Raw genomic sequence first — 57,671 nt, 5'->3', positions numbered from 1 at the left:
AAATGCCATGGCATTATTATTTCACGTTCATTTCCCTAAAAGCCGAAGTATCAGCACCTCAAACTGGGCATGCAAACAGCTCAGTGAAGCACAAATTGCCTATGCTGCCGCCGATGCCTACGCACCTGTGTTGATATTTGAAGAATTGGGGCGTTTGGGTCTATTGCCCGAGCATATCCCAAACAGTTCACTCAAATTGCGGATTCGTCCCTCTAAAACAAAACCTACAACAGATGCTTAGATATTTAACAATACTTTGTTAAGATGCACAGATTGAATTCAATAAGTTTTTGGCAAGGAGCGAAAGCATGCTGATCATCCCTGCAATTGACCTGAAAGATGGCAAGTGTGTTCGTTTAAAACAAGGTCGTATGGAAGATGATACTGTATTTTCTGACGATCCAGTGGCAACAGCACAACACTGGGTAAATGAAGGCGCGCGTCGCTTGCATTTAGTCGATTTAAACGGCGCTTTCGCAGGTACGCCAATTCATAAACCTGTGGTTGAAGCGATTGCAAAATCACAACCGGATCTTCCAATTCAAATTGGTGGCGGTATTCGTTCACTCGAAACCATCGAACACTATTTGGATGCAGGCGTATCGTTCGTGATTATTGGTACCAAAGCCGTACAAGAGCCTACTTTTGTAGAAGAAGCCTGCAAGAAATTTGCAGGACACATCATTGTCGGCATTGACGCCATGAATGGCATGGTGGCTACTGATGGTTGGGCCAACGTCACAGACGTGAAGGCAACAGATTTAGCTAAGCGTTTTGCCGATGCAGGTGTATCTAGCATTGTTTATACCGATATTGCCCGTGATGGCATGATGCAAGGTGTGAACGTAGAACAAACCGTAAACTTGGCGCAATATTCAGGCTTACCCGTGATTGCTTCTGGCGGTGTGACCAATTTAGATGACGTACGCAACCTAAAAGGTCAGCCTGGCATTTTAGGTGCGATTACAGGTCGTGCAATTTACGAAGGCACGTTAAGCCTGCGTGAGGCACAGTTGCTTTTAGATGAGCAATCTTTGTAATTCTGCCGCGTATTTTTAAAGAGGTCTGCGGACCTCTTTTTTATTTTGATTTTATTTTACTCATTTTGAGTTTTCTTCATCTCCCACTGGTTCTATGTCTCAGCTTTCACCAATGCTTCGCAGCAAAGCGCCGCAACTGGCGCTCATTTTGATTACCTTAATTTGGGGTGCAACCTTCATTACCGTGCAATACGGTTTGAACTTCAGCAGTCCAGTACTGTTTGTAGGCTTACGTTTTGCCGCAGCCACGTTGGCCGTGGGGCTGATTTCATGGCGAAGCTTACGTGGTTTTAGCATCGATGAACTCTATGCAGGCTTTGCCATAGGCGCAGTCATTGCGCTAGGTTATGTCACTCAAACCATTGGCTTACAAAGTATCAGCAGTAGCGAATCGGCCTTTTTAACGGCGCTGTATGTCCCGCTTGTACCGCTATTGCTGTGGTTATGCTTTGATCAACGTCCGCATGTCATGACTTGGTTGGGTGCTATTTTGGCATTTGTAGGCTTGGTCTTTTTAACAGGCAATGGCTTAGGCGCAATTCAGTTAAGTTTTGGACAAGCCATTACTTTAATCGGTTCAATTGCGATTGCCTTTGAAATTATTTTAATTAGCTATTTTGCCAATCGGGTCAATTTAAAGCGCGTTACCCTCATCCAACTGGGTTGTGCATCGTTATTGTGTTTTGCGATTGCACCATGGGTTGGAGAAACTCAATTGCCCGAATTTCAGTGGTCACTCCTTGCTGTTTTGCTCGGCTTAGGCATTGCCAGTGCCGTGATTCAATTGGTGATGAACTGGGCGCAACGACAAGTAGACCCTGCGCAAGCTGCTATTATTTATGCAGGTGAGCCTGTTTGGGCCGCATTGATTGGACGTTTGGCAGGCGAGCGCTTGGCAGTTCTGGCGTTGTTCGGTGGACTACTGGTGGTTTTAGGCGTGCTGGTCAGCGAATGGCGACCAAAATTTTTAAAACGAAACACATCATCCCAAAAAGTTGAATGAACAGCATCTAGGCAAGATCGCTCAAAACATCTTAAAAAGACGAACGAACGTGAATTTAATGATACATCGGTAAATTATCATTCACGCGAATTAAACCGCGTATAGCACGGTAAACAATCCATAACCACGAAATAGCAACCACTGCGATACAGAAAAGTGTCGCAGCCAAAGTCATACTGGCAAAGCTTTGCGCATCTGGACTAAAGAACACCAAAAAGAACGGCACAAAGGCCACAATATTCCAAAACAGATACCACCAGAAGCTGCGAATTTGCCAAGTAAAATGACTGGCAAAAATTGAACCTTGTACATCACTACGTTTTAAATAGTTGATGATTAAGGCAATAACGGCCAATATCCCCGCAGAAAAAATCGCCACGATATACAGCACATATAAAATCATGGTCAATGAACGATGTGGGTCTTGATCTACTGAATATGAATGCTCTGCTTCTGACATAATGCACCTGACAAGCCTGTTACTGGAACAATATTCCCAATTAGATACTGAGCTGATTCAACGGAGAAATTAACCATAAAATCAGCAAGATATTTAAGCCTATCGTACAAAAATAAATCTTACCAAAGGGTTGTTTTTGTGTTTTATGGCGTAATTTTTGTTGTGCTAACCATGCTGCAGGCCAGCCCCCTAAAAAAGCCACGATATGCAAATTATTTTCAGGAATACGACGCCCGCCCTGCTGTGCAGCTTCTTTATCTTGTGCATACAGCCAATAACTCAGCGCATTCATCAAACTGATGAATAATAACAACATGCCGCTGAGCAATCCCAACAGCGTCAGCAAAGCCAAAGCAACAATATAAGCCACACATAATATTTGCATCGGCTGCATTTTTTGCGTGATGTTGGATGTTTTCGCACTCACAGCAGATGCCTTTGCTGCTTTGGTCTGCGAAGCTTTTAAATACACCGCTTGCTGTGCTCGGTAACGTCCGCGCTCATCCACAGTTACGGTATATTCCAAGGCACAGCCCACAATTGGACGTGGCCCTTGTCGGGCGAAGTCCTTAATGTGTAAAAACACGCGATCTTTTTGGTGGTCATTCGGCTGAATAAACCCATAACCCTGCTCATCAAACCATTCGACTAAACGCCCTTGATCACGCATGTTCTATATCCCTCAAGCTGTCACAAACTTTAAGCGTTCAATCAGCATATTCCGCATTTCATCTGGATTTTTCTGCAAAATATCTGCGCCTGTCCGCCCTTCTGCCGCATTTTTAGCAGCCACCTGCAAACGCATTAACCAAAAACGTCCTGCCGCCATTGCCAAATACAGTTCCAAACAGGCTTTTTCGTCTTGGGTTAAAGGACGCACCGTTTCGTAGGCATTTAAAAATGCAATCGCCTTGCTTTCATTTAAGCTCAGCTCAGGAAAATCGGTACAAAAATCATTCAGCGTAATCGCAATATCAAACAGCAATTCATCTTGATTTAATTCATAAAAATCTAAAATGCCTTGCAACTGATCATCTGCAAACAAGGTATTGTCACGGAATAAATCCGAGTGAATAAAACCTTTGGGACGCTGCGGATAGACTGCGGTTAAAGCTTCATACAAGCCCAAAAGTTTGGACAGTAAGGCTTGATCGGCCACATGCATGCTTGGTTTTAATTGGCGTGCGACCCCTGCCCAATAAGCATGATCACGTACATGATCGCGCTGCAAAGGAAAATTTTGTAAGGCCACATGCATTTTGGCTTGTGCAATCGCAATCGCTTCCACTTGCGCCACTGTTGCCAGTGTCGGATGCTGCCCAATTAAACGCGGTGCAATTTGTGCAGGTTTTTCTTTTAATTGGTGAATGGCTTGTCCCGAATAGGATAAAGGCACTGCCACAGGCAAACCCGCTTGCCCCAAATGCTGCAATACAGGAATTAATTCACCTGCCGCTTGCTGATCTAATTCTTCAAAAATGGTCAGCACGTACTCGTTTTGATTGTCGCAGCGCAAAAAATAATTGGTATTTTGAATCCCCCCTTGAATGGGAATCAGCTCGACCACCTCCAATCCATAAGGCGCTGCAAAGACCTGAACTTCCTTTAAAGTCAAAGGAGTATAAACCGACATAGAAAACCTGCGAAAAACCTGAGCTAAGTTTGATAGAATACCCGCTCCATCTGCCAAGGTGTAGCGCTTGTGTGGGTGAGTTTCATAATCGGCTGTAATAATTGGAAAAATTTATGCTAGCGAAACGTATTATTCCTTGCCTAGACGTAGATAATGGTCGCGTGGTTAAGGGCGTGCAATTCCTTGATATTCGTGATGCGGGCGACCCTGTCGAAGTGGCGCGTCGTTATAATGAACAAGGTGCCGATGAAATCACCTTTTTAGACATTACCGCTACCCATCATGGTCGTGATACGACTTATCGTACCGTAGAACGTATGGCAGAAACCGTGTTCGTGCCCCTCACCGTAGGTGGTGGCGTGCGTAAGGTTGAAGACATTCGCCTATTATTGAACGCAGGTGCAGATAAAGTCAGCATTAACTCTGCAGCCGTGTTTAACCCAGAATTTGTGCAAGAAGCCTCACAACGTTTTGGCGCACAATGTATTGTGGTTGCTATTGATGCGAAAAAAACGGGTGATAACAAATGGGAAATTTTCACCCACGGTGGTCGTAAACCCACTGGTATTGACGCAATTGAATGGGCTGTGAAAATGGCGGACTATGGCGCAGGTGAGTTGTTGGTCACCTCAATGGATGCCGATGGCACCAAAGCAGGCTATGACTTGGCGCTCATGCGTGCCATCAATGACCGTGTAATGGTACCTACCATTGCTTCTGGCGGTGTAGGTAATTTACAACACTTGGCCGATGGGATTCTAAAAGGCGGTGCCGATGCGGTACTGGCAGCCTCAATTTTCCACTTTGGTCAGCATACCATTCCTGAAGCCAAACAATATTTGGCAGCACAAGGCATTGAAATGCGTTTGTAAAATCATAGTGCAAACGAACTGTGAAAAGTGCAATCTGAGGATTGCACTTTTTTTAGCTTAAAATTGAAGTAAAGGTAAAATTTAGGCAGAAAAAAAGGAGTCCGAAGACTCCTATCAACTCAAAAAACCACAGCGCTGAGGTTCTTTTATCTTTTTAAATAGACTTATAAAAAAATAATCAACAAAATCAATTTATCATCACACAATATTCAACCGAAACATCCGTGGATATTTCACTGCACACAATATACGCAGAGCTTTAGCTGAAATATTGACCAAAAACACCAAAAACATTGACCATTTGCGACAAGACTTGCCCAAGCTGTCAGTACAAACCTTCATTTGCTGCAATACAGTTAAGATAACTGCTCTGCCACAGCTAATTTTTTCTCGACCCACTTGGCAGGAAAATACGCAGCCGACAAATGGTTTAAACCTTGTGCCATAACATGCGGCAAAGTGATCCCTAAAGGGTTTTGTTCCTGCAGTTCCTGTGAAGAAATCACTCGCGTTCCTAAAATATAATCAAACCACGGTTTAGTCACGCACCAGTTCGCATCCTGATTGCTGTTCATGTGATGGTCATAATGCCACGGAATTTTTTTGACTGCCCAATCTGGCTCTAAATGCGCACGACGATGAATATAATAATAATTCGCAGCACTATATAGCGCAGCCAGACTCATGCCCTTAGAAATAGGATAGAACACGCCACTGGCCACCGTTGCCACCACAGCCAAAGACACAATTTCATTTTTGGTACGCCAGTTGCGAATCCCTTCGACATAGCCATGATCGTGAAAACTGGTTTTACGCACTTCACGATGATGTTCCCAGTGTGATTTCATGCTTTCGGGCACAGGGCTATAACGGCGCTGCCCTGCTCGATGCGTTCCGTGCAAAATATATTTATGTGCCACCCATTCAAAACCATTGGCAACCACCAAACCTGCTAGAAATCCTTTCCACATCGCTATTTCTCCTTCAACACAGGACATCTTGACTCTGATGTTCACTATAGGCATGTGAGATTGACTAGATCTTGACCAAAAAAATCAATATCATTGACAAATGACGACAAAAATAAACCGATAACACATGCAACAATTCAAAGAATATACGGGCTCGATCTATGGTGGCTTAGGGCATTTATTGATGTGCTATTACCAAGCAAAAAAGCTGCCCATTCCAGAAAAATTACATCAGATTCAAAATCTGGAACGTTTTGATTATGCCCTCTGGCGTGACTTGCTCAGCACTTTGGAGCAACAATTACCACAACCTGCTTTGGGTTTGGAAATTGCCAAATACGTGCAGCCCAAACATTTAGGCATCATTGCGTATTTAGCCTTGTCCTGTGATCATCTGGGTGAAGCATTACAGCGTTACCACGATTTTCATCGCTTGATTTACGATGGTGGCCCGTTGCAAGTCGAAGCACAAAACGATTATTTATCCATTCGTTGGTCAGAATTGCCCGTGCACATGACCACACAATTAACCGATGAAATTGCCATTGCTTTAATGATGGAATTTTTGAAGCACTTTATGCAGTTTGAAGATATTTGCCTGCACGAAGTACATTTTCATCATCCTGCGCCTAAAAATATTGCACTGTATGAGCAGTATTTTCATTGTAAAGTGCGCTTTTCTCAGCCAATTACCCAAGTGTTGTTGCCTGTTTCCGAACTGGCAAAACCTTTTCATCAGGGCGATCAAACCTTACAGCATTTATTGTTGCAACAGGCGCAAGCCTTACTGGAAAAGCTACCGAATAGCACCCAAACCGATCAGCGTTTACAGCAAGCCATTTTGACGGGGCTGCAAAAAAATATGTATCAAATTGAACATATTGCTCAGCAATTACATATTTCTGTACGTCAGTTGCAACGTCATTTGCAACAGCAAGGCACGACCTACCAAAAACGCATGCAGGAAGTACGCTGTTTATTGGCAGAACAATATTTACAAGACCCACATTTAAGTCTGCAAGAAATTGCGCTATTGCTGGGTTATTCAGAACAAAGTGCCTTTCAGCGTGCGTTTAAACAATGGACGCAGCACACACCACAACAATGGCGGATGCAACGTGCTTCATGATTGCTTCTTTTTACTTTAATTTATGTTAAATTCATCACAATATCGATCTAAAATGCGATAAATTTAATTGAAGTTTGATCAATTAACTCAAAAAATAAGCACTGGAGAATCAAATTGAATAAGTATTTCGCAGAACTGGCTGGCACATTCTAGCTGGTATTTGGTGGTTGTGGTAGTGCGGTATTGGCTGCAGCTTTTCCTGAATTGGGCATTGGTTTTGTGGGGGTATCCCTCGCGTTCGGTCTGACCGTATTAACCGCGGCCTATGCACTTGGGCACATTTCAGGTGGTCAATTTAACCCTGCAGTCAGTATTGGTTTGTGGGCAGGTGCACGCTTTGAAGCCAAAGAACTTGCAACCTATATTATTTCACAAATTATTGGCGCTACTCTGGCTGCACTAGTGTTGTACCTAATCGTGCAAGGTCAAGCAGGTTTTGCAAGCACAGGCGGTTTCGCCACCAACGGTTATGGTGATTTATCTCCAGGAAAATATGCCCTAAGTTCAGTATTATTGATTGAAGTAGTACTCACTGCTGGCTTTTTGATGGTGATTATGGGTGCAACCGATAAACGCGCACCTGCTGGTTTTGCTCCAATTGCAATTGGTTTGGCACCGACCTTAATCCACCTGATCAGCATTTCTGTGAGCAATACTTCGGTGAACCCTGCACGTAGTCTTTGCAGACACTGCAGCGCTCAGCCAGCTTTGGGCTTTCTGGGTTGCACCGATTGTAGGTGCGGTGATTGGTGCGGTGCTGTATCGCGCTATAGCAAAAGCTGAAGACTGATCTTCAAAACTTTAAATCCACAGCTTTTCAAGATGTCTGGGATTTATCTAAAAACACACAAAACAACAAAGCCCGTTCAAGCGTTTGAGCGGGCTTTTTAATGGCTTAGATGAGCAGATTAAAGTAGATTTAATATCTTGAGATGGCATCCATTATAAAAATGGATTTTCAATTTCACCCGCTTCGGGACGATCTAACTTTTCAGGCAGATTCGGAGTCTGCTCCAAAGTTGCAACAACTTCATTCAAAAAAGCCTGTAGTGCTTTGGCTGCCTGTAAACCCGCCTGATCTTTGCTGATTTGCAAATTGCCATACACATTGATGCAATCTAAATCATTTTCTAAGGTTAAGTCATGAATCGCATGTGATTCAGTCCCATTTTGAAACGGTTTAAACATTGAATTCACCTTAGCATGAAGGATGCAATATCCATCATCTTAACCCAGTTTAAGATTTCAACAACTGTAAAATATATTGCAATAAAGCTTCAATCAATTGCTTCACAATTGCATCTTGGGTATCTGCATCAATGCTAGCACCCGATGCAGGACTACTGCCTGAGCGTTTAAATTCGGTTTGTAAAGCTTGTAATTGCTCAGCAGATACATCTTCTGCGCACTGGCTTTCTGCATCCCAATGTGAGTAGGCAATCGGTGTATTGGCTTTTACAGCATTTGCAGTCAAAGGCAATTTATAGGTATTGCGCTTTTGTTCTTCACTTAATTGTGGGAATAAATTAATGCCCAACTGTTCTTCTAAATAGCAGACACTCACCACTTGCACCTGTAACGAGTCGTTATTGGGCGCGTAATAAGCCCCTATCGCGCCTGTTTTGGGCATATACACAGCTTTATACACCGCAGTCGGCACAATAACGCCCTGCCCAATGGTTTTTAGACGCTTGGCATTAAAACTTGGCCCCGTAATCACATACACATCTTGCTTTTGCTTAGTCACCACCGCTCGGGTGGCTTCTTCAAGTTCACGCCAGACCTGCTGATTATTTTTAGGGGCTTGCGGCACCATATTTGCCAAAGAAAAACTGTCAAACTGGGCTGCCAAGTTGGTCATGTCGGCATTCGGTGCCATGTGTCCACGGTCATAACCCGAACCACGATAATCCAGCAAAGTCGCACGATGCTCGGCTTTGACGCGCGGTTCTTCGTGAAAGTTATCTTCACGTGGAATCCGCTGACTCAAACGCGCTGGTGTTAAGGCTTCTGCCACCCATAACGGGGTTTTGGATACCCCTGAATACATCACATTAAAGTCATTAAAACACAGCGGATAGCTGTCTTTTTGCAGGCTATTTTTCAGTAAATAGGGCGGCGTTTCTCGATAGAACTGGGTTAGGCAAGCACTATTTCCTGAACTCGGCACCAGTGAAGTCCACTGGCTAATTTTTTCTTGACCAAAAGCAATCACAAAACTCCCTGTTGCCACTACACCGAGTAGCACTTTCAAGCTGTTTTGATTGAAAATTTGAGTCCAAATGTTGTTGGAATTGCGCCGTTTTCTTGCCATAACCGTTACTGTGACTTCGCTCTAAATCCGCAGAGTTTGCCCGAGCTTAACAATCCACTCACAGCTTGTATATGAAGCACCTCTTGTTCGTCTAACAATTAAACAAAACCCGCGCCATAACACCACAAAAGCCATACACAGCCTGAGTTTTAAGCACTTTTGACATCAGTCTAGATCAAGTTTGGTAGATTTGATTGCATCCGTTTTAGCGAATCTGCCAAGCTAAATACACCTTAAAGACATCGCTCAGCGACACCCAAGCGCATTGCGCTGCTCTAGCTGGATGTCATTGACGATTTAAATTGGTTTTAACTTTATTTTTGCGATTTTTGATGGAGAAATACATGCGTTTTCATCTTTTTGCTTGTGCTTTGGTTGGTAGCAGTATCAGCATTTCTGCCTTTGCCGAACCACCCATTCAAGCAGGTGATACTTTAGAAAGTTTATCTAAAGTCAAAATAAGCACCACGATTAATGGGCAAGCAGGCTCACTACAAGAATTAATCGCCAATGGTCAGATACGCATTGTACCGAGTACAGATACAAACTTAACAAGTCCAGCAGAAAATATAGCGCAACAGCCTGCAAACCAAATTTCAGCCGAACAAGCCAATCTGGCTCAAGACAATGTACCGATGACGATGCCTGTCGGGACTGAATCCGAACTGCAACACGCAGCGCAGGCAGAGCAAGTGAGCGAACAACACATACAAGCCACCTCTGCGCCATTATTGTCATCTTCAGCCGATTTACCTGTAAATGCTGGTGATGATGTGGATGTCACCGCAGAAGCGCTAAATGCTGCACCACAAAACCCTGCTGCATCTGAACAAGCAGCAGCCAATCTGCCCACGACTGAACGGCTTGAAACCACAGCACCTGCGGCACAGGGCGCAGATGTAAACGATATAGATTTAAGCCATCTACAACCAAGTGATACGGAACAATAAGATCTGTTTAAGACCAATCTTGAGCTAAAAATAAAAAACCAGCACTTTATAATGCTGGTTTTTTTAAAATCTATTGAGCAGTTTTTAAATTTCGATTTGACTACCCAATTCCACCACACGGTTGGTTGGAATTTGATAGAAATCACTCACTGGACTGGTATTGCGCTGCATTGAAATAAACAGTTTTTCACGCCACGGTGACATGCCATCGCCCACCGTATGCACAATTCGATCACGCGAAATAAAGAAGCTCATTTGCATCATATCGAATTCAAACTCAAGCTGTTCATAGGCTTGTTTTAAGGCATTTGGAATATTCGGCTGATCTTTAAAACCGTAATACATGGTAATCCGATAAAAACGATCATCCAGTTTTTCGACTTGAATCCGATCTTGCTGCGCCACAAATGGAATATCACGCGTGATGACCGTTACCATGATATTGCGTTCATGTAAGACCTTGTTGTGCTTAATATTATGCAACATGGCATGTGGCACAATGTTAGGCGTACCTGTCAAGAAAATCGCATCGCCAGGGACAAATTTGGTTTCATTGCCCATACTAATACTGTGAATGAATAGGTCTATCGGCAAGGCATCTTTTTCCAAACGATTGAAAACCAATGCACGACCATCTTTCCACGTCATTAAAATGGTATACATGATGGCGCCAATTAAAATTGGCACCCATCCCCCTGACACAATTTTGAGCGAGGTCGAAGCCACAAAAATTAAATCTAGGGTTAAAAATGGCACTGCAAAAAGGGCAACTTTCCACATCGGCCAACGCCAAAAACCATAGGCCAGCACTGAAATTAAAATCGTGCCACACAGCATGGTCATGGTCACTGCCACGCCATAAGCACTGGCAAGTCTGGCACTATTTTCAAATAATAAAATTAAGATAAGCACCGAAATAAATAAGGCCCAGTTAATGAATGGCAAATAGATTTGACCACGTTCGACATCGGACGTGTGGCGTACCGTCAGGCGAGGCAAATAACGCAATTGAATGGCCTGATTAACCATTGAAAATACCCCTGTGATCACCGCTTGAGAAGCGATCACTGCCGCAGCCGTAGCTAAACCAATCATCGGGTATAAGCCCCATTCAGGCACCAACATATAAAACGGATTTTCAATTGCTGCAGGGTTGCGTAGCAGTAATGCGCCTTGTCCCGCGTAATTCAATAACAAACAAGGTAAGACAATTAAAAACCACGCGAGGCGAATGGGCATCCGCCCAAAATGTCCCATATCGGCATAGAGTGCTTCGCCACCCGTCATGGTCAAAATTACGGCGCCCATGGTGAGAAATGCAACAAAGGGTTGCTCTACTACAAAGTTAAACGCCCAGTGTGGACTGACCATGGCCAATACAAATGGAGTTTGGATGATACTGAGCAGCCCCGCACCGCCAATGGCTAAAAACCACAGCAAAGTCAGTGGTCCAAAAAATTTGCCCATCGTACCTGTACCATGACGCTGCACAATGAACAGTCCTGCCAAAATACCAATTGAGAGCGGTACGAGCCATTGATTAAAAATAGGCGTGGCAATACTTAGCCCTTCGATAGCCGACAATACTGAAATAGCGGGGGTGATAATACCATCGCCAAAGAAAAGTGATGCGCCAATAAAGCCAAGTGCGATCAGAAAGATTTTTTTGTCTTCGGCAATGCGGGTGGTGCGCAGGTTCAATGCCAATAATGACATGATCCCGCCTTCGCCATTGTTATCGGCACGCATAATGATAGTGACGTATTTGAAGCTGATGGTGAGCATCATGCACCAGAAAATCAGGGATAAAATTCCCAATACACTGGCTTGAGTAATTGCAAGATGGGCCGTTAAAAAAGTTTGTCGGAAGGCGTACAGGGGGCTGGTTCCGATATCCCCAAATACGACGCCGAGCGCAGCCAAGGTAATGACGGGTAAGGCTGCTTTTTTTGCAGTACTTTGCATAGGTGTCTTCGATTTAGACGGTATTTTTGAGAATCATAGCACTACGCTGAAAGTTTTTCTCTAAATCAAATGTTTCAACTTGGCTTTGTACTATTTTTTGGTTATTATCCACCGCCTATGGTGAAGTGTCCGAGTGGCTGAAGGAGCACGCCTGGAAAGTGTGTATACGTTAATAGCGTATCGAGGGTTCGAATCCCTCTTTCACCGCCAAATTAGCTTCCCGTAGCATCCAACGGGGTACTGAAAGGCTTAAACTATATAGGTTTAAGCCTTTTTTATTATTTTATAAAATCCTAGCACATCCATTGCAATCCCCCATATCGTGGGGGATAATTGGGGGACAAATTTTTTAAGTTATTTTTCGTCCCCCAATTTGCACGGATACCATTAAAAATGCTTACTGATGCTCAAGTTAGAAAAATAAAAGCCCTTGATAAAAAAAAGCGATACTCAGACGAAAAAGGATTATATCTTGAGGTCACTCCATCTGGTGGAAAGTTCTGGCGTTTAAAATATCGGTTTAATGGCCGTGAAAGCACTTTAACTATTGGCAGCTATCCAGAAATCACACTTGCTCAAGCTCGCCGTGCACGTGATGAAGCACGTATTCAGCTTTACAATGGTATTGATCCGAATGCCATAAAGAATGAGCGCTTACAACAAACTGATGAAAGTACTCTTTTCAAATCCCTCGCTATGGAATGGATGGAAGATCGAAAGCCTGTTATTAAAGAAGGGACATATTTACGAGACTTATCTGTTTTTGAAAAGGATCTCTTCCCCGCATTAGGGCATATGCCTATTGATCAGATTAAGGGTAAAGATATCCTTGCTTGTGCTAAACAGATTGAAGCTCGCGGTGCACAAGAGATGGCGAAACGCTCTATACCTTTAGCAGGACGTATTTTCCGTTTTGCAATACGTAAAGGTCTGATCGAGAATGACCCGACTCCTCATCTTCAGGAAGCACTAAAGCCCCGTAAAGTAAAACATATGGCTCGCTTAGATATTTCTGAATTTCCGCCTTTCTTAGAACGAATGGATCACTATCACGGCAATATCTTAGTTAAGACAGCATTACAGTTTATGACTTTAACTTTTGTGAGGACAGCTGAGCTCATAAACATGGAATGGGATGAAATTGATTTTGAAAATAAGTTATGGCGCATCCCAGCTTATAAAATGAAAATGGCTCTACCCCATATTGTTCCTTTATCTCGACAAGCTATTGTACTCATCGAAGATCTAAAACCCCTTACAGGTAATAAACAATTTGTTTTTTATAATCACAGTACTGCAAAGCCCTTAAGTAACAATGCCCTTTTAAGTGCCATTCGTACGATGGGTTATACAGGTAAAATGACAGGGCATGGATTTCGTGGGCTTGCCTCTACAACTCTACATGAGCAAGGTTATATGCATGATGCGATTGAAATTCAACTAGCTCACACCGTTGGTAATGTTGTTTCTCAAGCATACAATCATGCACAACATTTAGAGTATCGAACCAAGATGATGCAGGAATGGTCTGATTTTATTGATAGCTTGAGGGATAAAATTGTACCTTTTCCTAAGAATAGAAGAGCTTAATTTCAGTGCTTAGGATGCATAAAACTTATTTTCTCAAGCGATACCTTTGCTTCGGACTTTTCGGCTTATCTGGAATAGTCCGCTCGATCAAACCTAACTCTATTGCAGGATTCAGATAGTTCTTTTGGAATGTTGCTCTGTGAGTTAAACCAAGCAGCTGCATCAACTCAATCAAAGTATAATCATCTTGTCCTAATGCAGAAACCAAATGTCGAACTTGATCGCTTACTTGTACACCATCTTGAGCGGTTCGATTTTCTTTTTATCAGGTTCTTTGATAAATTCTTTATAGGTTAGGACTTACGCAAAAGACACTGGCTTCCTGCATTCGCAGGAATGACGAGCCACTTTAAATTTCCGTCACCTCTGCATAGGTAGGGGTCTAGCATCTTATTTTAGATTTGCAATGATAGGAAATGCGTAAGTCCTAATAGGTGATATTTTGCCAGTTTTGTAAGTCTTTGCTTGGGTAAATTTATGAATAAAATAGAGGTTCATTGTATTAAATCAAACAAAAAGCAACTAACACCCAAAAGCCTTAGTTGCCCCTAAAACACAATCATAAAACCTATCAGTTTTTCTCAAGCAACTCACGGCTTACTTCAGTATTGTACAAGAACACCGTTTCATGCCGTTCCCAATCCATCGTATGATAGCTCGTACTTGCATCTTCATAACGCTTAAACTTATAAACTGCATCATTCATCAGTGATTCATTAAACAAGTTTAGGTTAACAAGCAATCTAAAATCCGCTTGGGTCAAGCCAGTTACACGTTCAAATAACTGTGGTTCAAGCTGTGTGATAACATCATGTAAGGTATGTTCCCGATAATCGGTCAAATACATAAAAATTGGAATACGAGTTGCAAATTTGATTAGCTTTTCTTGAATTTGCTTACGCAGACCTTTCATTTCTTTTTCTTTGGCGGTTAGTTCATCCTTTTCAGTTTTGCTCATTGTCTCATCGTCATTTTTATCTTTTTTACTTTTTTTGACTTCATTTGAGCGATTGATAATGGTTTCAATGTCTTTATTGATGGAGCGAAAGCCTTCAATTTTTTGCAGCGTTTGCATCGCTTCATCATTGTCTAGGAAACGCTGTAGGGTAAAGTTATCGACATTAACCAATAATGCACTTTCCCAACGCTTAGCAAGCAAGGTAGCGGTGGTTCCTTGCATGGCAATATCAAGCACCCCAGCAGCATCAATTTGACGCATACTAGAGCCATCATAAGCCAGTACAGGCAAAAACTGGATAAACTCTTCAACCTTTCTTTCAGGGCTTTGCTCACCAACATTTAGGCGACAGCTATAGTCAGAGATTTGTCGTAATGCTCGTGTTGGAGCAAAGTCAAAGACGTAACATTGTTCTTTGATGATTTCTTCATTGTTTGGGTCATTGGGGTTATGTCCACGCATTACCCAAGGGGTCTGCACCCGAAAGGCTGCCTGAAAATAACCTTCAGGACTGGTCATGTTGCGTAGCATGAGTATGCCTGTCCAAGGGGCAATTGATACACCTGTGGTTAATTTACCGCAAGATAGCGTTATACTTTTGCTTGCCAATGGATTTTCACCCATTGCTCGCTTAACAGGTGGAATAGCTTCACTACCAATACCTGCCTTTGTACCTGACGCATTGACAATTTGATAATCTTGATAAAACACATTTTGGCGTTGTTTGAGCAGATTTTCCATTGCATCGCATGAAGCCACTGATGGCAAAAACCAAAAGGTATGCAGTAAATTACCGAGTAAATTGACATCAGAAAACGGCATAGGCGGTTTTTGTCTGCCTAGTTTTAGACTATCAACATAAGCATCAGGTAAGGCGTTACGCATTAAATCAAGCCATTTTTGCACATATTCTTCATGTTTGAATTTGGCATCTTTACCTGTACCTTCAGCGAAGAAAAACTCATTTAGGTCAAATTCATTAAATTCACCTTGTTGAGCAATAGTTTTGACAGCATCAGGTAGCTGATACGTCATCATGACCATCTTAGGTAAACTTGCATAGGGATTGGGCTCATCTGAATGCGTTGCCCACTCTTCTTTTGCCTTTTGCTCGTCAGAATACGTCCAGTTGTAGATTTGCTCTTCAATAAATTCGCCTGAATTTAACGCTCTAAATGGCGTACCTGATAAATAAAGATAATGCTCTGTAGTAATGGGTAGTAATTCTTCATCGAAATTCTTCAAATCAGTCGATAATGCGTACTCCTGTTCACCTTTGGCTTCATCATTATCAAATAAGTCTTTGGCGGTTTCACGCCATGCCCCATAGTGATATTCGTCAAAAATCACACAATCCCAGTTAGTAGCATGTACCCATTCGTTTTTGGTTTTAATACCACCTGTGGCTTTATTTTTACCAAGATAGTCTTGGAATGAGCCAAAGCAAACGATAGGTTTAGTTTTATCTGCTTCTTCATAGGTTAAGGTATTTTCGTTATTACTGACGAACTGCCAACCTTCAAAATCAATATGATTTTCTAGGTCTTCTTGCCATGCGTTATGCACCGCAGGTTTGAAAGTCAAAATTAGTATTTTCTTCCAACCCATTTTTTTTGCCAGTTGATAGGCGGTAAACGTTTTACCAAAACGCATTTTGGCATTCCACAAAAAATGCGGTTCTTTGTTACGATAGGCTTCTTCTTGCTTTATGTTGGTAAAATACTGAGCTGTACGTTCAACGGCTTCTTGTTGCTCAGGACGCATTTTAAAACTTTGGGTGCGATGTTCGATGTTAGGCTTACCAGTACGGATTTCCATGAGTGCTGCTTGCACCGCTTTGATATCGCAATCAAACCACTCACCTGCATCTCGCTCAATACCGTGTTTTTTAAGGGTTCTATGTACATCATGGTCGGTAAAGAATGAACCATCTTCACGGATTGCAGGTTCGTCTAGCAAAAGTGTCCAACTTTGTGATGGCGTTTTGACTGGATATTGTTCTCTAACTCGTTCTTCAGCAGTTTTTGTGGCGGTATAGCCTACTTTTAGCTTGCCATTATATCGGATGTCACTATAGGCGTAGATGGTAGGCTTTTTTAGTTGGGTAGTGAGTAATTCATTGCTCATAGTCTAATCCTGTTCTGCATCCATTGGACGAACCATTTTTTCGATAAAGGCGATTTCTTTTTTGGTTAGTTTATATTTTTTATAAAGTTCTTCATCCGTCCAAGGTTTTGAAAAGTCCTGCATTGGAACTAGTTGGTAAACTTTTTGAGTTGCATGTTGAGTATTTTTTATCAAAAGAATTAAAAATCTAAAAAACCTTGTTTTCATGTAAGAAATCACATTCTCTGCGGTCTGTTTATCATCAAAATCACCAACCACAAGATAGGTTTCAGTACAAATAGTATTGGGTTCACCCACAAACGGTTTGCCGATTACCCAAAAATATTCAGAAATCCTTTCTCCATAAGAGTATGATATAAAAACTTTATATTTATCGATTAAGGCTTTATTTTTAAGAATTAACCCTCTGTCTTGATAGCCAATGCTTGCACTATTTTGATTTTGATAAACTAAAACTGAGTTTTCAAACTTGTTTGGTTTACCTCGAAATGTGCTATCTAAACCAAAAGGCTTTCTTGCACTAACAATATCAGCAAAGCTTTTTTCTTTGAATTTTCTAATTTTTCTAATAATCTCAACACCTTGATTGTAGCGTATTAAAATATCAATCCCTTCTTCCTTTAAAGGTCTTGACATTTTTGAAGAGCAACCTTTGCTATCATAGGTGGCAATAGTACAATCGCCATTATAATTACTATCCCAATGGAAGAAATTCACGCCACCTGACAAGTCAATTTGCGGAAAACAATCCGCAGCATTCGGATAATCATGAATTTCTTTTACACGTTTATCATTGAGCATTTCATCACGAAATTCATCCAGTCCTTTACCCCCTGCGAACCAACGGGATGGAACAATCATTAATAGATGATTAGGGTTTAGCTTTTTAGCTTGCTGAACAAATAAATGATAAATAGGTTTGGCACTCGCCTGAGCACCACCATCACTCATTTGATAGGGTGGATTGCCGATAATTACATCAAACTTCATTTCTTTCCCCAATTCTTTAAAACGATTTTCTAGTAATGCCAAAGGATTGCCATGAATAAAGGCATACGCATGATTTTCACGATTATCTGATACAAAATCATACTCATTGCGTGATGCCCCACACTCACTACACTTGCCATCATTGCCCCAACGATGTTCCAATCGCTGATAAAAGATATTGCCATTCTCATCATTAAACGCTGTACAAGCGGATAATTTACCGTTTGCTTGTTTTGAACAGTACAGCGTTCTACGAGAAATTAAAGCCGTTAGTAGGGTAATCCCTAGACCAAATACCTGTTTGGTCAAAATATGATTAAAACGTTCTTGTTCAGTCGGTATCTGCGACTTTAATCCTTCATTCAGTCGTAAGACAATCTCACGCAAAAATACCCCTGATTTGCAAAATGGGTCAAGAAATGTCGCATTTTTATTTGACCATAGCTTTTTCGGTAACAAGTCGAGCATACGATTGGCGATATCAGGTGGCGTGAAAACTTCATCACTTGACAGATTTGCCAAACAATTTAAGACATCAGGATTATAATTAACGAATAGACTTAGCTGCCCTTTATCTTGATTCTCTGATAATGCTTCATTAAATGGATTTTCAGTTACCATATGACTGTTCCCATAGCTTTAAAAAATGTGTGGGGGCATATAATTTAAAAGATTTTGGAAAGAATTTTCGCTCACCTGTTTCAGAATACGCATAAGAACCCCGTTCTTCGTCTGATAATAGATTTTCGGATTCTGCTTCTGACGGCATCAGGTATTCATAAATAAAGTCATGCCGTTGAACCAAGCTATTGTTAATAAATGCCCATTGGGGAAAAACAATTGGTTCACCATTGTTTTGCTTTAGCGACAACGCATCACCATGCAAAATATTCGTTCTCAATAAGTATTCAATTGTATTGATAAAATCTTCTTGGGTTTTGCTATATTTACTTTCATAATCTTTTACCAAAATGTCGTATAACCGTTTACGACACTCAATAAGATTATCTTCAAGCAATTCAATGCCATAAATCGAAGATATTGCTAAGATAGCATGTCTCTCGTAGTTTGTTTGATTTTTTTTAGCCAAACGATTAACTGTTCCTAACTTACGTTCTAAAATTTTGGCTAAAAAATTGCCTGTGCCACAGGCAGGTTCTAAAAACCTTGAATCAACACGCTCGCTTTCGTCTTTAACTAAATCTAACATAGCATTGACTTCACGGTCATTGGTAAATACCTCACCGTAGTCACGAGTACGTTTTTTTGACTTAACTTGAGATATTTCTACTGACATATTAATAGTTTACCTGCTTATTCACTCTTATATCGCTATTTATTCATAGGAAAGCGTATTTTTGATTTTAAAAACGAAACAGCACCCAATGTACCATCTTGAATTTAAATCGCTAAAATAGCTTGTTTTTGTGCAAATAACCACTCTGCTTTTTCACCAACGAATCTTGCAGAGTTAGAAAAATTTTTACCATCGTCAAATGAAATGAATTCCTCTACTCATTTAGCTCAACATGAAGAACAAATTGATAGAATTTGGAACAATTTATTGCAAAAATGGGAGGAAGAAGACAAATCTCAACCAACCGTAAACAGTAACTCCCATCCACTACATGATAGTTTTACAACTGTTAACTCAACTAACGTAACTAATATGACTTCTCCTACTAAAGAGAATTATCACTACAAAGAAGATTCATCATCAACAAGACTTACTAGATACATCAGAACTTATGGATCATCCAAACCCATCTAGGTCTTCTAAAAGTGATACAGATATCACTGATGCAGAAAACTCAGAAAATAAATTTTCATTACAACACTGTATTAATGATGATGATCAGAATTCAATAGACCTCTTGCGAAAGTAAAAAATGCCTGAATATAGATTTCATGAGATATGAGAAATTAAACCGTTTTTCAGATTCTGAATTTAAGCGCTTGGTTGATGTACCTCGACCAGTTTTTACTGAAATGGTCGATGTTATAAAAAAAGCAGAATCACTTAAAAAGAAATCAGGTCGTCCTCATACTTTAGCTATAGAGGATCAATTGTTATTAACGCTCAATTACTTACGCAACTACAACACTCAACTAGAATTGGCGGCATACTACCATATCGCTGAAAGTAATGTGAATCGAACCATTAAAAAGGTTGAAGATGCTTTGATGAAATCGAGATGTTTTACTCTGCCAAAACGAAGTATTACCACAGCAGACGAACACTTTAACTGGGTCATTATTGATGCGACAGAATGTTCAATAGAACGCCCGAAAAAAAAACCAGAGTAAGTTCTACAGTGATAAAAAGAAGAAACATACACTAAAAACCCAAGTGATCTATCATCCGCAGAGCAAACAAATCATAGGGATCGATGTATCAAATGGCAGTCAGCATGATATTAAACTGGCAAGAAAAACGGTTAAGAAGTTTAAACATTGTGAATATGTTCTGACGGATTTAGGGTACTATAGATTAGAACAAGATGGATTTAAGTTATTGATGCCAATTAAGAAAAAGAAGAATTTACCTTTATTTGATGCTGAGAAAAAGTACAATAAAATGCTTGGAAAAATACGAGTTGTGATCGAACACATCAATAGTCAATTGAAAACATTTAGAATATTAAGTGAACGCTATCGAAATAGACGGAAAAGATTCGGTTTACGCATTAACTTAATCGCTGCACTGGTAAACCGAATTAACTTGCAATAACGACTTTCGCAAGAGGTCTACTGGAATAGTAGATTTTTATTCAACAATAAATATCATACGCAAATTTACTATTTATTACATTAAAAAACAAACATCTAAATTTACACAATATGAATACCTATTGATAAAGAGTTGTATTTAAAAACTCAAAAAATCCTATTAATGGAGGTTGTATCAGCTATGATAGTTGTAATACTAATAAAGACTACTTCCAGCAGAATCTATACACATGAAAAAAAAATAAAGGAGACTGACTCCCTTATTTTTATATTTCAATGACTTGCTTCAAACTTCAGCCTTAACAGTTTTTCTAAGCCCCTGTTTAATATTTATAAAATCCGTTGTTAGAGCAATAGAATCAGGCTGCACTTCAACAACATTTTGCTGGTCACTGTAAAACTCATCCACCACACTCAAGCCCTCCTCCATATCCGCTTCAAATCGGGCATTCGCAAAGCCCTGTCTTGCGACGTGATCCAATGCCTCTTGATAAAACCCAGCATGCTTGCTCTGTTCATCAATCTGTTTAGCTTGGGCAATCGCATCATTCAAACTACTCCCATCACGCAGAGTCAGATCCACGTAGTACACAGGCTGACGATAGCTCTGTGTAGTGCTCTTGCCCCGTAGTGTGAGCTGCAATGGCAAGCACGACAACAAGCCACCCGATGCTGCATGGTAGTAACTCAAACGTGCTGCTAATGTTCGGATACTATTAAAGCCTGTGGTTCTAAAGATAAATGTACCCAGCTCATCCGAGTCATCCAGATTCACATGTAAACGACCATAAGGTTTACAGTTGCCACCTTGCGCTAAAGCACACAAATCAGGTGATGGACATGGATGTTGTTCAACCCCTTGATGAGTAATACGTTGGCATGTGTCACCATTACCCACACAAACAGGTCTGCCCGTCTGTCGATCAAATAAACTGTATTCAGCTCGAAGATTGAGTTCGGGATCATTAAAGATCATCCGCACGGGAATGGATCTCAACTTCCCATTCGTTGCGTTTGCACGTAGCTGTTCATCTAGGGGATGTTTAATCCAGCCTTCTTTGCTTTGGATCTGACTGGTAATCGTAAACTGGTCATCTTTCTCTGGCAGACGCTTGCCATTCTTTTCCACCACACGACCTATGCTGATTCGTCCTAAAATTGGTGGTGTAATTGCTAAACCTTTAATCATGATAGTTTTCCTCTAAATAAAATTTTACTGTTGACCCTTTGTTATGTAAGCAAATACAAAACCGTTTAAAGATCAGATGAAATGCAAAGACCGCCATTGTTGGCCTACCGCTCCTTCGGGAGTCGGTAGGTCGGGGGTGGTTTTTTGCGCTTTTTTGAAGACTGGAAATATCGACGTGATGAATTCAGTCATTGGTATAGATCTGAAAGCGTCGTGTTCCTGCTTTGTTTTGCGGAAACTGCTCAAGCATTTCTGGGTGAAGTTTGAGTAAGGCTTTGCTGTCTAAACTGATTGAATCTTTGGATTTCTTCCACGTCACCGAACCATTGGCAAAGGTTGCTCGTTCAGCATCCTTCATCAACATCTGGATTTGATGCTTAGTTTCATCAAAGTTATTTTGATGCAGCTCAATGTGATGCTTTTCTTGAATCAGTTGAGCAAACAATTGATTGGCTTGTTCGTTATGACTCAAGTCTTCAAAAGTCAACGGAATATGTTGTGGATAAAGCTGCTGTATGGCTTTGGCTGCCGATTCACTGGCATCTACATCAGGTGGTGTGTCTTTTTCCACACACTCCCAGAAGTAACGTTCTGCATTGATGATATGCTGGATCACAGATTCGGAGCGCGTCACTTTGAAGATTTTGGTTTCATGACCACAGATCAACACACAAACATGTGCTGCGCGTTTGCCTGTCACTGCCAATTGATGTTGTACCTGACACAAGACATATAAAGGCACACCATCTCGCCAAAGTTTTGCACCGTACTCTCCTGCTGTTTTGCATTCCAGAATTTGAACTTCATCACTACCCACAACGGAGTAATCCAGATTGGCAAGCATAAAATGCTTATCAGGATCTGGATGCTGAAGCACTGCATTGATTCTGCGTACCTTGTTATTGGTGTGCATGCTGTAGTACTCAGCCACCAATGGTTCTAGCTGCTTACCCCAATAGAGTGGTGCATGTCCTGAACTTTCATCTTCAATCGATTGTTTGACTCGCCCTGTCTTGATCATCCAAAGTTCGAGCATCGACATATAGGGATTCAATCCACAGGCTGCTGCACAATCACTACTGCCAATACCTTGTCGTCTGACTTCAAGCCAGTCAGATTGAGTCATATTTTTGGTATTCACCAAGCGTTTTGCTGTAAACAGTTTTGGGGCGTTAAAGGGTTTACTGGCTTGTTGAATGGATGGGTTTAATATTGCTGTATTCATAGCTTGCTTCCTCATTTTATATGGATAGTGGCAAATAAAGGGCATAAAAAACCACACCCGAAGATGTGGTTTTAATAATTTTTAAAATTCGAAATTCCATTTAAAAATGCTTGGTTAGGTCTAACTTTCCATTGCAAGAAACTCAAATTTCTACGCTATGACACCATACGCAAAGCCTGTTCGAGTCCACGTTGCTTGATCGCTGCTCCTGCACCAAACCAAGCTGAATCGAGTCGATGATCTGTACTCATGGCACGTCTTTCATGATCAATAAATTCTGTAACTGAACACAGTAATCCATAGGCTGTTCCTTTAGCAGAACTCAACTCAGCACCACGTCCCTGACCATTAAACATATCCATTGCTTTAGTCATCGCCTTGGCATTAGGTTCAGCTTTTTCCTTGGTATTTGCATGTGCCGCCTGAGTCGCAACATCACGGTAAAACTGAATAATATTGTCCTCCTGATCTGCCACACTCATGCTGGTATTGTTGAACACTGCATCAAAGAAAGCTGCTGCTTCTCCTTGGGTGACTCTACGCTGACTGAGCTGCCTCATTTCGTACATGTGTTCATCCCATGCACGTACTGAAATGCCCAATTGCTGTTTGACCTTATCTGCATCAAACTTGGTGCTATGCGGAACTTTAACCACACCTGCATTACTGTTCTGACCACGTAAAGCAATCGCCAAGGTGTTGTTGCAGACAACACGAATGGAAGTGAATTGTGCCGTAGTTGCCAAGGTGCCATCACAAGCGGTTGCCAACAGAATGTAGCCATTACTGACATCCTTGCCTTTAAGTGCAGTAGATTGACCTGTACGTGCCAGCGCCCAGAACTTCTTACCACCTTTAAGCACGCCTGCGGTTTCCAATTCAAAGCCTGACTGTTCAGTTAGATCACGATAGAACTCTAAGATCTCACGAGGTTGGACTTCTTGAAAACGTTGACTGACCACTGACAAGGGTGCATGAGTATCAGAACGGTACAGCACGCGCTGTTCTTCATAGGGCATGATAATGCTTTGCCCACGTTCATTCTGTGCCATATAACTGACATTAGATGACTCGATACGCCAGTCCATGCCTGCCTGCTGTGCCCAGATTTCAATCGGTTGGTTTTGACTTAGTTGATTCCCTAGTCCATGCCAAGGGGTTTCACCGACATAAGCCATTTGTTCAAGTTGATGTGCCATAGTTTTATTCCTTTTTAAAATCATATTGAAAAATTGGATCTATTTTTAATTCAGATATTGAGTGGGGAACTTTTGGTAGCAGTTATGGCAGAAGCACAAGCTTTGCTGCGGAGGTGTGCTTTGCTCTGTAAATGAATTAAACAAACCACCAAGTACAGTTCCTGCAATTCCTCCAACGATGGGAGGCAAATTCAAAGACTTCGCAACAGTTGTGCCTAAGGCCCCTAAAGCTGCGGGTGATGCAAGATTTGATAATGTTGAATTTGCTTGTTGTGCATTTGCTTCAACAATCATGATGTCAGTTGAATGACAAAAGGGACAATTCAAGCTCATGACTCGACTCCTAAATTTTGGGCATAAAAAAGCCTGCTCGATGGCAGGCTTTGTTTTCATATTTTCATGTGATCTCAAAAGAGCTTCATGATTCTCATTAGGATGTTATGTATCTTAAATTATTTGGAATCATTCAAAATTTTAAACATTACTATCCTTTTTTATTAAAAAACTTAATTCAGATTGCTCAACATCACACTGCTCAAATATTTTTTTAAGAATATTTATTTTGGTTCTCGTTGAACAATTTGTGTATAAGAAAACCGACCTACTGATTTCAGTAAAATTATTTGTCGTTTCAAGCAAGGAAAGATCATAAAACTTTTGATCAGCACATAAACTCATAATTTTCGTTGTGTGTTGTTCTAATAAATATTTTACGACATCTATCTGCATTTCTTTCCATGATTGTACTTTAGATTCAACATCATACAAGGTATAAGATACTAAAGTGTATCCTGTAAAATCAAAGTCATCTTCCAGTAAATATTCATTCGTTTCCTCTACAGGTGGAGCATAACTTGTTGTTGGGTAATACCATAATTTAAGCGATTTCTTTGATAGGCGGCTTTGTCTTTCAACCAGCTCATCTTCCGTCCATTTTAGACATTCTCTTACATATTGATTCAAACGCAAATTACTGTCTTTAAATCCATTTTCAACGTCTAATTTATCTTTAAAAGGTCGATTACTATATTTGCTGTTATAACCAGTTAATGTCAAATTTGGCAGAGTATGCAACCATTGCTCGTGAATCTGCTGTGATTTTTCACCCAATTCTTTTTGCCAAACAGGAGAAAGCGTTTGGGGCATGATATGCTCTATGGTGTATGTTCCATCTTTAATTCTTTCAATTACATTAATTTGTTCTTTGCTTTCCTCATTTTCTAGAAAACTAAATAAATATGCTTTATTTTTCGAACTCATGGCATAAATGTTACGGCTAAAAAGAGCTTGCTCAAATTCCTCATCATTAGGAAAACGACTTGATTCCTCTTTATTTAACAGCACATATTTATAAATTTCAGCATAGGATGCCAATTGGCTAGATTGTGCTTTCTTAGTCACATCTTTATCTAAAGTTGCAAAAATTTTAGACAAAGCATTAGTGGCTAAACCAACAATCAAACGTCTAAATAAAAATATTTCCGTTACTCTTAAAAGTTCAGTGACCTCTTGATCAGTAAGATTTTTTTCATTCCAACGTTTTAGAATTGCCAATACGACTGGAAATATAACGGTAAACTCTAACTGACTCAGCCGCACCAACACAGCGGTAAAACTGTTTTGATATTGCGTCGGATTCAAAATGATTGCATAAAACTTTGAATACTCCAGTAAATCTTGTAATAAAGCTTCAATATCATCATTATTTTTTTTCACATAATCTTTGAAAGTAAAATAGATATCTTTAATAACGACTGTGCGATTTAATTTTAAGGTTAAGTAATCTTTGAAAAAATCACTAACCTTAAAATGAGTATTTTTTTCAATTTTGTTCCAAAAAGCTTCATAATATTTTTCTTGTAATTCAGAAGAAAGCCCCATTAAAATAAAATTTCGGATTTTATCGCCTTCCTCAAGTTCAAGTCCCGTTGAGTTCAAGCTTTCAAATATAAGCTGGGGGTCATCATCCTTTTCTAAAAAAATATCAATTGTTTGTAGTCGTGAAATGGCATCATACAAATCATCAATGTCGATATTTTCATTCAGTATTCTGTCTCGAAAATATCTAAAATTTGACGTTACATTAGAACCATCAACAAAATCTGATTCATCACCAAACAATGCATCAAAAGCTTTACAGTCATCCTTGATTGGCTTCAATCTTATTTTCCGCTGATCTTCTTGATACTCATCGACTAAATGTTTTTTGGTGATTTTCTCAATTAAACGATCATCTTTAGGAATAACTTTTTTATGCTTCAATAAATCCACAATAGCAATCAACAAAATTGATATGGTCGTTAAACGTTGTTGCCCATCAATAATTAAAAAATCTTCTCTTTTGCCGCCTTGCATATGGCTTGAAACAATACTACCAAAAAAATGAGGGGCATCAGGCTTTTTAATTAACCCTTTTAAATCATTAAGTAACTGAGCACAATGTTTGTTCTGCCAACTATAGTTACGCTGGTAAACAGGAATGATAAATCTTTTATCCGAGCCATCAATAAATTTCAGAAATTGTTTTGCTTCACCCTTCATTTTTTCCCCGTTACGTAAATATATACATTTTAATGATCATAAAGTATGAGTACCAATTCTATAGCAATTAAAATGATTTAATATAGATCTATATCCATCTTAGAATTTTACCAAAAACTTTTTTTCATACGCTTCAATCTTTGATTTTACTTGTTTTTCCAATATTGCTTGATTGACTAAACCCACCCTTAAATTTATCATTCGACTGCTGACCTACATCGTCAGTCGGTTTTGACAGACCGTTTCCTAAGTGCACTAAAAGATCCCTTCTTTTGGTGTGAGTACTCGTGCTCCCTCTGCGGTAGAACGGGAGGGGGACACCTTCGGGTGTGCTGATTCTTAGGTTCAGTCTGTCAACCCTCTTTCGTTCTGCCACCATTATTTGACAGTAATTGGTAGAACTTCTTAAACCTAAGGAGTAGTCGCCATGACTCAGCACTTTCTATCTTTATTATTTTCCCTAAAACGATTTTCTATTCCTCTGTTGCATTAGCAGCATTCATAAATTTTTGCTTATTTGAATGATCTGAACGCTATCTAGCCTTAGACGGTTTTGTTGCATCTACACTTTAGTCCATTCAGCAAAATTTATTACACATCAAATAACACAATAAAAAATTAGGGGAAATGATGAAAATTCAAACTTCACTTGTACTCATCTCTGTTGCATTAATGGCTTCAGGTTGTGCCAGTAAAACAGAACGTCAATTTATCAGTGGTTGTAAAACAGGTGGCATTGATGGCAGTACCTGTTCATGTATCTACGACAAACTTGAAGATAAATATGGAGAGGATGGACTGAAAAACAATCTGTACACCCTTCAACAAACTGAATCCTTTCAGATGGATATGGTAAACGTTTCCTATCAGTGCATGAAGGAATAGCCATGAGAACACTTGCAGGCATCATCTGCGTCATCGCCGTGATTTGTGTATTAGGTCTACCCTTCATTGGGTTCATGATCGTGATGGGAATTTTTATTGCATTGGCAAAATATGCTATTGGGGGAAAGTAAATGAATTCAAATATTAAAACAGGTCTGATTAGTGCCTATTTCGTGATTGGCTTTTTCTTTGCCATCTATCAACACTTTTGGGGACAGTATAACTACAAGCCATTTACTTACAATTTGGGGCAAGGTTTAGTGTGGCCTGCAGTAATGTTTCCAGTCATCGGTAAAATTGTAGGTGGTATCTTGATCCTATTATTCATTTGGTTCGTTGTTATTCGTCCTAAACTATAAAGGGTTCAATCATGAAAAATTTATTTTCTATCATTGCCCTGTGTTCCTTATTAATGGCATGTAGTCAAGGTAATCAATCTGCAAAAACGGATACTTCAGGTGAGTCTACCAATACGGATGCTCAGCATACTAAGTCTATTTTTGCTCCCTATAACGAGGAAGCAGTTAAAACCAAACTCAATGAAATGCAGATGATTATTGACAATGGTCATGTTTATTTGCCTGCGGAGGTCAAGGAAGCTGAGTCTTATGTCAATGGTTGGAATAAGTACCCTGATATGCTGAAAGCCATGATGGAATCTGATCTTAATCCGAATCAGACTCAAAATGTCGATGACACACCACCTGATGAAGAGACCTCTATTGAAACGAGTGCTATCAGTGCACGAGGTCGTATCACCGCTCAGGAATCACAATCTGCCTTCAATGTGCCTGGGGCGATAGATTACTTCATTGAAATCCAATCGACCAATGAACAACCTTTTACTCTACAAGGTTTAAAGATTAACCGTGGTCGATGTGGTTTTAGCACAGGTGACTTTTATAGCAAATTACCTGTCACATTGAACTACAGTCAAACTGTCAAATATTTACTAAAATGTAAAGGCGATCAAGTCCTTGAAGCTGAACTCATTACTGATCAAGGGAGTTTGAGTATTACGTTTTGATCTTAGAACAGTACCAATAACGAGAGCACTTTTAATGATTAAGTGCTCTTTGTTAGAAGCTACTTTTTAATCATAACTATCGTTCAACAAAAGTAAAATCTTTTTCACTTTTTATAAGCGAAGATAGATTAATCACTTCGGTTTGCAAATTTGGTTGTCTGAGAATCTGAGGATAATCAACTTGTTTTATTCTATTCTTTAAAGCCTTCTTTATTGGATCATATGAAAAAGAAAGATCTTCCATATGAGTTGAATATAAGATATCAATCTTGTCGCTATCATTCCTATAGTTTGTTGGATTCAATTTATAGTGATAGTAATTTTTGTGCTCTTTCAAATTAAGTAAGTCATATAAAAATTGGTTAAAACTATTGGGAATTGTTACCTTTTTATGCGCGCGATATTCCATTTCTTTGAAAAAGTTAAAATAGTGCAAGATTAAACTTTGAAAGCTTACGATTAGGGATTTTTCTTTTGGATGTCGTGTTTGAACTTTCGTAGTCTTGTCCGATAAAAATTCAATCATATTGGTGAGTTGTTCTAATTGGAATGGAATATGCTCTAAATTACCTTCACTAAGCTGTCGCCCCAAAATACTGTGCACATCAAGCAAAGAGAAATACATTGCATCATAGAATGAGAGCCCTTTATCTAGTACAACTTGAAACGTTAATTTTATTTCCGGAATAGTGGCTGTATTCTCATCAATTTCTTCACCATTTAAAATACGCTGTGCTAATTTATTTTTTGGTTGTGCCCATACTTTATTCTGATCTTTTCTCAATGTATCCAACGGTGTCAAAAAATTAATCAATGAATGATAATGAATTAGTGACTCATGCTGAAAAGGTAATCGGGAAAAAGTTGTATGAAACTCTAAACACAGTGGCATTAAGAATTTGAGCGGATCAAATTGCATTCTAAAACTTAAAGCAGCTAAATCATAAATATCTGTGAGTGAGAATGCGCTCTCAAATAATTGATTATATTCTTTATTACCTCTAATAAAGTTCAAAGTTTGAAAGGCTCTGTCTCTAAATTCCTGATTCGAAATAATCTGAAAAAAATCTAAAATGGGTGATTTAAAATCAGATCCATATTGAGTATCCCCCCAAAATACAGCCAATAACTCTAACTCAAAAAACTTTTTGGAATCAAATTTCATAAAATTTGCAACAAACTTCATTTCAGGATGTTGTGCTAGAAAATCATTATATAAACTAGATTCTTCTAATTTTTTTTCTAGAGTCTCTTGATTCAATTCATTTTCAACAAACTTTTCTGATTCAATTTTCCTTTCAGAATGATGTGGTAAAAAATTACCAACCGCACCGATCTTTTGAGACATTCTCTCTACGATTAATTGATTTAATTCGTTCAAGTCATTTAACTGTTTCTGATAGCGATGCATGAATGCATAACGCTCAAATTCCTGATCAATGAATTGTTTGGTACGAATGAAACATGCCGTTTTAAGAAATTCTATTGAATTTTTTTTCATATTTCCCCGTTTGGAATTACATTCGCTGTTTTTTTTCCAAAGATACGTTGTTAATTTTGGCTTATTCAATCACGGAGTCAAATCTTATGCAATCTAATACATTACAACCACCTACAATCTATCGACTAAAAAAGGTCATTGAAATTACAGGTGTAAGCCGTTCTGTCATATATGAAAAAATAAATGAAAAATCGAAACGTTATGATCCAACGTTTCCAAAACCTATCAAGCTTAGTTTGAACACTGTAGGTTGGTTTGAGCATGAACTTATTCAGTGGCTTGAGCTTAAATCTGAGCAGCGTTTTACCTGCTAACTTTCCAAATCGACTTTCGCAGTCAAAAGTCGATATTACTGAAGAGTAGATGGAATGGATTATTGGAATCATGGTTTCTATTTTTTTCAATAATTTAGGATTTTATATTTAATTAATAAGTACTTATTAATCAATATATCCTATTGATAAATATTACATTAATTAGATTCATTATCCATCGTACAACTCTTCTAAAACCTATATCAAACTTATCACGACTCATACCAAGGCTACCAATGCCTTGGTAGGGATTCACTTACTTAAAATTTACCTAAAAGAGAATTATATGAACACAGATCTAAATGACTATCATGATGATTATTATGAAAAATATTCTATATGTGAAATAGATGAAGAGAATATTGTAATTATTGATGATGATGAAGCAATACACAAAAATACTGTCATTCAACTCATTAAAAAGATGTCAACGTATGGAAATAACGATGTATATAGATCTCATCCAAAAAGAAAACAATCTTATCTAATAGATCATTCGGCAATACATAATACGTTTAAAAGAATTGACCCAAGATTTATATATGATGTCACGTACACAAGTGCTGAGACAGATCTATTTCGTAAGATCTGCGTGGAATATCTGCCTTCACATATTGTAAATGATACTTCTACAAACTTTTGGCAACTTGCTCACAACGAACCAATAGCGATCAGTACAGCTCATTACAAGCTCAAAGCTCAAATTTTAAACGAGTTCTACCAACATCTCTTTGAGGCATTATCGACTGATGCAGACTATAAAAAAGCAGTGCAACTACGCAAAGAAAAAAGCCTAAATCAGAAGAAGAAATCCAAACGGCTTATCAATAAATTAATTAGTAAATTCAGTAAATTACTAGTACTCAGGATTGATTTTTCAATTGATCGAAAATTTAACATCACACTTGAACTAATGAAAACCTACATGAGCATTTTCTTAAAAAAACTCCATACACTAAATGACAATGTACCTGCCATTGTCGGCTATATTTGGAAATTAGAATACGGAATAAAAAAAGGCTATCACTATCATTTTATCTTTTTCATGGATGGTAATATCCATAAAAAAGAGACTTTTTTTATAGATCAACTCGCTAAATTATGGAATGACATTACTCTAAATAAGGGTACTTACCATAGTTGTAACCACAACAAGAGTTCTTACAGAAAACTCGCAATTGGCACACTTGTTCATGATGACCAAGAAAAAATTAACGCACTGTATATGGTCGTGGATTACATAACCAAAGTTGACCAATTCATCATTGAGAAAACGCTTAAGAACCATCGTACTTTTGGCTATAGCACTCGCAAGCTTGAAAAAAGCAAAGCTGGAAGGCCTCGTAATATCAACGCAGGATCAATATCAGTCTAATTCAAAATTTTCAAATCCTGCTCTCTAAGGCAGAGAGCATCAACACCCTTATTTAAAAAAATGCGAAACCACTATGAACATGCTAATGCAACCTACGAATACTACAGAAAGCACCAATCTACCTTATTTTTGTATGGGTGAGTTGAACCTATCCATCATGCAAAAAGTTTCAGAAATCATAACCAATCCCAACTACCAGCCTTTCAAAAGAAAGACCAAAAAAAATGCTCAAACCGTTATCCAATACTATGTTAGTAATAGCCCACATACGGATGATGCTTTTTATTATTTGCAATCTATTCACCCCATCAGTACTCCGTTATTACAACATACTGCTTTCAACATCAGTCAGAGTGTAAAGGCTGTAAATCAGGCATATACAAACTTGGGTTACGTTTCAAATGGACCTATTAATCCAATGCTATTACACAATGAACATTATGTTGAGCAGATAAAACCTATTGTAGATGCATTCGTATATGAATTGAAAAGCCATTCAACCAGTAAAAGTGCAATTGACGATCGTGATAAACGAATTACGTTAATCAAAGAAATACGCAAAGCAAATGTACCTGTGATGAAAAAGCTGTTTAAAACTCAACAACGTTTTAATCTTCATCACTTTATCTATACGTTTAATATGGAGAAATGTGAGTTGCGTGATAAAGAGTTTGTAGAGCAAGGACTTGTGAAACAAATTTCAAATATGATTGAAAAATTTCATGAAAATCATCAATCTAAAATTTTGGCTTTATTTTTTTGCGTACAACGTAATTTATCAAACAATTATGTTTTAAATGTATATTCTGCGACAGATATTGAACATGAACAGCTTTCAATGAAAGATTGCATTCAATTACGAAATGGGAATTATATTATTGTTGCACCAACCTCCAATATTTCGTTAAGTATTCATGAATTCAACTACCCAATGGATCTTCAAGACGCAGACGGCATGAATGAAAAAAAATGGAAAGTTATTTTTGGACAACAAGTTGAAAAATACAACTATGTCTATTATGAATCTGAATTCGTATCACCAAAATTCATATATCTAGAGTGTGACAGCAAAAAATAAAGACGAAGGGCTGAATGCCCTTCTTTTATTTTCTTAGATTCCTAAAACAGTTTGATACGGCTTAAATCCTTCCAATACAGCAGCGACCAAATTATTAAATGGTTCACTATTACCATAGCGTCTTAAATCAATACTTTTATAAAATGGGGGACGATTGGGGGACTAAATAAAATGAATAATTATTTATTTTATTTTTATCATAAACTTATTTTTAAAATATGATTCCCTCTTTCGCCAAATTAGTTGTTTACGGTATTATCCCGTAGTTTTAAGGGCTTGAATCTAAAGGGTTTAGGCCTTTTTTATGTTTAATGCAATCCACTTTATCTATTGCAAGCTTGATCTAGTTGGGGTTATAACTAGGGGTATAATAAATTACCCCCAAAACTATACCCCCAATTCTGTGGAATCATTGCAATGCTTACAGATGCTCAAGTCAGAAAAATAAAACCATCGGAAAAGAAAGCCAAATAATTACCTATGATCGAAATCTAGCACATATCACGGCTGGCGGGCTTGGTTATCGTGAATTCTAAAAGTTGAACCCATATAGGGGGAAGCCCCCTACTCACTTAGGTATGATTTATTCAAATCACCATTCATCTATTACTATTAAAATATATTCGTCCTTCTATGTATTTCTTATTAGTGGCGGGTTTTCCCGCTGCGGACAACTTCACACTATTGGATTTATGGGTACAGATACAATCAAAGCCTAAGAATCTGAAAGAAGCATATCGCCTGCATTAGACTGATAGCTATTCAGCTCATGTTGATTTTTACCCATTTTATCGACATGACAACCTGAATATGTTTATGTCATCGACATGACAACTCTCTCATGTCGATTTTTGTCAGTTTTATCGACATGAAAGCCTGAATATGTTTATGCCATACAGCTAAAGGAATAAGACAATATTCCTTTTAGGTTTTAAGCACATCAACAACCTGAACGCTAAATGTCACATCCTAAAGCGAATTAGCTTTTTAAAAAGGTCATAATCAGCCAACCACCCACCCAATAAAAAAACCGCTGCTCAATCTTCCAGATCAACACAGCGGTTTTAAACTCATCTTTTACAGATCAGTCACATCTTACATTTTCTTTTCTTCAATATTTAACGCATTGATTGCCAATACCGCCTGAGTACGATTTTGCACACCCAATTTACGGAAAATTGCGGTCACATGCGCTTTAATCGTCGCTTCAGAAACATCTAATTCATAGGCAATTTGCTTATTCAACAAACCTTCTGCCACCATCATCAATACACGGAATTGCTGTGGTGTTAAAGACTGAATACGTTCAGCCAAAGCTGTTTCATCTGCAGCGCGAGGGTCAAAGTTAACATTCGCAGCCAAGTTTGGCGGCAACCAAATCTCACCTTCTAAAACTTGACGAATTGCTTCACCAATATGGCTCGGATGTGCCGATTTTGGGATATAACCCATCGCCCCATGCGCAATTGAACGTTGAATAATCGATGCTTCTTCGTGAGCGGACACCACAATAATTGGGATAGATGGATATTGCGCACGCACATGCACCAATGCAGAAAAGCCCGATGCCCCTGGTAAATTCAAGTCCAATAAAACAAGATCAGGCTCAGGTCCATTTTCCAAACGTTCGTACAATTCATTAACTGCAGCAGTTTCATGAATTTGAGCTTGCGGTAAGCTATAACGAACCGCCTGAATTAAGGCATGGCGAAACAGCGGATGATCATCAACGATTAATATATTCATAACAGACGTGAGAGATCTTGGGCACAGTTGTTATATTCTAACCACACAAAGACAATTAAGGATATGCAAGACATGACTTTTTTGCATTTATTGTGCAATTAATCACAGAAAAGCGTTTATTTTTTATGTTTTCAGCGCTCAGTCAAAAAGGTTGATCATTTTGTGGATTTTTTAATCAGTTTTATTTTACAACCAAAACGCTCAAAACAAGATGTAATATGAAATAGAAAATATCCCAAGATAAGGGTTTATATCCGTACCGATTCAGACAAACTCAGCAACAAAGCAGGACAAGCGTTTGATATACCCCGGGCATGGTCGCAACAGTCGATATTAAAACGGGTGAAAAAACGGTGTTGGAATATCTGATCAAACCATTCAACAAAGCCAAAGAAGCCTTACGTGAGCGCTAAACAGAAATTCTCTTATACCTGAATTTAATGAATTATCTCATCTCTGATTCTTGCCTTCTCCCAAAACCCAACTGGGCTCAAGTGAAGGCGAGAATGAGGGCGATAATATCCTATGCCCTCTACAGTTTTATTTTTCACAGATTTTGCATTTCATCTTAATTGCCTAAACAATCTACAGCAACGCAGCAAATCCTCCTTTTCACCTCTTTCCAAGCCTGATGACACTGTGTATAACCATAAGTCACGCAATGAAAATGATAAGCATAGGCAAAACAGGTAAAAAACCGTTAGACTATGCATCTCTCTCATTCAATGTCGTTTCAGACAAATAAGAAGGTGAAGGTTGATGCCGCTCAATACTGTCGAAGAGCTTGTAGCAGATATCCGTGCAGGAAAAATGGTCATCCTCATGGATGATGAAGATCGTGAAAATGAAGGTGATTTAGTCATTGCCGCAACCCACGTTCGCCCTGAAGATATCAACTTCATGATCACACACGCGCGTGGTCTTGTTTGCTTAACCTTAAGTCGTGACCGTTGCCAGCAATTAAACCTACCGTTAATGGTTGATGCCAATGGTGCACAACACGGTACGAACTTTACTTTGTCGATTGAAGCTGCTGAAGGCATTACCACGGGTATTTCTGCCGCAGAACGTGCGCATACCATTCAAACCGCTGTCGCTGCACATGCCAAGCCTGCCGATATTGTTCAGCCTGGGCATATTTTCCCACTCATGGCACAGCCAGGTGGTGTATTGCACCGTGCAGGACATACCGAAGCAGGTTGTGATCTTGCCCGTTTGGCAGGTTTAGAGCCTGCATCGGTAATTTGTGAAATCATCAATGAAGACGGCACGATGGCGCGTCGTCCAGATTTAGAAATTTTTGCTGAAAAGCACGGGTTAAAAATTGGTACTATTGCCGATTTAATCCACTATCGCATGACCAATGAACAAACTGTAGAGCGTTTGGATCAGCAAAGCATCGACACCGAATATGGTACTTTTGACTTATATCGCTACCGTGAACTGGGGAACCCAGACATTCACTTGGCATTGGTCAAAGGCGAGCCGAAAGAAGGCGTTACCACAGTACGTGTGCATGGTTTTAATCCAACCCGTGATTTGCTGAAGCTGAAAAAAGCAGATGGTTCGGCAACTTGGAATTTAGACCGTGCTTTAAAAGAAATTGCCAACAGTGAACGTGGTGTTTTGGTCTGGATTGGTCAAGCTCAATTGCAAGACTTGGGCCCTGCCCTAGACAGCCTTAAATCCCCGAAACAAGGCAAAGCCAATGCTGCATTGTCACAGCAATACCAAACCATTGGCGTGGGTGCACAAATTTTACGTGATTTAGGCGTTGAAAAAATGAAGCTACTCAGCTCACCATTACGTTTCAATGCTTTATCAGGCTTTAACTTAGAAGTGGTGGAATATATCACCGCAGATCCAACATCAGAGAAATAATCGAGGTTGCTATGGCAATTCGCCGTATTGAAGGTTTATTACATCTCGCTAGCGAAGGCCGTTATGCGATTTTAGTCGGTCGTTTCAATAGTTTTGTGGTTGAGCATTTGCTTGATGGCGCAATTGACACATTGAAACGTCATGGCGTATCAGAGGATAATATCACCGTTGTTCATGCACCAGGCGCTTGGGAACTTCCTGTTGTGGCTAAAAAATTAGCTGCATCGAATGGTTATGATGCCATTATTGCACTCGGCGCAGTGATTCGCGGTAGCACTCCACACTTTGACTTTGTTGCAGGCGAATGTGCCAAAGGCTTAGGTGTGGTTGGTTTAGATACTGGCTTACCTGTGATTAACGGTGTATTGACTACGGATAGTATTGAACAAGCAATTGAACGCTCTGGAACAAAAGCAGGTAATAAAGGAAGTGAAGCTGCCTTAACTGCAATTGAAATGGTTAACTTGTTAAAGGCTATTTAACGCTATGTCGCAAACACTTCAAGCAACTTATGCAGCAAAACGTAAAGCACGTCGTTTTGCTGTGCAAGGTATTTATGAATGGCAGATGAGCCACAATCCAGTACATGAAATTGAAGCACGTACCCGTGTGGAAAATGCCATGCACAAAGTGGATCTCGGCTATTATCATGAATTGTTGACTCAAGTGGTTGCCAATCATGAAGCATTGGATGCATTACTGGTGCCTGTTCTTGATCGTGACATTCAAGCCCTCGATGGTGTTGAACTCGCCACCTTACGTTTAGGTGCTTATGAGTTAGAACAACATCTGGAAATTCCATACCGTGTGGTATTGGATGAAGCGATTGAATTGGCAAAACACTTTGGTGGTGCAGACAGCCACAAATACATCAATGGTGTATTAGACCGTCTTGCCAACAGCTTACGTGCAGCAGAAAAGCAACAAAGCAACTAATTCAAAGTATTGAGTCGATTGTTGTATGGCTGAGTTTTCCATTATTGAGACCTATTTCAACAGACCGCGTCCCGATGCAGTCGATTTAGGTGTCGGTGATGACTCAGCTCTGCTCACCCCTCCGCCGCAACAACAATTGGTCATTTGTGCCGACACTTTAGTCGCTGGACGACATTTCCCCCTCGATACCAACCCACATGCGATTGGTTGGAAATCGGTTGCGGTCAATTTATCTGACATTGCCGCCATGGGTGCCACCCCACACAGTATATTATTGGCATTGAGCCTACCCCAAATTGATCACGACTGGCTCAAAGGGTTTAGTCAGGGTTTACATGATTGTTGCGATCAATTTGGGGTAAGTTTAATTGGTGGAGATACCACACAAAGCCCGCATCTCACCATTTCCGTTACCGCCTTAGGCTGGATTGAACAAGGACATGCCATTCCACGTTCAGGCGCGCAAGTCGGTGATTATATTTGCGTCAGCGGACAAGTCGGTGATGCCGCTTTTGGTTTAGATCATCTCGATCATCCTTTAAAACAACGTCTCGACTACCCAACACCACGTTGTCAACTTGGACAACAACTCAAAGGTCTGGCTTCAAGCATGATTGATGTTTCAGATGGCTTGGCACAAGATTTAGGGCATATTCTCAAAGCCTCTCAGGTCGGTGCTTGTATTGAACTCAGCCAACTGCCTATAGATGCTGCATTAACCGAATTACCACAACAAAAGCAGTGGCAATATGCCTTGGCAGGTGGCGATGACTATGAGTTATGCTTTACAATAAGCCCACAAAATTATCAGCAGCTTTTGCAAAAACCGCTGAATACCCCTATTCATATTATTGGCAAAATTAACAATCAAAACCGCTTAAGCTTTGAACAGAATGGCGTAGATCGTTCACTTCATTTTCATGGATACCAACACTTTGCAAAAACCCGCGATTAATTTCAAAGCCATGTCTTGGACTGACCGACTGATTGTATGCTGTGGTGTTGGCTTCGGTTCAGGTCTACTACCCAAAGCTCCCGGTACCTTTGGTTCGGCCTTTGCCCTACTGTTCATTCCCATTTGGTTCGCGCTTGGTTTCATTCCAAGCCTTTTTGCCATTGCCATCATGTCCCTCGTTGGCATATATATCTGTGGACGTACTGCACAGGTTATGGGCGTACATGATGATGGTCGTATTGTTTGGGATGAATTTGCAGGACAATCGATTACCTTTTTACCCCTGATTTTTATCAATCAAATCAGCTGGGTCTGGGTAATTGTGGGTTTTGCCCTATTCCGACTATTTGATGTGTGGAAACCTTGGCCAATACGTGTGATTGACCGTCGGGTCGAGGGTGGTTTTGGCATCATGCTGGACGATATTATTGCGGGTCTTTGGGCCGCATTATGTATTTATATTTATTTATCTTTTACTTTGGTTTAGCCATCACTAGGATTCAACATGTCTACCACCGTGATTATTCTTGCAGCAGGTAAAGGCACGCGCATGCGTTCAAATTTACCAAAAGTATTACAACCTCTTGCAGGACGCCCACTCTTGGGTCACGTGATTGATACCGCAAAAAAATTACAAGCCGATCATATTATTACCATTTACGGTCACGGCGGTACTTTGGTTCAAAATGCGTTTGCACATGAACAGGTGCAGTGGGTCGAACAAGCGGAACAGCTCGGCACAGGTCACGCAGTCAAAGTGACTTTGCCTGTTTTACCACATGAAGGCGTATCCCTAATTTTATCTGGAGATGTACCTTGCATTACAGAGCAAACTTTACAAAAGCTGCTCGATGTTTCACGTGAAACCCAAATTGGATTGGTGACACTCACCCTTGCCGATGCTACGGGTTATGGTCGTATTGTGCGTGAAAACGGTAAAATTCAAGCGATTGTTGAACATAAAGATGCGTCTGAAGCCCAGCGTCAAATTCAGGAAATTAACACGGGTATTTACTGCGTCAGCAATGCCAAATTACATGAATGGCTACCAAAACTGAGCAATAACAATGCGCAGGGTGAATATTACCTGACCGATATTGTGGCAAAGGCAATTGCCGATGGTTTAGAAGTTGCATCGGTAGAACCCGCACTGGCTTTTGAAGTAGAAGGCGTGAATGACCGTGTGCAATTGGCTGCTTTAGAACGTGAATTCCAGAACTTCCAAGCCAAGCAACTCATGCAACAAGGTGTGCATTTAATTGACCCAACCCGTTTTGATTTACGTGGTAATCTCACTGTAGGTAAAGACGTTCGCATTGACATTAACGTAATTATTGAAGGCGATTGTGAACTAGGTGATGGCGTAGAAATTGGTGCAGGTTGTATCCTTAAAAACACCAAAATTGCTGCGGGCACTAAAGTTCAGCCGTATAGCGTATTTGATCAAGCGGTTGTAGGCGAAGCTGCGCAAATTGGCCCATTCTCACGTTTACGCCCGGGTGCAGTATTGGCCAATGAAGTGCATATTGGCAACTTTGTTGAAGTGAAAAACAGTCAAATTGGTTTAGGCTCCAAAGCCAACCACTTTACCTACTTAGGGGATGCCGAAGTGGGTGCAGGCAGCAATATTGGTGCAGGTACAATTACTTGCAATTATGATGGTGCCAATAAATTTAAAACGATTATTGGTGACCAAGTTTTTATTGGTTCAAATAGTTCATTGGTTGCACCTGTCACCATTGCCAATGGTGCAACGGTAGGCGCAGGCTCGACCATTACCCGTGATGTTGCAGAACAGTGTTTAGCTGTGGAACGTTCTAAACAGTTCACTAAAGAAAATTATCAACGTCCACAAAAATTGAAAAAATAAGAGGAAGTTCCTATGTGCGGTATTGTCGGTGGCGTTGCAGAACGTAGTATTACCAATATCCTCATTGAAGGTTTAAAGCGTTTAGAATATCGCGGTTATGATTCCGCAGGTTTGGCATTGATTAGTCAAGGTCAGGTCTTGCGTGAGCGTCGTGTCGGTAAAGTAGCAAATCTTGAGCAAGCAGTACTAGATTCTCAAATAACAGGTTCACTCGGTATTGCGCACACGCGTTGGGCAACACATGGTAAACCGACTGAAAACAATGCACATCCGCATATTTCTGGCAATGTTGCTGTCGTACACAACGGTATTATCGAAAATTATCAAGAACTGAAAGACGAGCTGGAAACTTTAGGCTATGTGTTCAGTTCTCAAACGGATACTGAAGTGGTTGCCCATTTGGTCGACCATGCTCTTAAAACTGCACCGAGTTTATTGGCTGCGGTACAGCAAGTCGTGCCACAACTGAAAGGTGCTTATGCACTTGGAATTATCCATACCGATTATCCAGATGAGTTGATCACCGTGCGTGAAGGTTCTCCTTTGGTGATTGGTGTGGGCATTGGCGAAAACTTTATCAGTTCAGACCAATTGGCATTATTGCCGATCACCAACCGTTTCATGTACTTGGAAGAAGGTGATATTGCTCGCTTAACCCGCGACAGCATTGAAGTATTTGTGAATGGTGCAGCGGTTGAACGTCCTGTAAAAGAGCTGGATGCCACTGTTAGTAATGCATCGAAGGGTGAATATAAACACTATATGCTCAAAGAAATTTATGAGCAACCTGAAGCCATTCAACAAACCATTTCGCAAGCCTTGAATGGCAATGCTTTACGTGAAGATTTCCTGAAAGATGCTGAAGGTGATTTTGCCAATATCCAACAGGTACAGATTATTGCCTGTGGGACTAGCTATCATGCGGGTATGATTGCAAAATACTGGTTTGAACAGCTGATTAACTTGCCATGCCATGTAGAAATTGCCAGCGAGTACCGTTACCGTACGCCAGTCATTGTGAATAACACCTTGTATGTGTGCATTTCACAATCAGGTGAAACTGCAGACACTTTAGCTGCTTTGCGCGATACCCAGAAACGTGCTGCGGCAAAAGACTTAGACATCACCACCATGACTATTTGTAACGTGGCGACTTCATCTATGGTACGCGAAACTAACCATAGTTTGTTAACGCTTGCGGGTCCTGAAATTGGTGTGGCATCGACCAAAGCCTTTACGACACAGTTGGCAGCATTAATGCTGTTGGTGCTCAAAATTGGTCAGGTGAAAAATGCAATTGCAGCGACAGAAACAGCGGAAATTATTGCAGACTTGTGGCACACACCAAAAGTAATTTTAGATACTTTGCAAAATGATACGGCAATTTTACGTTTGTCTGAATTGTTTGTAGAGAAAAATCACTGCTTGTTCTTGGGTCGTGGCACACAATTCCCAATTGCCTTGGAAGGTGCGTTAAAACTGAAAGAAATTTCATATATTCACGCAGAAGGTTATGCTGCGGGTGAATTGAAGCACGGCCCATTGGCATTGGTAGACAATGACATGCCTGTGGTGATTTTAGCACCGCAAGATGACATGCTGGATAAACTGAAATCCAATATGGAAGAAGTACAGGCACGTGGTGGTGAGCTGTTTGTATTTGCAGATGAACACAGCGGCATTCCTGCAGATAAAGAACGCCAGCATGTGGTTTATGTACCACAGGTCAGCGCGTTGCTTGCGCCAATTGTGTATAGTATTCCTGTGCAGTTGTTGTCTTACCATGTGGCGGTTTTACGTGGTACAGATGTCGACCAGCCTAGAAACTTGGCAAAAAGCGTAACAGTGGAATAATATTGATTAAATTCAATGATTTAAATTTAATAAAATTATTTTGAATCACCTAAAAAATCCGCAGTCGGCTTCATTTTTAGAAATTTAGTACTGCGGATTTTTTATGTCTGATACTTTTATTTTTCGCATAACTACAGTGCATAGCAAGCGATATTGAAACTTTTGCAGACAATGAAAACTTTTATAAAAACAAATAACCTAAGTCATTTAACCACACTATTTTCTAAAAATGTTGTTTATTTATTCAGTCAGTACAATGACATGCAAAAAATGATTGACCCTATTTTTGCATCATGTATTATACACCGCATGCGGGAATAGCTCAGTTGGTAGAGCACAACCTTGCCAAGGTTGGGGTCGCGAGTTCGAGTCTCGTTTCCCGCTCCAGAATTTCAAAAGCCTCAGTCGAAAGATTGAGGCTTTTTTTGTTGATTTTATTCAATATTTTTCTTCATAAGAGATCTTTATTCTTAAAAAAGTAAGTTTACAAAAGTGCTATATCAAAATTGGTGACCAAATGGTGACCAAATGGTGCCTTCAATAAATCAAAAAGATAAGAACCCCTTTCTAAAACTGCCTAAAAAATTATTCCACCGAAAATCTCTATGTCATTAGACTTCTATTATTTTCAATTCAATATTTTTCAAGATCAATTAGGATCGTGACCAAATTTGATCACACAATAAAACTCTCACAATTACAGATCATTTTAAGTTTTTAAAATTCAGCCCTACTTAACTCAATATCTACTACTTGTCTCACAATCAAAAAATACTCTAAAAAATAAGGTGACCAAATTTGGTCACCTTAATTTCATAAATATTTCATCGTCTTAAGATTCTTCAGCTTGTAATTTCAGAAGATCTCCTACCTCTACATTTAATAATAAACAGAGCTTCTCAATAGTTTCAAAATCAATACGAGTCGATTGACCATTATAAAGTTTATGCAGAGTGGTTTTACTCATCCCTGTTTCACGCGCAACATCCGCAACCTTCATTCTGCGTTCTGCTAATAAAACTGGTAAATTGCAAACTATCATTAACTACCACCATTGTGTAATAAAGTACTTGCATGATGTATTAAATGCTTATAGTATTGCATTGTAATCTTAAATAACATCATTGTGATACTTTTTAAAAGGATATACATATGAACTTCACGTATCTTACTACAAAAGAACTTTCGGAACGAATTCATTACAACGAGCGTACTATCCGAAATCAACTCAAAGATAGCGTCTTAATTGAAGGCGTTCATTACATTCGCCCATTTGGTGGGCGCAAAATTCTTTATGTTTGGGAACGCATTGAGGAAGATATGACAAAAACCTCGTTCGGCTCTCTTCATAGCCTACAACTACAATAGGAGCTCAATCACATGGCCTCAATCCGTACAAGATACGGCAAGCTTACAATTGATTTTCGGTACTTAAATAAGCGTTGCCGTGAAACAACTGCAATGGAAGATACACCTACCAATCGTAAAAAACTTGAAAAAGCGATTGAACGTATGGAAGCTGAAATGCTCTTAGGTGTATTTGATTATGCAAAATATTTTCCCAAAAGTGCTCGACTGGCAGAAATTAAAGCTGCTGAAAACCAAATCAATGCAGTGAGTTCTAAAGCACCTGTTTTTTCTAAGTACTGTGAAATATGGGTTGCTGATAAAGAAATAGAATGGCGTAACAGCTATGCAGAAAAAATTAGAATTGTTATTCGAAAATATTTAACTCCATATTTCGGAACAATTCCTGTTATTAACATCAAAAAGTCAGACATCCTTGGATTCCGTTCATCCCTCGCCAAAGTGACATACGGAAATAACCAAGAATGCCTTTCACCATCACGAATCAACCAGATTATGACAGTACTTCGTATGATACTAGATAGCGCATCCGAACGATATGATTTTGATAGCCCTTACAAAAACATAAAAAGTTTGAAAGAAGGTCGGATTGAAGTCACGCCTTTCTCTCTTGAAGAAGTTCAGCGAATTATTACATCTGTTCGTGACGACTTTAAACCTTATTACACCATCCGCTTTTTTACGGGTATGCGCACCAGTGAAATCGATGGCCTTCAATGGAAAAATATCGACTTGCAACGTCGTGAGATCCATATCCGTGAAGCGTTAGTGAATGGTGTTCTTGGTGGAACCAAAACGTATGGTTCTGACCGCACGATCCAGATGAATGACCGGGTGTACCAAGCCTTTCTGCAACAGAAAAGCCTCAACAACGGAAAATCGAACTTCGTCTTCTGCAACCGTGATGGTGGTCCTCTAGACTACCGTTTAGTTAATAAACGTGTATGGCACCCTATCCTGCGCTTTTTAGGATTAACGCCTCGTCGTGCTTATCAGACACGTCATACAGCAGCAACGCTCTGGCTGGCGGCAGGTGAAAATCCAGAATGGGTCGCTCGCCAATTGGGGCATTCAACCACTGAAATGTTATTCCGGGTCTATAGCCGCTACATTCCGAATGTTACCCGTCGCGATGGCAGTGCTTTTGAAGCCATGCTGGAGAGACTCACTGCAGAGGAGCTTGCACATGAATAGTAAAGCTTTCTTTGGTGGTGTGGTGGTCAGTCCTGAAGCAGATTTGGTCGCTCGTGAACTCATTCATGAGTTTCACATTCCCAAACTGCACAATCTGGCCTTTTTGCTGGAAATCAATAAATGCTTCGATGACCACCAAGCATTGAGACTTTGGCTACAGCGAATGCTGGATGAAGGGCAAGCTCATTACGATGACTTGGCTCAACAGGCCCGTCTCCGCTTAATGAGTCTCGCTCACTCATAAAACAAACATATAAGGTCATCTAATTGATGACCTCAGCCCCTTTATACCTATAAAAAGGTGAACACATGCATAAAGATATTTCAATTTGGATGCCACTCTATATTGGCGACTTACAGGCAAAATTTGCACGAATGACAGCAGAACAAATTGGTGCTGCACTGCTATTAATGATGGATTTCTGGAAAAATGGTGCCATTCCTCATGACCTAGCTACTGTATGTAGCATCACAAAATTATCGCAACATACCAAGGCTAAAACTTTGTTGAATACGCTAATGGCCCTGGAATTATTTGAAGTCGAATCTGAGCAGATTCATTCAAATTTTTTAACCAGTTTAAAAAGCCAGGCATTGCAAAATCAGCAAATGAAATCTGATAAAGCTAAAAATGCAGCTCAAGCACGTTGGGGGAAATCCGCAAGTAATGCTCAAGCATCAGCCAAGCAACGAAAAGTAAATGCTCAAGCAGCTCCTGAGAAGAACCCGAGTATTACTCAAGTCATGCTTGAACCATGCCCTTCATCTTCATCTTCATCTTCATCTTCATCTTCATCTTCATCTTCATCTTCATCTTCATCTTCATCTTCATCTTCATCTTCATCTTCATCTTCATCTTCATCTTCAAATTTTGAAGAAAAAAATGAGGATTTTTTAGAAAATTCCAAATGGATTTAGGAGAGTGATCATGAATACCATGCTTAAAACGCTCCAGTTTCGCACAGAAACAACGGAAACACTTTGCCCTACCCATCATATACCCCTGATGGAAATTGCAGGTCACAGGCTCTGTAAATTGTGTGCCAAAGAAACTGTTCATCACTCACATGCAGCCTATGAGAATGAACTGCAACAGCGATTGCTACAACAGAAAATTAAAAATTCAGGGCTCAATAAACGCTACCTGGATCGTGGCTTCAAGAATTATGTAGCTGCATGCCCTGCACAAGAAAATACCATCAAGCTATGTCAGGCCTTTGCACAGCAAATTATTTCTAACCACAACCCGAACATGTTGATGATTGGTACACCGGGTACAGGTAAAACCCATCTGAGTGCATCAATTATTCGCAACATTCTGCATAACAGTACAAAATCTGCACGCTACTATACCAGCGCAGAAATTGCTCAAAAAATGATGGATACTTGGTCAGATACTTCACGCTCTGAGAAAGAAGTCATCGACCATTTTTCCAGTTTTGATTTATTGGTGATTGATGAATATGGCCTGCATGACCGGCATGAAAAACGCCTGGAGATGGTGCATAAAGTCTTATATAGCCGTTATGACAACATGAAATCTACTCTGCTGATTTCCAATTTCACAGTCCAAAATATGCAGCGAGATTTAGGTGTCCGATTATGGTCACGATTACATGAAAACAATTTGATTGTAGTACCGTGTTATTGGGATGATAGACGCATCACCGGATAAAAGAAGTCTTTACTACTGCCAATTATCTTATTGATATAATTGGCATTTTTTATAATTAATTTCTAAAAATCTCAACTTTATTCTCTAAAATATAGACAGAAAAATTCTAGAAAAAGAGAGGAAATCCTATCATTTTATGTTGAAAATCATGAAGTTCATTAATGAATTACCTGTATCAAAATAATTACTACCGAATAGCGTACTTATTAAAAATAAAACAAAAGCGATTCAACGACATAATTTGACGTATATAGTTATTATTTTTTGAAAACTTCTACTTCAAGATGTATCATCAAAATATAATCGTAAATTTAAGTTAAGTAGAACGTGGTTTATTTAGACTTTGCTGCTTCGACCCCTTTACTCCCTTCTGTTGAAACCGAATTATTTCGTTCTTTTCAAGAAGATTACTCAAATCCATCCTCAGCACATCAGTATGGTCGCATCACAGCAGAAAAAATTGAATATGCGCGAGAAGTAGTTGCTAATTCAATAGGCGCTTACAAAAGTGAAATTATTTTTACAAGTGGAGCATCTGAATCAAACAATCTAGCGATTAAAGGATATGTTTTAGCTAATAAAAATAAAGGGAAACACATCATAACATCTTCTATTGAGCATAAATGTATCTTAGCTATCTGCAATTTTTTAGCTAAAGAACATGATTATGAAATCACCTATATTGCACCAGAAGCCAATGGGATTATCAAAGCTCAAAATGTTATAGATGCAATGAGGCAAGATACTGCTCTTGTCAGCATAATGCATGTGAATAATGAGTTAGGGTCTATTCAACCTATAAAAGAAATTGGCAATGCATGTGTAGAAAGAGATATTAGACTTCATGTTGATGCTGCCCAGTCCTATAAAAAGTTACCCATAGACGTAGATGAACTGAATATAGATTTTCTTTCACTCTCAGCACATAAGATTTATGGCCCTAAAGGGATAGGTGCTCTTTATATCAGAGATTTACGAGAAACAAGGATACAACCTGTAATTCATGGAGCTGGGCAAGAATTTGGATTGCGTGGAGGCACATTAGCGACTCCTCTAATTCTAGGTTTCAGTGCCGCAATAGAAGATAAGACTATTGAAAATAGTTTTAATCAAATTCAGAAAATAAATGAATTTATTAGGACTGAAACAAACAACATGAAAGGATTAATCAACTCCCCAGAAATAGATTATATCCCTCACATCATAAACATAAGATTTCCAGATTTTGATGCTAATCAATTCATCACAAATTCTCAAATATTATGTTCCCAAGGTTCTGCATGTTCATCTTTAAATATTGAACCTTCTTATGTTTTAACCTCTATAGGCTTAAATTATATAGAAAGCATGAATAGCTTAAGATTAAGTATCGGGTTTGATACCGATTTCGTAAAAGTAAAAGTATTTTTTAATGAGTTGAATAAATTTTTAAATCGATTGTAATCTAAAACAAACTTTCTAAGTATTAGGAATATACGCATTCTCGAATATGAACACATTAAAATCATTAAACCTACTTTCAGTCTATCGCACAGAGAACAATAATCTCTATAGTGAATTCTATCGGCCTATTTTATCCTGTGCGGTGAAATATGATCGTGCCGTTGGTTTTTTTTCATCATCCATTCTAACTAGTAGCTTAAAAGGAATTAGCAGAATTGTACAAAGTAATGGATATATAAGGCTAATTATCGGCCACCCATTAGAGCGCGATGAATATGAGATTATAAAGAATTCATCTTCTCAAAAAAAACAAGATTTAATTTCAAAATATATAGATGATTTACTAGATATGATGAAATCTGAAGAATCAAATAATCAACGGCTATTAATTTTAGGCTATCTTATCAGTATAAATAAAATAGAAATTAAATATGCTCTTAGAAGAAAAGGAATGTATCATGAAAAAATTGGTATAGTTTATGATGAGGAAAATAATATTGTTGTTTTTCAAGGATCTGCAAATGAAACACCATCTGCTTTTTTTGAAGACATTAATTCTGAATGTATAAGTGTTTATAAAAGCTGGAATGAAGAAATTTTCAATGATTATGGTAACGAATATATTAATGCATTTGAGAACTTATGGAATAATCAAAACAAGAACACCCTAACTATTGATGTATTATCCAAACAATATGAAAAAATAAATGAATTCATAAAATCAAACATCATAAAAGACACCAATCCATTAGATTTAGAAAAAATATTTACTACTTTAGATAATGAGATTGAAGAAAAAAACTCAAATAATGATAATACACCTGAACTACCTAAACACATAGGTATACACTCTTTTAAAGTCAGAGATCATCAAAAAGTAGCTTTGAGAAAATGGAAGGCTAATGAGTTTAAAGGTATATTAAAACATGCAACGGGATCAGGAAAAACAATAACCGCATTAAGCTGTCATTAAAAAGTAAACATGTATTCTTTTCCGAATTGGTTTGATACTCTCTCCACCCATTGCTCTATTTTATCAGCTGTCATGACTTGAAAATCTCGCCAATAATATTTCATCTGCTTCCATACCATCTCGATTCGATTTAACTCTGGGCTATAAGCTGGAATAAAATACAAATTCGTCGAAAAGTTACTTTTAAGTAGCTCTCTGTAATCAGCCATCTTTTTACTTCTATGAATCGAGGCATTATCAACAATAAGAACCAATGGAAGGTTATAAGTCTGTTTTAAGTTGACAAAAATAACTAATCATGCGAAAAAGTTTTTTTAGTTAACAGATGTTCACACATGCCTCGAATTGTTTCTGTACCACTTAGTTTAGAACAGCGAGAACGACTCATTTTTCTGGCCAAGCATGCAAAACATTGGCGTGAAAGACAACGTGCCCAAACTATTCTCTGGCTTTCTGAAGGTAAAAGTGTTGCGGAAGTTGCCACTCTACAAGAACGTATCCCAGAAACCATAAGGCTACAACGCCGACGTTGGGAATTGTATGAGTTTGAATCGATTAAAGAAGGTCATCGCTCAGGTCGGCCCAATACATTGATCTCAGACTATCAGGCGAAAATCCTAGATTGGGTCAATACAAGTCCACTCAATGCAGAACAAATCCGAGTCAAACTACATGAAGAATACGAAGTGTCCGTGTCTGTTGAAACCATTCGTAAGTTTTTACGTGATTCAGGTATGGTCTTCAAGCGTACCCGTCATAGCTTGAAAAAAAAGAGATCCGATTGCATTTGAACAAGCAACACAGCAGATTGAAAAATTACGAGAGCAAGCGGCACGTGGTGAAATTATATTAGGTTATGTTGATGAAACAGGGTTTTCATCTACACCTGATAACCGCTATGCGTGGACAAAGATAGGTGATGTTCATGCGGTTGATGCAATAAGATTAAAACGAGTTAATGTCATGGGGTGTTTGCTTTCAACGGGGAAACTGGTGACAAGTTGTTTACAAGAGTCAGTTACAAGCACTTGGTTTTATGCCTATTTAACTGGAATAGCTCAACAAGTAAGATTGCACGTGCAAGTATCGATACGCAGCTTCAACATCAGTTTCTTGATGAAGAACAATTCATTGAAGAAAGTATCGAAATAAAAAAAGGGGCCTCGCCTAAGGCACTGAGTATAGAAACCTTAATCGATAAGCCGATTAATCGGCAAATTGTTGTCAATCCAACTGACGTCACACCACTCGCAGCACATTCAGAAACAAGTCAAAACTATGTTCTACCGCTTGTTGCAAAACATATTCAACGCAAAGAACATTTACTTACGTCGAGTAGTTTTTTTCCGAATCCATCTAGCGTGAACCATCTACTGAAAAGACTTCATGTGGACTACTCTGAACATCAAAATAAAAGTGCTTTAATCCTGATGCTCGCATTTTTGACAGGCAACAGTGTGAATGAGTGGCTATGTATACAAAGCAAGCGAGCTAAAAACTTAAATAACCGCCAAAAATTGATCCATAAAAATGATCAATTCTTCTTAAGCAGTAAATTTAATGTATTTGAGAACCGTGATTTTGAGTATTCAACAAGCTTACTTAATCAGACGATCTATTTAGACATTCCAATCCCGAATCTATTCATTGAGGATCTCCGCAAAATGGATTCGGTTAGTTTCGATGATATACAGCAATATTTACGCAAATTAAGACAAGAATTATTGATTCCAAAACTGTCTGTCGTAAAGGTAAGTTCTCTACTGCATCATACGGTTCTTGCAAAAACAGGGAATAAACAACTCGCAGATTTAATCACAGGGATTGATGCCAATCAGTCATCTTCTATTTCTTATTGTCATCAGAATATTCCACGATTACATGCACAATATGTTGATATTCTAAAATCACTTTGTGCAGATATAGCAAGCACATATGAAAGCTGTGTACGTTCGCTCCCTGATTCAATAACTCATTTTGGTAGTCGTAAAGCTCCAAAACCACAGGTCATTACAGAGATTTTTGCTGTATTGAAATTTAATATTTTTTCACAAGCCGAAGATGATCTAATTTCAATCTTTAATCATTATAATATCTGGCTATGGCATATCCTCCTTCTTTTTACAGCAGCACGCCCCGTTGCTGAATTCCCTGGATTTCTTAAAAACTTTAATTTAAAACGCCAAATTTTGATGGTTTCTGACAAAGAAGTAGGCGGCCGTAATGGATTCGGACGCCTCATTCCGCTTTGTTCATTTTTAGTTGAAGAGATAAAAAAATTCCTTAAATTTTTAGAATATTTTTCGACTCAAATCATGATGAGTCATCCTGCTTTAAGTGATGTCATACAACAAATAGAAACAAGTAAGTTACCCTTGCTTGGAATCATTCAAAATAACAAGTGGACACCACTAAGACCTTATACAGTCAAAAATTTCCATCCTGAATTAGGACTTGCTCATGAAAATTGGCATCGCCACACAGCTCGTGCATTTTTGACTCATAGATTTTCTGAACCTGAAATTTTAGCTCTATTTGGGCATGAGCTCATGCAACAAGAAGCAGCACATCCATTTTCCAGTTTATCGCTCTCACAATTTTCTAAAATTGCAGATATTTTAGAGCAAATGAAAACATATTTTAAAATTACAGGTGTTGAAGCTCATGTCATCACGCAATAAAAAAATCTCAGAAAAACGCTATGCTGAAGACAGACGTCAATTCAAACGAGATGAGCCTAAAAAGGACATACGAGCTAATGCAGAACAAGAGCTCCGACAATACTTTGATGAACAAAAATTCTCAAATGAAGACTTAATTCAAGCTTATCCTGCAATTTATGAGTTTATTAAACGTAAAGCACCGAATCTTGCCTGGAAAAAATATGCTCATGAATTCTTCCGAACATATATCAAAGACCTCAATAAAAGTAATAACCTAGACCTCCCACTACCTTATCTCACCTTTGAGATGAAACGCGATGAACCAATTTTCACCCTAGATTGGATCCAAGCCGGTCATGAAATTGACATCATCCTCGAAAAACTGTGGGATTACTGGATTCTTGCTCAAGATAGTTCCGCTTTTTCTGATGATGAAATTATTGGGAATATTCTGCTTTGCTCAATGTTATACGGTGGATTAAATCAAACAGCTTCATTAAAGGCTTTGCTCGAACATTTAAAAAACCCTGAAAAAATCCAAAAAATTTGCGATTTTAATATCATCTTTTTAGAGCCACTTTCTCCAAGCTATGGCGATCTATTTGTTGATGAAAAAACAATACGAAAATCACGTAATTTTGTTCCAGATCAACTCACACGACTCTGGCTCATTCACTTCAATACAAGACAAATTCGTGACATCAGTCTAGACGTGAATGCGTATCTGCACCTCATTTTTCAAAAAGTAAAACATCCATACACCAAAAAGACTTTTAAGTTTTTACGTGACTACGCCAATTTTAATTGGCTACAACTGCAGAATGCAGATGTTGATCCTGCCCTTTCACAATGTTTGTTAGAAAACACACTCACGTGTGGTTTATCAGAACATGAGTTTGAAAACTTTGCATTCCCAAAATTTAAAACTCAATTAAGTGATGAAATCGAACGAAATGTCTCTTCTACAGCCAAAGTCCTACCAGATCTCAATACGTCTGAAGCGGTAGAGAATGTGATATTTATTCATAAAAACTTGCTGAAAATAATTCGCACATCATCAACGGACCAACCTATTGCTGAACTCATTATTGATTTTTGCCTGCGTCACCAAGAGCAGTTTAATGAGTTTTCTAAACGTATTATTTTATGGCTCATCAGTCTCTATCGACCAAGTTCAGAGCAAATAAAAGAATTATCAACCACCTTTGATTTTGATACAACTCAGTACACGAAGGCATTTCAAGACAATCAAAAACTCGCAGATAGTTCAATCTATACATACTACACCCGGATCGCAGAACCGTTTTTAACTCATGCCTTACAATACTTCGATGCCGACGATGACATTAATGATCTGCTGAACAAAATCTATCAACAAATCATTAGCAATACACGACTTGCTGATGAAGCAGATCGACCTGAGTTTAAAAAATCTAAAGACCAAACAATCCGCATGTTGAAACGCTTTCACACCTTTCAACAAATTGTTTTTCAAGCAGAAGATTTCGAACTTGAATTTATTGCATCGCAAAGTAGACCTCGTGCACGCATCATTGGTCATACAGCCTTCCAGGTCATATTAAAGAAGTTAAATCAGCTCTTACATGACCAATCCATCTCAGACCATCACTATAAATTATTAAAAATTATTTATATTTTGGCTTACCGTACTGGTATGCGTATTAACGAAATACTCGGGTTACGTGTAAAAGATATCGAGGGTTTAAATCAATTTTCTATCTGGGTTCAACCTTATGGTTCAAAAAAACAAGGGAATCAACATCTGCTCAAAACGGATAGTGCGGAACGGATTGTGCCTGCCTACGCTTTGCTTAAAGATGATGAGTACCAATTCTTTAGCGATTTTGTTGTTGAAAAACGTTTAGAGAATAAGAAAAGTTTATATTTATTCAGCAACTTGAATGAAAATAAAAAACTGAATAAACACACTGTCACCGTACCCCTAAAACTGATATTAAATCAGGTCTTTAAAGGGCATCATTACTCCTTTCACTCTTTTCGTCACACTGCAGCGAATCATTTATCGCTTTTACTGAACTGTGAATATGCACCACTTGTGCAAAAGCTAACCGACTATAGCGAAAACGAATATCAAAAAATTCGAGCTGAGCTACTTCAAAATCAACATGGACAAAACCATTGGTTTGTTATTGCACATCTCTTAGGACATATAGAGCCAGTTGAAACATTCAAAAGCTATATTCATTTAAGTTATCTAATTGCTGGTCAAAAACTACTAAAACATCATCCAGATATGCCTAATGAATTGGCTAAAAAAATTATGGGCCACAATGCAACGTTTAAAAATTTGCAAATAACAAATGATGAAAAAGACTTTAATTTTGAAAAATACCAGGCCGTTCTAGCAACTATATTATTGAACGATCAAACAAAATGGCTTCAAAGTAATGCTACTGACATTTTAGATGAACTGTCGTTACAAATAGATCAATCCCATGATTTTTTTGATTTCTTTGTTGGAACAGAAGATTCTAAAATTTCACTTCAACGCTTCTATGAAACGCTCAATATATTGGAGACTACTAAAGATCCTAAAAGTACAGCTCAACGTATGTGCTTGCCAGAAGAACTCGTCAATTATTGGTATGAAAATGCTCTAAATTTAGCAAACATTAAATCAAAAAAAGGGAATCCACGTTTATTTAGTATTGATAGCTCAACCCACTTAAAACCAGCAATGCTTGATAGCGCTGAAGAGCTTCATGCGGTGACTTATTTTTTTGAGCATCTACAGAAAATAGCTCGTAAAAATCAAATACAAATTGCATGCGTCCTGAATGTATTTTTAAATCGAGTGACCGCATCACACACAGGTATCCATTATCGCTGGAAGGATATCGATCAACTCGAACATTTTTACTCCCAAGTTAAGGCTTTATTTCCTGCCAAATTTTGGCACTTACTTGGACAAGATTTGCAAACAAAGTTAGATGCTAAACAACAGCCTCAACTTTTCAAATTAGCAAAAGCATCAACAGATAAACATCCATCGACTCTAGAGGAGTTTCCTCGTCTACAACTCTACTCAGTAAAAGATGGTCATGCTCTTGCTGCATTTAAATTTTGCTTACATCTAGCATGTATTGGTCGCCCACGATCTGTTCAGCTTAATGAGTTAGATGACATAGCGCCTGTTACCCTGCATAGACCTATCGCTGCATTACACCAAGAGGAACTTTTTAAAACTGATTAATTTACTGATCAATTTATGATTTCCATGGTGTGTTGTATACCCCTCTATAATTCTATTTTAATAGTAAAATACCTCTTATTTTCAATGGTCAGACTATTATCTATTGTACTTTGACAAGAATACAAAGTGTTTCAGGCGTACAACCAATCTTAGCTGTAATTGCGGCCCAATTCGATGGATAATCTTTTTCGGATTCTATTAATTATTGAACTGCTCCTTCTCTGATTTCGGGGGTATATTTTACTTTTTTCATCGGGACACTACGCTTTGCTACGTCTTGCGAAGCAATCCTTCTTATCTCAAGAAAATGGGGCTCCAACAAACTCGGTACGGTTCATCGGCCACTTAGGGTTTATTCAGTAATAGAATTACAAGAAGAATGAACCTCATAAAAAGTATTCAAATGCCAATATTGTACAACAGCGCTACTCATATCATTTAGCGATGAATTGATTCACAATTCAGTCCGATGATCGATTAAAATATCATTCATAAAAAATCGAACTTACACAGAATAATTTATAGGCTCTGAATCACACAACCCAAAGCTTCTAAAAAAACCTCTCTATAATTTATTCTGTTCTCTTAACGCAACTCGTTTTTTCCATTCTTCTACAGGAATATAATATTGATCTAGCTCTTCTTCCTTAAGGTCACTTACTCTTCGCATGTATAAAGTCGGCCAATGATCTTCTTCAGGTATATAAGCAAATTCTGCATTAAACTTGCCCTCTTCTGTTAGAGTGATTTTATAGTTTGTCCATTTTTCTACAAACATCTCCAACGATCTCAATTCTGCCATCAATTCACGAATGTTTTCCTCAATTTCATCTGCACGCTCGCCAAATGGAAATGACTCTATATTTCCATTTTTCAAAAGCCATTCCGCTCCACCAGAATAATGTTCTGAATATATATCACCAATAAAATATATTTCTGTTGCTTCCTTTGGCATTATTGACCATAAAAGCTCACCAATTTTTTGATATATTTCCTGATCTTTCATTAACTATTTTCCTGTTGCAGTATTTTTTAGAATTTGTGGTTTAAAAGCTACCAACAGTTTGCTATACGTATTGCTGAGATGCTACAAGATCCTGAGCGCATCATAGAGCTATACCCACACCTCAAGAAAGTGGGATACATGCCATCAAATAAAAGGGACACGGTAAATGGCTAAGTTATCGCTAAGTGAAGTATCCAACCGCTTTAACGTCAGCCGCTCTACACTATACAGAGCTATCAAAGAAGGACGTATATCTCGAAGTGCTGATGGTCTTTTTGACATTGCAGAAGTCATTCGCTGCTTTGGAGAGCCAATTAAAAAGCACGAGCCAAACCAAGTAATAACCTCACTCAAAGATGATGCGGATTTGCGTCAGTTGGTTGACTTCATGAGAAAAGAGATTGAATCATACAAGGATAGAGAAAAACGTTATTTAGACCAAATAGACCGCTTCCAATTGTTGCTAGGACATAAAGAGTCAGAAGAAAAAATGTCTCATGACACACTAAAGAGACATTTCAATGAAACACCTTGTGACAACAATGATGACTCAAGTGAAAGTATTGAAAATAAAAGCATAGAGCCAAATTCATTATCTCATGAAACAGTAACGATACATACCAGTGAAGCACCAAAAAACGTATCACAGACACATCATGAGACAAGAAAAAGCGTAGCTTATTTGGCCGAGTACTGAGTGCGGTATTCGATGAGGACTAAGCCCCCCAAGGAGCATTACGTATGAAAAAACTGAAAGAGATCCTACAAGGTATTGCATTTCTATTTATCGGGATTCCGATCATGATTATGGCCAGCATTATGGATCAACGAGCCTTTAAAAAGGAGCAGGATCAGCGCCAGAAAGCCCAAGATCAAAGCAAGTGATTGTTCATCAAAACTTATTAAAACCGTGGAACATGAAAAGTCATAAAAAAAGCCCATTCGAGGGTGAATGGGCTATAAAACTTGAATCAACAAATTGAATTATAACACAATTTCAAAAGCATTGCGTATAAGAGATTTTATGTTAAATAGATATTAAGAACATTTGGAGAATCAAAGAATAATGCTTACATTTTTAGAAATTCAACGTAAGGTTGATCAAATTTGTGAAAAAATTGGGCTGGAAAAAAAAAGAGTTTGGCCCGCAGTTCAGAATGATGGAGCTCCATATGTATTAATCCATGAAAATAAATATTGGTATATTTCTGAAGAAAGAGGAGAAGTTTTTTTTGAAAAAACAACTAAGGATTTTGAAGAGTTGCTTTATTGGATAATGGATAATTTTATATCTAGCTATTCGTTTGAGTTTGAACTTAAGAATAGAACTAGAGGACAAGATTCCCGTCGACTCGCTTTTTCAAAACAAATTGAACTTTTTGGTTTAATCAGTGATCAATGGAAAGTAAAAAAAGAAAATGAGATAAAAAAAGTATTGGAAACAGCTCCTTTTAGAGATGTTTGATTTATAAATATTTATTTTCAAGAGAATTAAAATATCTATGGAATTTCGCATAACAGCCATTATGTTAAATTGTAGTAAGAACTTTAATGCGATAGAGCAGAATGTATATGCAAAATAAGCTTGATAACATTATTCAAGAATTAAAAGAACTATCTGGGAATAGTCGTCTAAACATAGAACTACCTGATGATATTTTCATATCTGCTTATGAACGAAAAATAGGTTTTATTTTTCCAAAAGATTATAAAAAAGTTTTGAAAGAGATTAGCAATATCTTTTATGGAACAATTGAATTAGCGTCTCTTACAGATGAGAAAGAATGCTATCGAGGGCTATCTCAG

General features: G+C 38.8%; 54 protein-coding genes, 2 tRNA genes and 8 pseudogenes (1 of these 64 running past the window's edge). 41 read left to right on the top strand and 23 right to left on the bottom strand.

The genetic code is table 11. From position 1 onward, the window contains the following. The 3 genes from FTT91_RS08890 to FTT91_RS08880 form a co-directional block, all read left to right on the top strand. Nucleotides 1-241: the end of a hypothetical protein gene (locus FTT91_RS08890; RefSeq protein WP_004974396.1), read on the top strand. It extends 437 nt beyond the left edge of the window; the window shows 241 of its 678 coding nt (coding positions 438-678); its start codon lies off the left edge, out of view; its stop codon occupies nucleotides 239-241. Nucleotides 242-308: 67 nt separating this feature from the next. Next, nucleotides 309-1,040, top strand: a complete 732-nt coding sequence (hisA, locus tag FTT91_RS08885) for a 1-(5-phosphoribosyl)-5-[(5-phosphoribosylamino)methylideneamino]imidazole-4-carboxamide isomerase (protein ID WP_004974395.1) — start codon at nucleotides 309-311, stop codon at nucleotides 1,038-1,040. 112 nt (nucleotides 1,041-1,152) lie between these two features. Further along, on the top strand, nucleotides 1,153-2,043 hold the full coding sequence (locus FTT91_RS08880) for a DMT family transporter (RefSeq protein ID WP_228274487.1): 891 nt from the start codon (nucleotides 1,153-1,155) through the stop codon (nucleotides 2,041-2,043). 55 nt (nucleotides 2,044-2,098) lie between these two features. Here the strand turns inward: FTT91_RS08880 and FTT91_RS08875 are convergent, their stop codons facing one another. Genes FTT91_RS08875 through FTT91_RS08865 form a run of 3 tightly spaced genes read right to left on the bottom strand, consistent with a single transcriptional unit; the run spans nucleotide 2,099 to nucleotide 4,136 of the window. Continuing rightward, nucleotides 2,099-2,503, bottom strand: a complete 405-nt coding sequence (locus FTT91_RS08875; protein WP_167846391.1) for a hypothetical protein — start codon at nucleotides 2,501-2,503, stop codon at nucleotides 2,099-2,101. A 40-nt stretch (nucleotides 2,504-2,543) separates the two neighbouring features. After that, a complete protein-coding gene (locus FTT91_RS08870) occupies nucleotides 2,544-3,173 on the bottom strand; it encodes a DUF1294 domain-containing protein (protein ID WP_179994019.1) in 630 nt (209 codons plus the stop codon). 12 nt (nucleotides 3,174-3,185) lie between these two features. Then, nucleotides 3,186-4,136, bottom strand: coding sequence for a homoserine kinase (locus FTT91_RS08865; RefSeq protein ID WP_154320233.1), 951 nt, complete (start codon nucleotides 4,134-4,136; stop codon nucleotides 3,186-3,188). 113 nt (nucleotides 4,137-4,249) lie between these two features. Here FTT91_RS08865 and hisF point away from each other — a divergent pair, with 113 nt between their 5' ends. Further along, the gene (gene hisF / locus FTT91_RS08860) at nucleotides 4,250-5,008 is read left to right on the top strand and encodes an imidazole glycerol phosphate synthase subunit HisF (RefSeq protein ID WP_154320232.1); all 759 of its coding nucleotides are present in this window, start codon (nucleotides 4,250-4,252) and stop codon (nucleotides 5,006-5,008) included. Nucleotides 5,009-5,364: 356 nt separating this feature from the next. Here hisF and FTT91_RS08855 read toward each other — a convergent pair whose 3' ends face one another. Beyond that, nucleotides 5,365-5,979, bottom strand: a complete 615-nt coding sequence (locus FTT91_RS08855; protein WP_180169280.1) for a hypothetical protein — start codon at nucleotides 5,977-5,979, stop codon at nucleotides 5,365-5,367. A 127-nt stretch (nucleotides 5,980-6,106) separates the two neighbouring features. Here FTT91_RS08855 and FTT91_RS08850 point away from each other — a divergent pair, with 127 nt between their 5' ends. Together FTT91_RS08850 and aqpZ are read left to right on the top strand one after the other, a co-directional pair. Next, entirely contained in the window at nucleotides 6,107-7,108 is a 1,002-nt protein-coding gene (locus tag FTT91_RS08850; RefSeq protein WP_179996646.1) for an AraC family transcriptional regulator, read from the top strand. Between the two features lie 153 nt (nucleotides 7,109-7,261). Continuing rightward, a pseudogene (gene aqpZ, locus FTT91_RS08845) lies at nucleotides 7,262-7,898 on the top strand (aquaporin Z). Nucleotides 7,899-8,050: 152 nt separating this feature from the next. Here the strand turns inward: aqpZ and FTT91_RS08840 are convergent. Then, complete coding sequence (locus FTT91_RS08840) at nucleotides 8,051-8,296, bottom strand: hypothetical protein (protein WP_004974374.1); 246 nt, start codon at nucleotides 8,294-8,296, stop codon at nucleotides 8,051-8,053. A gap of 49 nt (nucleotides 8,297-8,345) precedes the next feature. After that, complete coding sequence (locus FTT91_RS08835) at nucleotides 8,346-9,422, bottom strand: DNA/RNA non-specific endonuclease (protein ID WP_004974371.1); 1,077 nt, start codon at nucleotides 9,420-9,422, stop codon at nucleotides 8,346-8,348. A 344-nt stretch (nucleotides 9,423-9,766) separates the two neighbouring features. On the opposite strand from FTT91_RS08835, the gene FTT91_RS08830 reads away from it, so the two are divergent. Next, complete coding sequence (locus FTT91_RS08830; protein ID WP_180062257.1) at nucleotides 9,767-10,372, top strand: hypothetical protein; 606 nt, start codon at nucleotides 9,767-9,769, stop codon at nucleotides 10,370-10,372. A gap of 84 nt (nucleotides 10,373-10,456) precedes the next feature. On the opposite strand, the gene FTT91_RS08825 is transcribed toward FTT91_RS08830, so the two are convergent. Beyond that, on the bottom strand, nucleotides 10,457-12,337 hold the full coding sequence (locus tag FTT91_RS08825; RefSeq protein WP_179990268.1) for a potassium transporter Kup: 1,881 nt from the start codon (nucleotides 12,335-12,337) through the stop codon (nucleotides 10,457-10,459). Between the two features lie 119 nt (nucleotides 12,338-12,456). Here FTT91_RS08825 and FTT91_RS08820 point away from each other — a divergent pair. Then, nucleotides 12,457-12,547 (top strand) — tRNA-Ser (locus tag FTT91_RS08820). Between the two features lie 183 nt (nucleotides 12,548-12,730). Continuing rightward, nucleotides 12,731-13,927: an integrase arm-type DNA-binding domain-containing protein gene (locus FTT91_RS08815; RefSeq protein WP_180064726.1), complete on the top strand. Its 1,197-nt coding sequence runs from the start codon at nucleotides 12,731-12,733 to the stop codon at nucleotides 13,925-13,927. 25 nt (nucleotides 13,928-13,952) lie between these two features. On the opposite strand, the pseudogene FTT91_RS08810 reads toward FTT91_RS08815, so the two are convergent. The 4 genes and pseudogenes from FTT91_RS08810 to FTT91_RS08795 all read right to left on the bottom strand — a co-directional run. Continuing rightward, a pseudogene (locus tag FTT91_RS08810) lies at nucleotides 13,953-14,177 on the bottom strand (Fic family protein); the annotation flags it as partial. Nucleotides 14,178-14,498: 321 nt separating this feature from the next. After that, entirely contained in the window at nucleotides 14,499-17,012 is a 2,514-nt protein-coding gene (locus tag FTT91_RS08805) for a DEAD/DEAH box helicase family protein (RefSeq protein WP_180038335.1), read from the bottom strand. 3 nt (nucleotides 17,013-17,015) lie between these two features. Next, nucleotides 17,016-18,623, bottom strand: a complete 1,608-nt coding sequence (locus FTT91_RS08800; RefSeq protein WP_180038336.1) for an Eco57I restriction-modification methylase domain-containing protein — start codon at nucleotides 18,621-18,623, stop codon at nucleotides 17,016-17,018. Then, nucleotides 18,613-19,299 (bottom strand): hypothetical protein, encoded by a 687-nt coding sequence (locus FTT91_RS08795; RefSeq protein ID WP_180038338.1) that lies wholly within the window; start codon nucleotides 19,297-19,299, stop codon nucleotides 18,613-18,615. Before FTT91_RS08795 ends, FTT91_RS08800 begins: the two co-directional genes overlap by 11 nt. Before the next feature lie 611 nt (nucleotides 19,300-19,910). On the opposite strand from FTT91_RS08795, the gene FTT91_RS08790 reads away from it, so the two are divergent. Continuing rightward, a protein-coding gene (locus tag FTT91_RS08790; RefSeq protein WP_180037941.1) for an IS5 family transposase occupies nucleotides 19,911-20,733 on the top strand; the annotation gives its coding sequence in 2 pieces (ribosomal slippage) (nucleotides 19,911-20,291 and nucleotides 20,293-20,733; 822 coding nt in all). A 285-nt stretch (nucleotides 20,734-21,018) separates the two neighbouring features. Here FTT91_RS08790 and FTT91_RS08785 read toward each other — a convergent pair. The 5 genes from FTT91_RS08785 to FTT91_RS08765 form a co-directional block, all read right to left on the bottom strand. Further along, nucleotides 21,019-21,921 (bottom strand): hydrolase or metal-binding protein, encoded by a 903-nt coding sequence (locus FTT91_RS08785; RefSeq protein WP_180037897.1) that lies wholly within the window; start codon nucleotides 21,919-21,921, stop codon nucleotides 21,019-21,021. A gap of 184 nt (nucleotides 21,922-22,105) precedes the next feature. Further along, entirely contained in the window at nucleotides 22,106-23,146 is a 1,041-nt protein-coding gene (locus tag FTT91_RS08780) for a YqaJ viral recombinase family protein (RefSeq protein WP_180037898.1), read from the bottom strand. A gap of 155 nt (nucleotides 23,147-23,301) precedes the next feature. Continuing rightward, on the bottom strand, nucleotides 23,302-24,345 hold the full coding sequence (locus tag FTT91_RS08775; protein ID WP_180169279.1) for a DUF932 domain-containing protein: 1,044 nt from the start codon (nucleotides 24,343-24,345) through the stop codon (nucleotides 23,302-23,304). 45 nt (nucleotides 24,346-24,390) lie between these two features. Beyond that, entirely contained in the window at nucleotides 24,391-24,678 is a 288-nt protein-coding gene (locus tag FTT91_RS08770) for a hypothetical protein (RefSeq protein WP_180169278.1), read from the bottom strand. A gap of 141 nt (nucleotides 24,679-24,819) precedes the next feature. Then, on the bottom strand, nucleotides 24,820-26,886 hold the full coding sequence (locus tag FTT91_RS08765; protein WP_180169277.1) for a DUF262 domain-containing protein: 2,067 nt from the start codon (nucleotides 26,884-26,886) through the stop codon (nucleotides 24,820-24,822). Between the two features lie 630 nt (nucleotides 26,887-27,516). Here FTT91_RS08765 and FTT91_RS08760 point away from each other — a divergent pair. Genes FTT91_RS08760 through FTT91_RS08750 form a run of 4 tightly spaced genes read left to right on the top strand, consistent with a single transcriptional unit; the run spans nucleotide 27,517 to nucleotide 28,798 of the window. After that, on the top strand, nucleotides 27,517-27,771 hold the full coding sequence (locus FTT91_RS08760; RefSeq protein WP_032880187.1) for a hypothetical protein: 255 nt from the start codon (nucleotides 27,517-27,519) through the stop codon (nucleotides 27,769-27,771). A 2-nt stretch (nucleotides 27,772-27,773) separates the two neighbouring features. Continuing rightward, nucleotides 27,774-27,902: a hypothetical protein gene (locus FTT91_RS14775; protein WP_002062302.1), complete on the top strand. Its 129-nt coding sequence runs from the start codon at nucleotides 27,774-27,776 to the stop codon at nucleotides 27,900-27,902. After that, nucleotides 27,903-28,130: a hypothetical protein gene (locus tag FTT91_RS08755; RefSeq protein WP_086222411.1), complete on the top strand. Its 228-nt coding sequence runs from the start codon at nucleotides 27,903-27,905 to the stop codon at nucleotides 28,128-28,130. 11 nt (nucleotides 28,131-28,141) lie between these two features. After that, a complete protein-coding gene (locus tag FTT91_RS08750) occupies nucleotides 28,142-28,798 on the top strand; it encodes a hypothetical protein (protein WP_180169276.1) in 657 nt (218 codons plus the stop codon). Between the two features lie 76 nt (nucleotides 28,799-28,874). On the opposite strand, the gene FTT91_RS08745 is transcribed toward FTT91_RS08750, so the two are convergent. Next, complete coding sequence (locus FTT91_RS08745; RefSeq protein ID WP_180169275.1) at nucleotides 28,875-30,299, bottom strand: hypothetical protein; 1,425 nt, start codon at nucleotides 30,297-30,299, stop codon at nucleotides 28,875-28,877. A gap of 86 nt (nucleotides 30,300-30,385) precedes the next feature. Here FTT91_RS08745 and FTT91_RS08740 point away from each other — a divergent pair, with 86 nt between their 5' ends. The 3 genes from FTT91_RS08740 to FTT91_RS08730 all read left to right on the top strand — a co-directional run bounded on the left by FTT91_RS08740 (nucleotide 30,386) and on the right by FTT91_RS08730 (nucleotide 33,066). Continuing rightward, the gene (locus FTT91_RS08740; RefSeq protein WP_180169274.1) at nucleotides 30,386-30,613 is read left to right on the top strand and encodes an AlpA family transcriptional regulator; all 228 of its coding nucleotides are present in this window, start codon (nucleotides 30,386-30,388) and stop codon (nucleotides 30,611-30,613) included. A gap of 286 nt (nucleotides 30,614-30,899) precedes the next feature. Beyond that, a complete protein-coding gene (locus tag FTT91_RS08735; protein ID WP_180169273.1) occupies nucleotides 30,900-31,988 on the top strand; it encodes an inovirus-type Gp2 protein in 1,089 nt (362 codons plus the stop codon). A 73-nt stretch (nucleotides 31,989-32,061) separates the two neighbouring features. Continuing rightward, nucleotides 32,062-33,066 (top strand): hypothetical protein, encoded by a 1,005-nt coding sequence (locus FTT91_RS08730; RefSeq protein ID WP_180169272.1) that lies wholly within the window; start codon nucleotides 32,062-32,064, stop codon nucleotides 33,064-33,066. Nucleotides 33,067-33,099: 33 nt separating this feature from the next. Here FTT91_RS08730 and FTT91_RS14890 read toward each other — a convergent pair. Next, a pseudogene (locus tag FTT91_RS14890) lies at nucleotides 33,100-33,183 on the bottom strand (Fic family protein); the annotation flags it as partial. Between the two features lie 978 nt (nucleotides 33,184-34,161). Next, nucleotides 34,162-34,812: a response regulator transcription factor gene (locus tag FTT91_RS08725; RefSeq protein ID WP_004974358.1), complete on the bottom strand. Its 651-nt coding sequence runs from the start codon at nucleotides 34,810-34,812 to the stop codon at nucleotides 34,162-34,164. 243 nt (nucleotides 34,813-35,055) lie between these two features. On the opposite strand from FTT91_RS08725, the pseudogene FTT91_RS08720 reads away from it, so the two are divergent. The 9 genes and pseudogenes from FTT91_RS08720 to FTT91_RS08680 form a co-directional block, all read left to right on the top strand. Beyond that, nucleotides 35,056-35,225, top strand: a pseudogene (locus tag FTT91_RS08720) (secretion protein HlyD); the annotation flags it as partial. Between the two features lie 346 nt (nucleotides 35,226-35,571). Next, nucleotides 35,572-36,693 (top strand): bifunctional 3,4-dihydroxy-2-butanone-4-phosphate synthase/GTP cyclohydrolase II, encoded by a 1,122-nt coding sequence (ribBA, locus tag FTT91_RS08715; protein ID WP_096902634.1) that lies wholly within the window; start codon nucleotides 35,572-35,574, stop codon nucleotides 36,691-36,693. An 11-nt stretch (nucleotides 36,694-36,704) separates the two neighbouring features. Further along, nucleotides 36,705-37,175 (top strand): 6,7-dimethyl-8-ribityllumazine synthase, encoded by a 471-nt coding sequence (gene ribE, locus FTT91_RS08710; protein WP_004974350.1) that lies wholly within the window; start codon nucleotides 36,705-36,707, stop codon nucleotides 37,173-37,175. Between the two features lie 4 nt (nucleotides 37,176-37,179). Then, nucleotides 37,180-37,629 carry a transcription antitermination factor NusB gene (nusB, locus tag FTT91_RS08705; RefSeq protein ID WP_004974349.1) on the top strand — a complete coding sequence of 150 codons (450 nt, stop codon included), beginning with the start codon at nucleotides 37,180-37,182 and terminating at the stop codon, nucleotides 37,627-37,629. 25 nt (nucleotides 37,630-37,654) lie between these two features. Next, complete coding sequence (gene thiL, locus FTT91_RS08700) at nucleotides 37,655-38,584, top strand: thiamine-phosphate kinase (protein ID WP_004974348.1); 930 nt, start codon at nucleotides 37,655-37,657, stop codon at nucleotides 38,582-38,584. Then, nucleotides 38,550-39,071 carry a phosphatidylglycerophosphatase A gene (locus tag FTT91_RS08695; RefSeq protein ID WP_096902633.1) on the top strand — a complete coding sequence of 174 codons (522 nt, stop codon included), beginning with the start codon at nucleotides 38,550-38,552 and terminating at the stop codon, nucleotides 39,069-39,071. The genes thiL and FTT91_RS08695 overlap by 35 nt, the downstream gene beginning before the upstream one ends. 18 nt (nucleotides 39,072-39,089) lie before the next feature. After that, on the top strand, nucleotides 39,090-40,454 hold the full coding sequence (gene glmU / locus FTT91_RS08690; RefSeq protein ID WP_180169271.1) for a bifunctional UDP-N-acetylglucosamine diphosphorylase/glucosamine-1-phosphate N-acetyltransferase GlmU: 1,365 nt from the start codon (nucleotides 39,090-39,092) through the stop codon (nucleotides 40,452-40,454). 12 nt (nucleotides 40,455-40,466) lie between these two features. After that, entirely contained in the window at nucleotides 40,467-42,308 is a 1,842-nt protein-coding gene (gene glmS, locus FTT91_RS08685; protein ID WP_180169270.1) for a glutamine--fructose-6-phosphate transaminase (isomerizing), read from the top strand. Nucleotides 42,309-42,619: 311 nt separating this feature from the next. Continuing rightward, nucleotides 42,620-42,695, top strand: a tRNA-Gly gene (locus FTT91_RS08680). A 445-nt stretch (nucleotides 42,696-43,140) separates the two neighbouring features. Here FTT91_RS08680 and FTT91_RS08675 read toward each other — a convergent pair. Then, entirely contained in the window at nucleotides 43,141-43,350 is a 210-nt protein-coding gene (locus FTT91_RS08675) for a helix-turn-helix transcriptional regulator (protein WP_084792783.1), read from the bottom strand. Between the two features lie 110 nt (nucleotides 43,351-43,460). Here FTT91_RS08675 and FTT91_RS08670 point away from each other — a divergent pair, with 110 nt between their 5' ends. From FTT91_RS08670 to FTT91_RS08640, 7 genes are all read left to right on the top strand, one after another. Beyond that, the gene (locus FTT91_RS08670) at nucleotides 43,461-43,676 is read left to right on the top strand and encodes a hypothetical protein (RefSeq protein ID WP_019837125.1); all 216 of its coding nucleotides are present in this window, start codon (nucleotides 43,461-43,463) and stop codon (nucleotides 43,674-43,676) included. Nucleotides 43,677-43,688: 12 nt separating this feature from the next. Next, a complete protein-coding gene (locus FTT91_RS08665) occupies nucleotides 43,689-44,870 on the top strand; it encodes a site-specific integrase (RefSeq protein WP_154320227.1) in 1,182 nt (393 codons plus the stop codon). Further along, the gene (locus tag FTT91_RS08660) at nucleotides 44,863-45,114 is read left to right on the top strand and encodes a hypothetical protein (protein ID WP_005092513.1); all 252 of its coding nucleotides are present in this window, start codon (nucleotides 44,863-44,865) and stop codon (nucleotides 45,112-45,114) included. The genes FTT91_RS08665 and FTT91_RS08660 overlap by 8 nt, the downstream gene beginning before the upstream one ends. A 65-nt stretch (nucleotides 45,115-45,179) precedes the next feature. Then, nucleotides 45,180-45,788 (top strand): DUF1376 domain-containing protein, encoded by a 609-nt coding sequence (locus FTT91_RS08655; protein WP_180169269.1) that lies wholly within the window; start codon nucleotides 45,180-45,182, stop codon nucleotides 45,786-45,788. A 10-nt stretch (nucleotides 45,789-45,798) separates the two neighbouring features. Beyond that, entirely contained in the window at nucleotides 45,799-46,545 is a 747-nt protein-coding gene (locus tag FTT91_RS08650; protein WP_154320226.1) for an ATP-binding protein, read from the top strand. A 327-nt stretch (nucleotides 46,546-46,872) separates the two neighbouring features. Then, complete coding sequence (locus tag FTT91_RS08645) at nucleotides 46,873-47,988, top strand: cysteine desulfurase family protein (RefSeq protein ID WP_154320225.1); 1,116 nt, start codon at nucleotides 46,873-46,875, stop codon at nucleotides 47,986-47,988. 46 nt (nucleotides 47,989-48,034) lie between these two features. Further along, entirely contained in the window at nucleotides 48,035-48,961 is a 927-nt protein-coding gene (locus FTT91_RS08640) for a DEAD/DEAH box helicase family protein (protein ID WP_257229586.1), read from the top strand. Here the strand turns inward: FTT91_RS08640 and FTT91_RS08635 are convergent. Further along, nucleotides 48,958-49,239 (bottom strand): annotated as a pseudogene (locus FTT91_RS08635) (transposase); the annotation flags it as partial. The gene FTT91_RS08640 and the pseudogene FTT91_RS08635 overlap by 4 nt on opposite strands. A 57-nt stretch (nucleotides 49,240-49,296) precedes the next feature. On the opposite strand from FTT91_RS08635, the gene FTT91_RS08630 reads away from it, so the two are divergent. The 3 genes and pseudogenes from FTT91_RS08630 (at nucleotide 49,297) to FTT91_RS08615 (ending at nucleotide 54,859) form a co-directional block, all read left to right on the top strand. Next, nucleotides 49,297-49,752 carry a helix-turn-helix domain-containing protein gene (locus FTT91_RS08630; RefSeq protein ID WP_004973749.1) on the top strand — a complete coding sequence of 152 codons (456 nt, stop codon included), beginning with the start codon at nucleotides 49,297-49,299 and terminating at the stop codon, nucleotides 49,750-49,752. Nucleotides 49,753-50,025: 273 nt separating this feature from the next. Further along, nucleotides 50,026-51,642 (top strand): annotated as a pseudogene (locus FTT91_RS08620) (hypothetical protein); the annotation flags it as partial. Further along, nucleotides 51,626-54,859: a site-specific integrase gene (locus tag FTT91_RS08615; RefSeq protein ID WP_180169268.1), complete on the top strand. Its 3,234-nt coding sequence runs from the start codon at nucleotides 51,626-51,628 to the stop codon at nucleotides 54,857-54,859. The pseudogene FTT91_RS08620 and the gene FTT91_RS08615, both read left to right, overlap by 17 nt. A gap of 124 nt (nucleotides 54,860-54,983) precedes the next feature. Here the strand turns inward: FTT91_RS08615 and FTT91_RS08610 are convergent. Together FTT91_RS08610 and FTT91_RS08605 are read right to left on the bottom strand one after the other, a co-directional pair. Further along, nucleotides 54,984-55,112, bottom strand: a pseudogene (locus FTT91_RS08610) (IS3 family transposase); the annotation flags it as partial. 312 nt (nucleotides 55,113-55,424) lie between these two features. After that, nucleotides 55,425-55,865, bottom strand: a complete 441-nt coding sequence (locus FTT91_RS08605; protein ID WP_086321650.1) for an immunity protein YezG family protein — start codon at nucleotides 55,863-55,865, stop codon at nucleotides 55,425-55,427. 42 nt (nucleotides 55,866-55,907) lie between these two features. On the opposite strand from FTT91_RS08605, the pseudogene FTT91_RS08600 reads away from it, so the two are divergent. From FTT91_RS08600 to FTT91_RS08580, 5 genes and pseudogenes are all read left to right on the top strand, one after another. Continuing rightward, nucleotides 55,908-56,039: pseudogene (locus tag FTT91_RS08600) on the top strand (RepB family plasmid replication initiator protein); the annotation flags it as partial. Then, nucleotides 56,032-56,562, top strand: coding sequence for a plasmid replication DNA-binding protein (locus FTT91_RS08595; protein WP_227591037.1), 531 nt, complete (start codon nucleotides 56,032-56,034; stop codon nucleotides 56,560-56,562). The pseudogene FTT91_RS08600 and the gene FTT91_RS08595, both read left to right, overlap by 8 nt. A 44-nt stretch (nucleotides 56,563-56,606) precedes the next feature. Beyond that, the gene (locus FTT91_RS08590) at nucleotides 56,607-56,750 is read left to right on the top strand and encodes a hypothetical protein (RefSeq protein WP_004676226.1); all 144 of its coding nucleotides are present in this window, start codon (nucleotides 56,607-56,609) and stop codon (nucleotides 56,748-56,750) included. A 181-nt stretch (nucleotides 56,751-56,931) separates the two neighbouring features. Further along, the gene (locus FTT91_RS08585; protein ID WP_120402731.1) at nucleotides 56,932-57,330 is read left to right on the top strand and encodes an Imm63 family immunity protein; all 399 of its coding nucleotides are present in this window, start codon (nucleotides 56,932-56,934) and stop codon (nucleotides 57,328-57,330) included. 107 nt (nucleotides 57,331-57,437) lie between these two features. Then, nucleotides 57,438-57,671: SMI1/KNR4 family protein (locus FTT91_RS08580; RefSeq protein ID WP_180169267.1), on the top strand; the 234-nt coding region annotated here is incomplete at its 3' end.

Source organism: Acinetobacter sp. YH12021 (assembly GCF_013420145.1).
Lineage (GTDB): Bacteria > Pseudomonadota > Gammaproteobacteria > Pseudomonadales > Moraxellaceae > Acinetobacter > Acinetobacter towneri.
Note: the sequence above shows the minus strand (reverse complement) of the source record. Positions and strands in the feature narration are given on the sequence as shown.

Bases quoted from the DNA above. Each gene is read 5' to 3' on its own strand.
- FTT91_RS08745 (WP_180169275.1), bottom strand. From the start codon at position 30,299: ATGAAAAAAAATTCAATAGAATTTCTTAAAACGGCATGTTTCATTCGT.
- FTT91_RS08770 (WP_180169278.1), bottom strand. From the start codon at position 24,678: ATGAGCTTGAATTGTCCCTTTTGTCATTCAACTGACATCATGATTGTT.
- FTT91_RS08765 (WP_180169277.1), bottom strand. From the start codon at position 26,886: ATGAAGGGTGAAGCAAAACAATTTCTGAAATTTATTGATGGCTCGGAT.
- FTT91_RS08670 (WP_019837125.1), top strand. From the start codon at position 43,461: ATGAACTTCACGTATCTTACTACAAAAGAACTTTCGGAACGAATTCAT.
- FTT91_RS08840 (WP_004974374.1), bottom strand. From the start codon at position 8,296: ATGTTTAAACCGTTTCAAAATGGGACTGAATCACATGCGATTCATGAC.
- FTT91_RS08605 (WP_086321650.1), bottom strand. From the start codon at position 55,865: ATGAAAGATCAGGAAATATATCAAAAAATTGGTGAGCTTTTATGGTCA.
- FTT91_RS08735 (WP_180169273.1), top strand. From the start codon at position 30,900: ATGAACACAGATCTAAATGACTATCATGATGATTATTATGAAAAATAT.
- FTT91_RS08650 (WP_154320226.1), top strand. From the start codon at position 45,799: ATGAATACCATGCTTAAAACGCTCCAGTTTCGCACAGAAACAACGGAA.
- FTT91_RS08750 (WP_180169276.1), top strand. From the start codon at position 28,142: ATGAAAAATTTATTTTCTATCATTGCCCTGTGTTCCTTATTAATGGCA.
- FTT91_RS08595 (WP_227591037.1), top strand. From the start codon at position 56,032: ATGGCTAAGTTATCGCTAAGTGAAGTATCCAACCGCTTTAACGTCAGC.
- FTT91_RS08760 (WP_032880187.1), top strand. From the start codon at position 27,517: ATGAAAATTCAAACTTCACTTGTACTCATCTCTGTTGCATTAATGGCT.
- FTT91_RS08640 (WP_257229586.1), top strand. From the start codon at position 48,035: ATGAACACATTAAAATCATTAAACCTACTTTCAGTCTATCGCACAGAG.
- FTT91_RS08835 (WP_004974371.1), bottom strand. From the start codon at position 9,422: ATGGCAAGAAAACGGCGCAATTCCAACAACATTTGGACTCAAATTTTC.
- ribE (WP_004974350.1), top strand. From the start codon at position 36,705: ATGGCAATTCGCCGTATTGAAGGTTTATTACATCTCGCTAGCGAAGGC.
- FTT91_RS08590 (WP_004676226.1), top strand. From the start codon at position 56,607: ATGAAAAAACTGAAAGAGATCCTACAAGGTATTGCATTTCTATTTATC.
- FTT91_RS08825 (WP_179990268.1), bottom strand. From the start codon at position 12,337: ATGCAAAGTACTGCAAAAAAAGCAGCCTTACCCGTCATTACCTTGGCT.
- nusB (WP_004974349.1), top strand. From the start codon at position 37,180: ATGTCGCAAACACTTCAAGCAACTTATGCAGCAAAACGTAAAGCACGT.
- FTT91_RS14775 (WP_002062302.1), top strand. From the start codon at position 27,774: ATGAGAACACTTGCAGGCATCATCTGCGTCATCGCCGTGATTTGTGTA.
- FTT91_RS08850 (WP_179996646.1), top strand. From the start codon at position 6,107: ATGCAACAATTCAAAGAATATACGGGCTCGATCTATGGTGGCTTAGGG.
- FTT91_RS08665 (WP_154320227.1), top strand. From the start codon at position 43,689: ATGGCCTCAATCCGTACAAGATACGGCAAGCTTACAATTGATTTTCGG.
- ribBA (WP_096902634.1), top strand. From the start codon at position 35,572: ATGCCGCTCAATACTGTCGAAGAGCTTGTAGCAGATATCCGTGCAGGA.
- FTT91_RS08695 (WP_096902633.1), top strand. From the start codon at position 38,550: ATGGATACCAACACTTTGCAAAAACCCGCGATTAATTTCAAAGCCATG.
- FTT91_RS08875 (WP_167846391.1), bottom strand. From the start codon at position 2,503: ATGTCAGAAGCAGAGCATTCATATTCAGTAGATCAAGACCCACATCGT.
- FTT91_RS08830 (WP_180062257.1), top strand. From the start codon at position 9,767: ATGCGTTTTCATCTTTTTGCTTGTGCTTTGGTTGGTAGCAGTATCAGC.
- FTT91_RS08785 (WP_180037897.1), bottom strand. From the start codon at position 21,921: ATGATTAAAGGTTTAGCAATTACACCACCAATTTTAGGACGAATCAGC.
- FTT91_RS08880 (WP_228274487.1), top strand. From the start codon at position 1,153: ATGCTTCGCAGCAAAGCGCCGCAACTGGCGCTCATTTTGATTACCTTA.
- FTT91_RS08805 (WP_180038335.1), bottom strand. From the start codon at position 17,012: ATGAGCAATGAATTACTCACTACCCAACTAAAAAAGCCTACCATCTAC.
- glmU (WP_180169271.1), top strand. From the start codon at position 39,090: ATGTCTACCACCGTGATTATTCTTGCAGCAGGTAAAGGCACGCGCATG.
- hisF (WP_154320232.1), top strand. From the start codon at position 4,250: ATGCTAGCGAAACGTATTATTCCTTGCCTAGACGTAGATAATGGTCGC.
- FTT91_RS08655 (WP_180169269.1), top strand. From the start codon at position 45,180: ATGCATAAAGATATTTCAATTTGGATGCCACTCTATATTGGCGACTTA.
- FTT91_RS08780 (WP_180037898.1), bottom strand. From the start codon at position 23,146: ATGAATACAGCAATATTAAACCCATCCATTCAACAAGCCAGTAAACCC.
- FTT91_RS08855 (WP_180169280.1), bottom strand. From the start codon at position 5,979: ATGTGGAAAGGATTTCTAGCAGGTTTGGTGGTTGCCAATGGTTTTGAA.
- FTT91_RS08585 (WP_120402731.1), top strand. From the start codon at position 56,932: ATGCTTACATTTTTAGAAATTCAACGTAAGGTTGATCAAATTTGTGAA.
- FTT91_RS08865 (WP_154320233.1), bottom strand. From the start codon at position 4,136: ATGTCGGTTTATACTCCTTTGACTTTAAAGGAAGTTCAGGTCTTTGCA.
- FTT91_RS08675 (WP_084792783.1), bottom strand. From the start codon at position 43,350: ATGATAGTTTGCAATTTACCAGTTTTATTAGCAGAACGCAGAATGAAG.
- hisA (WP_004974395.1), top strand. From the start codon at position 309: ATGCTGATCATCCCTGCAATTGACCTGAAAGATGGCAAGTGTGTTCGT.
- glmS (WP_180169270.1), top strand. From the start codon at position 40,467: ATGTGCGGTATTGTCGGTGGCGTTGCAGAACGTAGTATTACCAATATC.
- FTT91_RS08725 (WP_004974358.1), bottom strand. From the start codon at position 34,812: ATGAATATATTAATCGTTGATGATCATCCGCTGTTTCGCCATGCCTTA.
- FTT91_RS08660 (WP_005092513.1), top strand. From the start codon at position 44,863: ATGAATAGTAAAGCTTTCTTTGGTGGTGTGGTGGTCAGTCCTGAAGCA.
- FTT91_RS08775 (WP_180169279.1), bottom strand. From the start codon at position 24,345: ATGGCACATCAACTTGAACAAATGGCTTATGTCGGTGAAACCCCTTGG.
- FTT91_RS08615 (WP_180169268.1), top strand. From the start codon at position 51,626: ATGTCATCACGCAATAAAAAAATCTCAGAAAAACGCTATGCTGAAGAC.
- FTT91_RS08815 (WP_180064726.1), top strand. From the start codon at position 12,731: ATGCTTACTGATGCTCAAGTTAGAAAAATAAAAGCCCTTGATAAAAAA.
- FTT91_RS08730 (WP_180169272.1), top strand. From the start codon at position 32,062: ATGAACATGCTAATGCAACCTACGAATACTACAGAAAGCACCAATCTA.
- FTT91_RS08630 (WP_004973749.1), top strand. From the start codon at position 49,297: ATGCCTCGAATTGTTTCTGTACCACTTAGTTTAGAACAGCGAGAACGA.
- FTT91_RS08870 (WP_179994019.1), bottom strand. From the start codon at position 3,173: ATGCGTGATCAAGGGCGTTTAGTCGAATGGTTTGATGAGCAGGGTTAT.
- thiL (WP_004974348.1), top strand. From the start codon at position 37,655: ATGGCTGAGTTTTCCATTATTGAGACCTATTTCAACAGACCGCGTCCC.
- FTT91_RS08755 (WP_086222411.1), top strand. From the start codon at position 27,903: ATGAATTCAAATATTAAAACAGGTCTGATTAGTGCCTATTTCGTGATT.
- FTT91_RS08740 (WP_180169274.1), top strand. From the start codon at position 30,386: ATGCAATCTAATACATTACAACCACCTACAATCTATCGACTAAAAAAG.
- FTT91_RS08800 (WP_180038336.1), bottom strand. From the start codon at position 18,623: ATGGTAACTGAAAATCCATTTAATGAAGCATTATCAGAGAATCAAGAT.
- FTT91_RS08795 (WP_180038338.1), bottom strand. From the start codon at position 19,299: ATGTCAGTAGAAATATCTCAAGTTAAGTCAAAAAAACGTACTCGTGAC.